Origin of the sequence: Pararhizobium capsulatum DSM 1112 (assembly GCF_030814475.1) — a bacterium.
In the GTDB taxonomy this organism is placed as follows: domain Bacteria; phylum Pseudomonadota; class Alphaproteobacteria; order Rhizobiales; family Rhizobiaceae; genus Pararhizobium; species Pararhizobium capsulatum.
In genome coordinates, this window is the sequence record NZ_JAUSVF010000001.1 from 1,701,732 (window position 1) to 1,757,194 (window position 55,463).

The 55,463-nt window shown below is 61.0% G+C and carries 54 protein-coding genes and 3 pseudogenes (2 of these 57 cut by a window edge); 23 read left to right on the forward strand and 34 right to left on the reverse strand.

Features of this window, described 5'->3' with window-relative positions:
* On the forward strand, window positions 1-844 hold the 3' portion of the coding sequence (locus QO002_RS08125; protein WP_307228469.1) for an asparaginase. Its footprint begins 161 nt before the window's first position; only the last 844 of its 1,005 coding nucleotides appear in the window; the start codon falls outside the window, past its left edge; the stop codon is at window positions 842-844.
* Window positions 845-1,128: 284 nt separating this feature from the next.
* The gene (locus QO002_RS08130; RefSeq protein ID WP_307228471.1) at window positions 1,129-2,031 is read left to right on the forward strand and encodes a LysR substrate-binding domain-containing protein; all 903 of its coding nucleotides are present in this window, start codon (window positions 1,129-1,131) and stop codon (window positions 2,029-2,031) included.
* 41 nt (window positions 2,032-2,072) lie between these two features.
* On the opposite strand, the gene QO002_RS08135 is transcribed toward QO002_RS08130, so the two are convergent.
* Window positions 2,073-2,732, reverse strand: coding sequence for a glutathione S-transferase family protein (locus tag QO002_RS08135; RefSeq protein WP_307228474.1), 660 nt, complete (start codon window positions 2,730-2,732; stop codon window positions 2,073-2,075).
* Between the two features lie 470 nt (window positions 2,733-3,202).
* Here QO002_RS08135 and QO002_RS08140 point away from each other — a divergent pair, with 470 nt between their 5' ends.
* Together QO002_RS08140 and QO002_RS08145 are read left to right on the forward strand one after the other, a co-directional pair.
* Window positions 3,203-5,515 (forward strand): EAL domain-containing protein, encoded by a 2,313-nt coding sequence (locus QO002_RS08140; RefSeq protein WP_307228476.1) that lies wholly within the window; start codon window positions 3,203-3,205, stop codon window positions 5,513-5,515.
* Between the two features lie 147 nt (window positions 5,516-5,662).
* Window positions 5,663-6,445: a L,D-transpeptidase gene (locus tag QO002_RS08145; RefSeq protein WP_307228478.1), complete on the forward strand. Its 783-nt coding sequence runs from the start codon at window positions 5,663-5,665 to the stop codon at window positions 6,443-6,445.
* Between the two features lie 168 nt (window positions 6,446-6,613).
* On the opposite strand, the gene QO002_RS08150 is transcribed toward QO002_RS08145, so the two are convergent.
* The 3 genes from QO002_RS08150 to QO002_RS08160 all read right to left on the reverse strand — a co-directional run bounded on the left by QO002_RS08150 (window position 6,614) and on the right by QO002_RS08160 (window position 9,499).
* Window positions 6,614-7,006 carry a response regulator gene (locus QO002_RS08150; protein WP_307228480.1) on the reverse strand — a complete coding sequence of 131 codons (393 nt, stop codon included), beginning with the start codon at window positions 7,004-7,006 and terminating at the stop codon, window positions 6,614-6,616.
* Window positions 7,003-8,931 (reverse strand): sensor histidine kinase, encoded by a 1,929-nt coding sequence (locus tag QO002_RS08155; RefSeq protein ID WP_307228482.1) that lies wholly within the window; start codon window positions 8,929-8,931, stop codon window positions 7,003-7,005. The genes QO002_RS08150 and QO002_RS08155 overlap by 4 nt, the downstream gene beginning before the upstream one ends.
* Window positions 8,932-9,016: 85 nt before the next feature.
* The gene (locus QO002_RS08160) at window positions 9,017-9,499 is read right to left on the reverse strand and encodes a MarR family winged helix-turn-helix transcriptional regulator (protein ID WP_307228484.1); all 483 of its coding nucleotides are present in this window, start codon (window positions 9,497-9,499) and stop codon (window positions 9,017-9,019) included.
* Between the two features lie 159 nt (window positions 9,500-9,658).
* On the opposite strand from QO002_RS08160, the gene QO002_RS08165 reads away from it, so the two are divergent.
* Window positions 9,659-10,081: an organic hydroperoxide resistance protein gene (locus QO002_RS08165; protein WP_307228486.1), complete on the forward strand. Its 423-nt coding sequence runs from the start codon at window positions 9,659-9,661 to the stop codon at window positions 10,079-10,081.
* Window positions 10,082-10,144: 63 nt separating this feature from the next.
* On the opposite strand, the gene QO002_RS08170 is transcribed toward QO002_RS08165, so the two are convergent.
* A complete protein-coding gene (locus QO002_RS08170) occupies window positions 10,145-10,348 on the reverse strand; it encodes a hypothetical protein (protein WP_307228489.1) in 204 nt (67 codons plus the stop codon).
* Between the two features lie 463 nt (window positions 10,349-10,811).
* Here QO002_RS08170 and QO002_RS08175 point away from each other — a divergent pair, with 463 nt between their 5' ends.
* Complete coding sequence (locus tag QO002_RS08175; protein ID WP_307228491.1) at window positions 10,812-11,546, forward strand: helix-turn-helix transcriptional regulator; 735 nt, start codon at window positions 10,812-10,814, stop codon at window positions 11,544-11,546.
* Between the two features lie 226 nt (window positions 11,547-11,772).
* On the opposite strand, the pseudogene QO002_RS08180 reads toward QO002_RS08175, so the two are convergent.
* Window positions 11,773-12,076, reverse strand: a pseudogene (locus QO002_RS08180) (HigA family addiction module antitoxin).
* Between the two features lie 72 nt (window positions 12,077-12,148).
* Window positions 12,149-13,711: a helicase HerA-like C-terminal domain-containing protein gene (locus QO002_RS08185; RefSeq protein WP_307228493.1), complete on the reverse strand. Its 1,563-nt coding sequence runs from the start codon at window positions 13,709-13,711 to the stop codon at window positions 12,149-12,151.
* Window positions 13,712-14,013: 302 nt separating this feature from the next.
* Between QO002_RS08185 and QO002_RS08190 the strand changes: the two genes are divergently transcribed.
* The gene (locus tag QO002_RS08190) at window positions 14,014-14,412 is read left to right on the forward strand and encodes a DUF2780 domain-containing protein (protein ID WP_307228495.1); all 399 of its coding nucleotides are present in this window, start codon (window positions 14,014-14,016) and stop codon (window positions 14,410-14,412) included.
* A 207-nt stretch (window positions 14,413-14,619) separates the two neighbouring features.
* Here QO002_RS08190 and QO002_RS08195 read toward each other — a convergent pair whose 3' ends face one another.
* The 7 genes from QO002_RS08195 to QO002_RS08225 all read right to left on the reverse strand — a co-directional run bounded on the left by QO002_RS08195 (window position 14,620) and on the right by QO002_RS08225 (window position 23,822).
* Entirely contained in the window at window positions 14,620-15,501 is an 882-nt protein-coding gene (locus QO002_RS08195; protein WP_307228497.1) for a LysR substrate-binding domain-containing protein, read from the reverse strand.
* Between the two features lie 194 nt (window positions 15,502-15,695).
* Window positions 15,696-16,859, reverse strand: coding sequence for an MFS transporter (locus QO002_RS08200; protein ID WP_307228499.1), 1,164 nt, complete (start codon window positions 16,857-16,859; stop codon window positions 15,696-15,698).
* Window positions 16,860-17,120: 261 nt separating this feature from the next.
* Entirely contained in the window at window positions 17,121-18,731 is a 1,611-nt protein-coding gene (locus QO002_RS08205; protein ID WP_307228501.1) for an arylsulfatase, read from the reverse strand.
* Window positions 18,732-19,090: 359 nt separating this feature from the next.
* The gene (locus QO002_RS08210; protein ID WP_307228503.1) at window positions 19,091-20,893 is read right to left on the reverse strand and encodes a diguanylate cyclase; all 1,803 of its coding nucleotides are present in this window, start codon (window positions 20,891-20,893) and stop codon (window positions 19,091-19,093) included.
* 71 nt (window positions 20,894-20,964) lie between these two features.
* Entirely contained in the window at window positions 20,965-21,564 is a 600-nt protein-coding gene (locus QO002_RS08215) for a DUF922 domain-containing Zn-dependent protease (RefSeq protein WP_370878464.1), read from the reverse strand.
* A 158-nt stretch (window positions 21,565-21,722) separates the two neighbouring features.
* Complete coding sequence (locus tag QO002_RS08220) at window positions 21,723-22,559, reverse strand: aldo/keto reductase (protein WP_307228505.1); 837 nt, start codon at window positions 22,557-22,559, stop codon at window positions 21,723-21,725.
* 81 nt (window positions 22,560-22,640) lie between these two features.
* Window positions 22,641-23,822 carry an MFS transporter gene (locus tag QO002_RS08225; protein ID WP_307228507.1) on the reverse strand — a complete coding sequence of 394 codons (1,182 nt, stop codon included), beginning with the start codon at window positions 23,820-23,822 and terminating at the stop codon, window positions 22,641-22,643.
* A gap of 137 nt (window positions 23,823-23,959) precedes the next feature.
* On the opposite strand from QO002_RS08225, the gene QO002_RS08230 reads away from it, so the two are divergent.
* Window positions 23,960-24,901 carry a LysR family transcriptional regulator gene (locus QO002_RS08230; protein WP_307228509.1) on the forward strand — a complete coding sequence of 314 codons (942 nt, stop codon included), beginning with the start codon at window positions 23,960-23,962 and terminating at the stop codon, window positions 24,899-24,901.
* Between the two features lie 116 nt (window positions 24,902-25,017).
* A complete protein-coding gene (locus tag QO002_RS08235) occupies window positions 25,018-25,752 on the forward strand; it encodes a gamma-glutamylcyclotransferase (RefSeq protein WP_307228511.1) in 735 nt (244 codons plus the stop codon).
* Window positions 25,753-25,780: 28 nt separating this feature from the next.
* Here QO002_RS08235 and tam read toward each other — a convergent pair whose 3' ends face one another.
* The 6 genes from tam to QO002_RS08265 form a co-directional block, all read right to left on the reverse strand.
* Window positions 25,781-26,551, reverse strand: coding sequence for a trans-aconitate 2-methyltransferase (gene tam / locus QO002_RS08240; RefSeq protein ID WP_307228515.1), 771 nt, complete (start codon window positions 26,549-26,551; stop codon window positions 25,781-25,783).
* A gap of 4 nt (window positions 26,552-26,555) precedes the next feature.
* Entirely contained in the window at window positions 26,556-27,224 is a 669-nt protein-coding gene (locus QO002_RS08245) for a haloacid dehalogenase type II (RefSeq protein ID WP_307228517.1), read from the reverse strand.
* Between the two features lie 117 nt (window positions 27,225-27,341).
* Entirely contained in the window at window positions 27,342-27,902 is a 561-nt protein-coding gene (locus QO002_RS08250) for a phosphatase (protein ID WP_307228519.1), read from the reverse strand.
* 103 nt (window positions 27,903-28,005) lie between these two features.
* Window positions 28,006-28,242, reverse strand: coding sequence for a hypothetical protein (locus QO002_RS08255; RefSeq protein WP_307228521.1), 237 nt, complete (start codon window positions 28,240-28,242; stop codon window positions 28,006-28,008).
* 129 nt (window positions 28,243-28,371) lie between these two features.
* Complete coding sequence (locus QO002_RS08260; protein WP_307228524.1) at window positions 28,372-29,412, reverse strand: zinc-dependent alcohol dehydrogenase family protein; 1,041 nt, start codon at window positions 29,410-29,412, stop codon at window positions 28,372-28,374.
* 18 nt (window positions 29,413-29,430) lie between these two features.
* On the reverse strand, window positions 29,431-29,961 hold the full coding sequence (locus QO002_RS08265; protein WP_307228526.1) for a GNAT family N-acetyltransferase: 531 nt from the start codon (window positions 29,959-29,961) through the stop codon (window positions 29,431-29,433).
* Window positions 29,962-30,299: 338 nt separating this feature from the next.
* On the opposite strand from QO002_RS08265, the gene QO002_RS08270 reads away from it, so the two are divergent.
* Complete coding sequence (locus QO002_RS08270; protein ID WP_307228528.1) at window positions 30,300-31,187, forward strand: branched-chain amino acid aminotransferase; 888 nt, start codon at window positions 30,300-30,302, stop codon at window positions 31,185-31,187.
* Between the two features lie 13 nt (window positions 31,188-31,200).
* On the opposite strand, the gene QO002_RS08275 is transcribed toward QO002_RS08270, so the two are convergent.
* Complete coding sequence (locus QO002_RS08275) at window positions 31,201-31,707, reverse strand: hypothetical protein (RefSeq protein WP_307228530.1); 507 nt, start codon at window positions 31,705-31,707, stop codon at window positions 31,201-31,203.
* Window positions 31,708-32,186: 479 nt separating this feature from the next.
* Entirely contained in the window at window positions 32,187-32,507 is a 321-nt protein-coding gene (locus QO002_RS08280; RefSeq protein WP_370878465.1) for a hypothetical protein, read from the reverse strand.
* A 210-nt stretch (window positions 32,508-32,717) separates the two neighbouring features.
* Between QO002_RS08280 and QO002_RS08285 the strand changes: the two genes are divergently transcribed.
* Window positions 32,718-33,320 (forward strand): superoxide dismutase, encoded by a 603-nt coding sequence (locus QO002_RS08285; protein WP_075290159.1) that lies wholly within the window; start codon window positions 32,718-32,720, stop codon window positions 33,318-33,320.
* A 261-nt stretch (window positions 33,321-33,581) separates the two neighbouring features.
* Window positions 33,582-34,964 (forward strand): IS701 family transposase, encoded by a 1,383-nt coding sequence (locus tag QO002_RS08290; protein ID WP_307228533.1) that lies wholly within the window; start codon window positions 33,582-33,584, stop codon window positions 34,962-34,964.
* Window positions 34,965-34,994: 30 nt separating this feature from the next.
* Here the strand turns inward: QO002_RS08290 and QO002_RS08295 are convergent, their stop codons facing one another.
* On the reverse strand, window positions 34,995-35,561 hold the full coding sequence (locus QO002_RS08295; RefSeq protein ID WP_307228535.1) for an RBBP9/YdeN family alpha/beta hydrolase: 567 nt from the start codon (window positions 35,559-35,561) through the stop codon (window positions 34,995-34,997).
* Between the two features lie 118 nt (window positions 35,562-35,679).
* Here QO002_RS08295 and QO002_RS08300 point away from each other — a divergent pair, with 118 nt between their 5' ends.
* Entirely contained in the window at window positions 35,680-36,153 is a 474-nt protein-coding gene (locus QO002_RS08300; protein WP_307228538.1) for an Lrp/AsnC family transcriptional regulator, read from the forward strand.
* Window positions 36,154-36,214: 61 nt separating this feature from the next.
* Window positions 36,215-37,095, forward strand: a pseudogene (locus tag QO002_RS08305) (metallophosphoesterase).
* Here the strand turns inward: QO002_RS08305 and QO002_RS08310 are convergent.
* Window positions 37,052-37,756 (reverse strand): helix-turn-helix transcriptional regulator, encoded by a 705-nt coding sequence (locus QO002_RS08310; protein ID WP_307228540.1) that lies wholly within the window; start codon window positions 37,754-37,756, stop codon window positions 37,052-37,054. The pseudogene QO002_RS08305 and the gene QO002_RS08310 sit on opposite strands and share 44 nt — an antisense overlap.
* A gap of 133 nt (window positions 37,757-37,889) precedes the next feature.
* On the opposite strand from QO002_RS08310, the gene QO002_RS08315 reads away from it, so the two are divergent.
* The 5 genes from QO002_RS08315 (at window position 37,890) to QO002_RS08335 (ending at window position 40,794) form a co-directional block, all read left to right on the forward strand.
* Window positions 37,890-38,528, forward strand: coding sequence for a LysE family translocator (locus QO002_RS08315; protein WP_307228543.1), 639 nt, complete (start codon window positions 37,890-37,892; stop codon window positions 38,526-38,528).
* Window positions 38,529-38,717: 189 nt separating this feature from the next.
* Entirely contained in the window at window positions 38,718-39,155 is a 438-nt protein-coding gene (locus QO002_RS08320) for a c-type cytochrome (protein WP_307228545.1), read from the forward strand.
* A 103-nt stretch (window positions 39,156-39,258) separates the two neighbouring features.
* Window positions 39,259-40,167: a c-type cytochrome gene (locus tag QO002_RS08325; protein ID WP_307233242.1), complete on the forward strand. Its 909-nt coding sequence runs from the start codon at window positions 39,259-39,261 to the stop codon at window positions 40,165-40,167.
* Window positions 40,168-40,204: 37 nt separating this feature from the next.
* Window positions 40,205-40,459: a type II toxin-antitoxin system HicA family toxin gene (locus QO002_RS08330; RefSeq protein ID WP_307228547.1), complete on the forward strand. Its 255-nt coding sequence runs from the start codon at window positions 40,205-40,207 to the stop codon at window positions 40,457-40,459.
* The gene (locus QO002_RS08335; protein ID WP_307228549.1) at window positions 40,456-40,794 is read left to right on the forward strand and encodes a type II toxin-antitoxin system HicB family antitoxin; all 339 of its coding nucleotides are present in this window, start codon (window positions 40,456-40,458) and stop codon (window positions 40,792-40,794) included. The genes QO002_RS08330 and QO002_RS08335 overlap by 4 nt, the downstream gene beginning before the upstream one ends.
* A gap of 15 nt (window positions 40,795-40,809) precedes the next feature.
* Here the strand turns inward: QO002_RS08335 and QO002_RS08340 are convergent, their stop codons facing one another.
* The 5 genes and pseudogenes from QO002_RS08340 to QO002_RS08360 form a co-directional block, all read right to left on the reverse strand.
* Complete coding sequence (locus tag QO002_RS08340; RefSeq protein ID WP_307228551.1) at window positions 40,810-41,382, reverse strand: type 1 glutamine amidotransferase family protein; 573 nt, start codon at window positions 41,380-41,382, stop codon at window positions 40,810-40,812.
* A 165-nt stretch (window positions 41,383-41,547) separates the two neighbouring features.
* Window positions 41,548-42,060 carry a GNAT family N-acetyltransferase gene (locus QO002_RS08345; RefSeq protein WP_307228553.1) on the reverse strand — a complete coding sequence of 171 codons (513 nt, stop codon included), beginning with the start codon at window positions 42,058-42,060 and terminating at the stop codon, window positions 41,548-41,550.
* Window positions 42,061-42,284: 224 nt separating this feature from the next.
* Window positions 42,285-42,602 (reverse strand): BrnA antitoxin family protein, encoded by a 318-nt coding sequence (locus tag QO002_RS08350; RefSeq protein WP_307228554.1) that lies wholly within the window; start codon window positions 42,600-42,602, stop codon window positions 42,285-42,287.
* A pseudogene (locus QO002_RS08355) lies at window positions 42,581-42,852 on the reverse strand (BrnT family toxin). Before QO002_RS08355 ends, QO002_RS08350 begins: the two are co-directional and overlap by 22 nt.
* 76 nt (window positions 42,853-42,928) lie before the next feature.
* Window positions 42,929-43,342, reverse strand: a complete 414-nt coding sequence (locus tag QO002_RS08360) for a MerR family transcriptional regulator (protein ID WP_307228556.1) — start codon at window positions 43,340-43,342, stop codon at window positions 42,929-42,931.
* A 247-nt stretch (window positions 43,343-43,589) separates the two neighbouring features.
* Here QO002_RS08360 and QO002_RS08365 point away from each other — a divergent pair, with 247 nt between their 5' ends.
* Window positions 43,590-43,862, forward strand: a complete 273-nt coding sequence (locus QO002_RS08365; RefSeq protein ID WP_307228558.1) for a metal/formaldehyde-sensitive transcriptional repressor — start codon at window positions 43,590-43,592, stop codon at window positions 43,860-43,862.
* Between the two features lie 11 nt (window positions 43,863-43,873).
* Window positions 43,874-44,881 carry a CDF family Co(II)/Ni(II) efflux transporter DmeF gene (gene dmeF, locus QO002_RS08370; RefSeq protein ID WP_307233244.1) on the forward strand — a complete coding sequence of 336 codons (1,008 nt, stop codon included), beginning with the start codon at window positions 43,874-43,876 and terminating at the stop codon, window positions 44,879-44,881.
* Between the two features lie 169 nt (window positions 44,882-45,050).
* Here the strand turns inward: dmeF and QO002_RS08375 are convergent, their stop codons facing one another.
* On the reverse strand, window positions 45,051-47,393 hold the full coding sequence (locus QO002_RS08375; protein ID WP_307228559.1) for a glucose/quinate/shikimate family membrane-bound PQQ-dependent dehydrogenase: 2,343 nt from the start codon (window positions 47,391-47,393) through the stop codon (window positions 45,051-45,053).
* Between the two features lie 322 nt (window positions 47,394-47,715).
* On the opposite strand from QO002_RS08375, the gene QO002_RS08380 reads away from it, so the two are divergent.
* Window positions 47,716-48,528, forward strand: coding sequence for a class I SAM-dependent methyltransferase (locus QO002_RS08380; RefSeq protein ID WP_307228562.1), 813 nt, complete (start codon window positions 47,716-47,718; stop codon window positions 48,526-48,528).
* Between the two features lie 9 nt (window positions 48,529-48,537).
* Here the strand turns inward: QO002_RS08380 and QO002_RS08385 are convergent, their stop codons facing one another.
* The 4 genes from QO002_RS08385 to QO002_RS08400 all read right to left on the reverse strand — a co-directional run bounded on the left by QO002_RS08385 (window position 48,538) and on the right by QO002_RS08400 (window position 55,021).
* Entirely contained in the window at window positions 48,538-50,040 is a 1,503-nt protein-coding gene (locus QO002_RS08385; RefSeq protein ID WP_370878466.1) for a protein adenylyltransferase SelO, read from the reverse strand.
* 255 nt (window positions 50,041-50,295) lie between these two features.
* On the reverse strand, window positions 50,296-51,729 hold the full coding sequence (locus QO002_RS08390; protein ID WP_307228564.1) for an FAD-binding oxidoreductase: 1,434 nt from the start codon (window positions 51,727-51,729) through the stop codon (window positions 50,296-50,298).
* A 266-nt stretch (window positions 51,730-51,995) separates the two neighbouring features.
* On the reverse strand, window positions 51,996-52,679 hold the full coding sequence (locus QO002_RS08395) for a winged helix-turn-helix transcriptional regulator (protein ID WP_307228566.1): 684 nt from the start codon (window positions 52,677-52,679) through the stop codon (window positions 51,996-51,998).
* A gap of 248 nt (window positions 52,680-52,927) precedes the next feature.
* On the reverse strand, window positions 52,928-55,021 hold the full coding sequence (locus tag QO002_RS08400) for a S9 family peptidase (protein ID WP_307228568.1): 2,094 nt from the start codon (window positions 55,019-55,021) through the stop codon (window positions 52,928-52,930).
* A 175-nt stretch (window positions 55,022-55,196) separates the two neighbouring features.
* On the opposite strand from QO002_RS08400, the gene QO002_RS08405 reads away from it, so the two are divergent.
* Window positions 55,197-55,463, forward strand: partial view of a VOC family protein gene (locus tag QO002_RS08405; protein WP_307228570.1) — the 5' portion only. The gene runs 207 nt beyond the window's last position; the window shows 267 of its 474 coding nt (coding positions 1-267); its start codon is at window positions 55,197-55,199; its stop codon lies off the right edge, out of view.

A 55,463-nucleotide genomic window follows, 5' to 3' on the forward strand; every position in this document is an offset into this window, starting at 1 on the left:
GCTGCCGCTGATGGAAACCGGCGCTGCCGATGCCTATGGTTTCGGCACCAGGGAACTGGCGCTTGCCTGCTCCTCGCATAATGGCGAGCCGGAGCATGTCGCTGTTGCGGCGAAGATGCTGGCCGCCGCCGGCCGCGATGTCGATACGCTCGAATGCGGAGCCCACTGGTCAGGAAACCAGAAGACGCTGATAGAGCAGGCCCGCACCCTCGAGCGCCCGATTGCGCTTCACAACAACTGCTCGGGAAAACATGCCGGTTTCATCTGCGCCGTCTGCCATGACGGCGGCGATCCCACAGGCTACGTCACCTATGACCATCCGCTTCAGCGCGAAATCCGCGGCACGATGGAAGCGCTGACCGGCGGCGTGCTCGGCCACGACAATTGCGGCACCGACGGCTGCTCGATCCCGACCTACGCCGTGCCGCTCAAGGGTCTGGCCCATGGCTTTGCGAAGATGGCGACCGGCGCGGGTCTGGAACCGGAGCGCGCCCGGGCGTCAAAACGGCTGATCGAGGCCTGCATGGCCGAGCCTTTCTATGTCGCCGGCACCGGCCGCGCCTGCACCAGGCTCATGCAGCTCGCCCCCGGTCGCATCTTTGCCAAGACCGGCGCCGAAGGCGTGTTCTGCGCCGCCATCCCGGGAAAGGGCATCGGCATCGCGCTCAAATGCGAGGATGGCACGACCCGTGCCGCCGAAGCCATGGTCGCCGCCACGCTCGCCCGCTTCTTCAAGGACGAGCCCGATCTTCATGCCTCGCTCCGCGGCATGGCCGATCACGCCATGCACAACTGGAACGGGCTGTTCGTGGGCGATGTCAGGGTGACCGACGCCTTCGCCTGAACCGACGAGCCCAAGGGGCAGGTGTTTCCCCTCCGGCAATCGGCTTCAAAGGCGCGCGGGAAGGGCAGGTCGCCGAGTTCACGGGCATCCATCCGGGCAATATCGGGGTGACCGAGAAGATCGATCGCGACAGCCTCCGGGCTGTCGATCCCGTTCGAACGGCTTTTATGTCTTGAGAAAATCTTCAGCATCGCGCCGGCATCCTTGTTGTCAGGATGCAATAATCCGCCTTTCCGGTTGCATTCTCAATTGAGATTGCCGGCATGGCGGTATAGATTTTCTATATGAAAAACCTGAATGTCATTCATCTCAACGGCCTGCGCGCAGTGGAAGCCACCGGACGTTTAGGCTCGCTGCAGGCAGCGGCCGACGAGCTCGGCGTCACCATCGGCGCGGTCAGCCAGCAGATCATCAAGACGGAAAAGCAGCTGGGACGCACGCTGTTTGAGCGCAGCCCGCGCGGGCTGGTGGCAAGCGATTTCGGAGAACGTTTCCTGCCAAGGCTGAAGGCGGGTTTCGAACTGCTGGATCAAGCCGTAGGCGCCGCGCGCAAGCGTGACGAGGGCATCCTGACGATCTCGGTCGCGCCGGTCTTTGCCGCCCGCTGGCTGGTGGCGCGGCTTGATCGCTTTGCCGAGCAGCATCCGGGCATCCAGCTGCGCATCGATGCGACAACGACGCTGGCCAACATCGAGACATCCGATGTCGATATCGGCATCCGGGTCGGGCGGGGCGACTGGCCGGGCGTGCATGCAGAGTTGCTGTTGGCGCAGGAGGTCTTTCCCGTCTGCTCGCCGGCCATGGCAAGCCAGATGAGGGAACCAGCCGATATCCTCCGTTTCCCCGCCGTCATCGATGCCCATGCGATGTTTTCCTGGGACGTCTGGCTGCGCGAGGTCGGCCTCTCCGGCCACAGGATGGGGGAGCGCCACGTCTTCAACGAAGCCTCGATCTGCCTTGATGCGGCAATTGCCGGTCAAGGCCCAATGCTCGCCTGGCAGACGCTCGCCAGCGACAGCCTCCTCGCCGGCCGCCTCATCGCGCCCTTCCGCATACGAGCGAAGACCGGTTTCGGTCACTATTTCGTAACAGCGCCCGACCGCCGGGAAACCGCCACCGTCCGGGCTTTCAAGCAATGGGTGCGCACGGAAATCGACGACAGCATGAAGCGGCTTGAGGGGCTTTGAGGCAGGACTTGCCCCGTTGGGGGGGTAGGAACTTTCGAACCTCACTCCGGTTCCTGGACCCTTACGGCCATCATTGCCTGAAACGCCGGCCGACCCTGGCAGGTTGCCAGCCACGCCCTCACGCGCGGATACTTTTCGAACAGCGCGTCCCGCGTCTGCGCATAGCGGAAGACTTCCGCGAGGTTGAGGTCGGCCACGGTGAAGCGATCTCCGATGACATAAGCGGTTTTTGCGAGCTGGGCGGAGAGCCGTGCAAATCCCTTGTCCAGGGCTGCGACCGAGGCAGCGATCACAGCTTTTCCGGCCGGTGTGTCCTGAAGGCCGTTGTCGTGGGTAAGCACGATCTTCACCGCATGGGGCTCGATTTCCGTCGCCGCCCACAGGGTCCAGTTGCCGATCAGGCCTTCTTCGGCAACGGTCTGGCCAGCCAGCGGACCGCCATGCTTGCGGGCGAGATAGAGGTTGTTGGCAAGCGATTCCGTCAGGATTAGTCCGTCATCCTCGATGGCGGGGATCAGGCCCATCGGGTTGACGGCGAGGAACTCGGGCGAGCGGGTGTTGATCTGCGCGTTGGGGCTTGAGGGATCATCCAGGCGGCGAGCCTGGATGACGGGCACGGAGCGGAATTCCAGGTCAAGCTCGCCTGCCATCCAGTAGTTGCGCGAGGCGCGCGAGCGGTAGACGCCGTAGATCGTCAGCATGGTTCTGTTCTCCGGAAGATGCGCGGCGCGCAGTCGTGATTTTCACCGTGTTGTCATCGGGTTCGATGGTGTCGGCACAGTAGGAAAAGCCATCCGGCGCAGGAAGCCGTTTGCGTTGATATCACATATGAAATCTTGTGATGGAAGGGCGTCAGCCGAGGCGGTTTCCGGAGATGGTCAGATGCGAAAACTCCGAACGCGACCCTCGGCAGGGCGAAAGTGGCTGGGGCGGCGGCAAGGGCCATCAGCAGGTCGCGTCGTTTCATGGACAATCCTTTGCAGGAAACGTGCCAGCAAAACCTGTCTTGAAACGAGACAGGTAACGAACGGTAATCACTACAAAAAAGCTGTAGATCAGCGCAATTGCAACCGGTCTCTTTAGAGACGGATAACCTCTCGCTGCTAGTGTGCCCAAAGGAGACAAGGCGGTGCCGGCCAGAACGGTGCGCCGCCCCGGCTTGGAGGCTTGCTTGACGAATGAACTGAGCCGCTACCGACGGGATAGCGGGGCAAAGATAGCCAGCAACGACGATACGCGGCGCCTGCTTGCCGCAAGCCAGAAACTGGTTGCGGAAATCGCCCGTCTGACCGGCCCCGAGGCCGATATAGCCGATCGGCACGACTGGCTCGAAACCATGATGAACCACGTTCCCGATTGCATTTATGCCAAGGACGCCGAGGGGCGCTTCCTGATGGCAAACCATGCCACGGTCGTCGAGAACGGGTTCTCCTCAATGAGCGAGATCGTCGGCAAGACCGATTTCGATCTGCACCCCCGCGAGGCCGCCCAGAGTTTTTTTGACGTCGAGCGCCGGGTCATGGAAACCGGCGAGCCGATGTTCGATATAGAGGAACTCGCCGTTGTCGACAGAGGCAGTGAACGCTGGCTGGCGACGTCCAAGGTGCCGTTGCGCAACAAGGCCGGCGCGACGATTGGCACGGTCGGCGTTTCGCGCGACATCACCCAGCAGAAGAGGGTTGAGCGGCTGCTTGTCGGGCAGGCGCGTCTTCTGGAAAAAATTGCAAAAAGCGTTTCCTTGCAGGAGTTCTTCAACGAGCTGCTCGGACTGATCGAGAGCCACCTTCAAGGTGTCGTCGGCTCCGTCCTGATGCTGTCCGAAGACGGCAGGCAGCTTTTAACCGGGGCTGCACCGGGATTGGACCCCGCCTATTCGGCGGCCATCCATGGCATCGAGATCGGTCCCAAGGTCGGGTCTTGTGGCACGGCGGCCTGGCGCGGTGAGCCGGTGTTCGTGGCCGATATTCTCTCCGATCCACTTTGGGAAGACTACACCGAGCTGGTGCGTCCCTTCGGGTATCGCTCCTGCTGGTCGATGCCGATCCGCTCCTATAACGGCCAGGTTCTGGGCACATTCGCTCTCTATTCGCCCGCCCCCGGTGTGCCAAGCGAGGAGCAGCGGGAGCTGATTTCCATGGCCGCGCACCTTACGGGCATCGCGATCGAGCGACAGAAGACGGAAGAGCGCATTCACTTCATGGCGCATCACGATGCCCTGACAGGGCTGCCGAACCGGATGCTGTTCGACGAACGCGTGGCGCTGGCGCTGGAGAATGCCCGTCGCGCCAACCAGTGGGTGGCGCTCGCCTTCCTGGACCTCGACAATTTCAAGCTGATCAATGACAGCCTCGGTCACAAGGCCGGCGACGAACTGCTCAGGATCGTGGCGCGACGCATGCTGTCCTGCGTGCGCAAGAGCGATATGATCGTGCGCGTCGGCGGCGACGAGTTCATCATCCTGTTGACCGATCTTCCGGCGGAAAACGGCATTGTCGTGCCGCGGCTGGAGGATATCCGCCGCGAGATCGCAGCGCCTTTGACGATTGCCGGGCGTAGCCTGCAGGTCAGCTGCAGCATGGGCGTGGTCGCCTTTCCCGAGCATGGGACGACGGCCGAGGAGCTGCTCGCCAATGCCGATGCGGCCATGTACCGGGCCAAGGAGCTCGGCCGCAACAACCTGCAGATCTTCAATGCCCAGATGGCCGCGACCGCCCACGAAAAGCTGCGTCGCTACGAGGAATTGCGCGAGGCCGTCGCCCGCGAGGAATTCGTGCTGCACTACCAGCCGCAGATGAACCTGCGCAGCGGCAAGATCTTCGCTGCCGAATCGCTTCTCCGCTGGCAGCATCCCGAGCGCGGCATCGTGGCGCCCGGGGAGTTCATTCCACTTGCCGAGGAAACCGGCCTCATCGTCGATATCGGCGACTGGGCGCTCAATGCCGCCTGTCACCAGAACAAGGCCTGGCAGGATGCCGGCCTGCCGCCGATCGTCATCAGCGTCAATGTCTCGGCCCGCCAGTTCCGCGAACGCGACTGGGTGTCACGCGTTGCGACAGCGCTGGCCGAAAGTGGCCTGGAGGCCCGCTATCTGGAACTGGAACTGACCGAAAGCTTGATTATGCAGGACGTGCCGCAGGCCGTCGCCACGATGCACGCGCTGGAGGCGCTCGGTATCCAGCTGGCGATCGACGACTTCGGCACCGGCTATTCGAGCCTCAGCGCGCTGAAGCGTTTCCCGGTCAAGCGGCTGAAGATCGACCGCTCCTTCGTCATGGATATTCCCTTCGACGAGGACGACAAGGCGATCACCAGCGCCATCATTTCGCTGGCGCAGGAACTCGGCATGGAGGTTATCGCCGAAGGCGTGGAAACCGAGGCCCAGCTGGAGTTCCTGCGCGACAATGGCTGCAACGAGATTCAAGGCTATTTCTTCAGCCGACCCGTTCCGGCAGAAGGTCTCGCGCGGCTGATCTCTGCAGATTGACCGAACTAACGAATTTTTGAACAGGTTTGCGTGGCGCAAGCCTCAATCCAGTCGCATTTGCGATCTTTGTGGCAAAGACCGGTATTGACGACCGGTCCGACGGACATAGCTGTTTGACGATCCGCCATAACCGGAAATGTAGATTTCATGACCTTCTCGATTACTCGTCGGAAATTCCTCAATTTTTCCGGTCTTGCCGCAACCTCCGCCGCCTTGGCCAGTTGCACGTCCTCGATGAACACCGATCGTTTCCGTCAGGAAACGGCGCCCTATTTCCGCAATCCCGAGCTGGAGGGACGCTACCAGCAGCCGGTGACAGGCGACGAATATCTCGGCCGTGTTGGTGATCAGCCGGCACCGAGCGGCCTGATGCCCGATACGTCACGTTATGCGGCAATCTATGGTCCGGTGCTCGACGGAGGCTTTTCCATTCCGGCGGTGCCATACCAGCAGATCGATGCGCGCTATTATCGCCAGCGGGTCGAAAATCCGTTCGGTGAGCGGCCTGGTACGATCATCGTCGATACGTCAGATCGTTTTCTCTATCTCGTCCAGTCCGATGGCTCGGCCATGCGCTACGGCGTCGGCATCGGCCGCGAAGGCTTTGCCTGGTCCGGGCGTGGCGTCATCCAGTGGAAACAGAAGTGGCCGTCCTGGAAGCCGCCGAACGAGATGGTTGCCCGCCAGCCGCATCTGGAGCCCTATTCGATCGCCAATGGCGGCATGCCGCCCGGCCTCAACAATCCGCTCGGTGCCCGTGCGCTCTATATTTTCCAGAACGGTGAAGACACGCTTTATCGCCTGCACGGCTCGCCGGAGTGGCAGTCCATCGGCAAGGCGGTCTCTTCGGGCTGCGTGCGCCTGATCAATCAGGATATCATCGATCTCTACGATCGGGTGCCGAACAAGACGCCGATCCTCGTCATCTGACGGGGTGTGGTTCCCGTTTCCCTCTTCTCCCCAGCGGGGAGAAGTGCCGAGCGGAGGCGAGGCGATGAGGGGGTCTTTGCCGCAAACTCCGAACCTGCTGTCCCCCTCATCCGGCCCTTCGGGCCACCTTCTCCCCGCTGGGGAGAAGAGGAAGCAAGTCGCCACCGTTCACGGCAGCGAGCTTTCGCCGTCGAGCAGGGCGGCCATCACGCGCAGGTTTTCCGCCGTCAGTGGTTTTTCGAAATAGCTTTTCACGAAGTCGTAGTGCATGGCCCGCTCGCGGTCCATGGCCAGATGCGAGCTCGTCAGCATCGCGACCACCGGGGCGTGGCGGTCGAACTCCCTTGCATAGTGGTCGAGAAACTCGAAGCCGTTCATGATCGGCATGTTGATGTCGAGGATGATCGCATCCGGGGTGGTATCCCGAAGCACGCCGAGTGCTTCCAGCCCGTTGAAGGCCTTGTGGACCGTGATCTGCGGATCGAACTTGCGGATCGTGTAGTTGCAGATGAACAGGTCGCCTTCGTCGTCGTCAACCGCAAGGATGGAGTGAAGCTTCATGGGTTTCTCCCGTCCGGCTCTGTCACTATGAATTGGCTACCCTTCTGCCTGCGGTGGAAGGACACCGTACCGCCGAGGTGCTCGGCGCTTTTCTTGAGAATATAGAGCCCAAGGCCGCTGCCATAGGCATGGTGCGGGTGAAAGCGCCGGAACATCTGGAACAGATGTTTCTCGTCGCCGGGCTGGATGCCGAGGCCATTGTCGGCAACGCTGAGCACGAAGGTATGGCCCTCCTGCCGCGCAATGATACTGATCTTGGGGCGAGCTTCGTCGGGGTCCCGGTATTTGAGGGCATTCGACACGAGATTATCGACGATGATCTGGAAGCGGCTGGCCTTCTTGTGGATCGCCAATGCCGGCGGCACGTCGATGTGGATCTCGGTCTTCTGCTCGGTATCCATGTAGCGCAGTCGCTCAACCGTATCGTGCACGCTCCGGGCAATGGGGATCAGCGTCTCAGGCTCCTCAAGGACCCGCACGCGCGTCAGCAGAATGATGTTCTGGATAAGGCCGTCGAGCTTGCGGAAGCTGGTGTCGATGCGTGCGAGAACCGGCTTGAGGTCTTCGGGGCTCGCGCCGTCACTGATCATGTCCTGAACGATCGAGATCATGCCGATGGAAGAAGCGATTGGCGAACGCAGGTCGTGGGACGTCCGGTAGGAGAATTCTTCCAGCTCGGCGTTTGCCTCGAGGATTTCCCGCTCGTAGCGCTTGCGGTCGGAAATATCGCGCACGATGCCGCTATAGAGCGTCTGGTGCCCGAGATTGACCTTGGCGACGGAGAGATCGAGCGGGAAGGTGCTGCCATCCTTGCGCCGGCCCTGAACCTCCCGGCCGATGCCGATGATCTTGGCATAGCCCGTCGAGTTGTAATTGGCGATGTACTGGTCGTGTTCGCGCCGATAGGGCTGCGGCATCAGCATCTTGACGTTCTGCGACAGCATCTCGGCCGCCTGATAGCCGAAGATCGCCTCGCAGGCCGGGTTGACCGAGAGGATCATGCCCCGGTCATCAATGGTTATGAAACCGTCCACCGCCGTGTCGATGATCGCAGAAAGCCGCTGCTGGCTTTCTGCGAGCTGGCGGGCGACGTTCCGCTGGCGTTGCGCCGTGCGCAGCGCATAGAGGATCAGCAGGGCGTAGATTATGCCCGAAAACAGCAGAATGGCGAGCAGGGTCGAGCGCGCATTGCCATTTTCGGTGGCCGGCAGCTCTTCCGTGAAAAGAACTTCCTGCCGGGCAAATTCCAGATAGGTGAGCAGAACCAGCAGCAGATAGGTGGTCGCGGCAAGAAGAGCGCCCATCGTCGTGCGCTGGTAGCCGAGTTGCTCGGGCCGCGAAAAGATCAGCCCGGTCGATAGCGCCAGAAAACAAACCGCCGTCTGCGGCGACATGCGGGCGAGGGGCAGCCAGTCATGATTGGTGGTGGCATTCAGAAGATGTCCGATCAGCGCGCTTGCCGCGATCATGAAGACCAGTCCTGCGAAGGCGAGCCGGATATGGGAGTTCCGGCCCAGCCACCCCGTCAGCAGGATCGATATATTGACGAGGATCAAGCACAGCGCCGTATTGGCGGCCATGCGGCCGGGCGTGACACTGCTCTGGAAAAAGGGCGTGACGATCATCCGGTCGATGCCGAGATCCTTGGCAGTCAGATGCTGGATGAGGGCCGCGATGGCAAAGGCAATCACGATTGTGGACAGGACGAGTGACCATCTTTGATGCGGCGATTGCATCGTCGCCAGCGATACCCCCGTCAGCACGAAGCAGAGGCCGGTGTTGAACTGCATGGCAAAGAGCATCGGCGTCTGGGTCGCGAGTGCCTGTGGCTGTGCAAGCCAGAGCACGGCAACAATGGCGCCGAGGAACGCGCTGATACAGCCCGTCCAGAGGCCTAGCCGTTCCCATGTGACTTCAGTCTGCAACGGCTCGCCTCCCGGCAGCGAGAATCGCCTGAGAGGATATTAGCGCGCCGGTTGCATATGAAAAGGTCGCAATCCCCGCGAAAAATCAGGATGCCTTCTGTGCCTGATCCATTTTGCGTGCCAGATCCTGAAGCAGGACCCGCAGGCTGGAAGCTTCTTCCATGCTGCATCCGGTCGCCATGCCGATCTGCATCAGGATGTTGAACGCTTCCTGCTTCAATGCCTGGCCGGCTTTGGTAAGCGTGATGATGACCTGTCGCTCGTCCTTCTTGTCGCGGGTGCGGCTCACATAGCCGGCGGCCTCTAGACGCTTGAGCAGGGGAGACAGGGTGCCGGAATCCAGTCCCAGATCCTCCCCGATCCCCTTCACCGTCATCTCGTCATTCTGCCAGAGCGAAAGCAGGACGAGGTATTGCGGATAGGTGAGGCCAAACCGGTCGAGCATCGGTTTATAGGTACGATTGAAGGCATGGGCGGCGGAATAGACGGCAAAACAGAGCTGCTGGTTCAAAGCCAGCAGGCTGTCGTCGAGTGCGCCCGTTGCCGGTATGTCATCTTCCTGTGCCATGCCCTATTATCGCAAATTCGGAATTTATTGCAATTTGCAAAATTATATTGCGCACAATTTAATTTTGCGATATCTATTAATCAACGGCGCAGGAAGCCGCCGCGTTCAACCTGTGAGCGCTGAGACAGAACCTGAGATTTCGAACCCAAGGAGACAATCATGCCCATTCTTTACACCACCAAGGCATCCGCCACCGGCGGTCGTGCAGGCCGCGCCGTCTCGGTTGACGGCGTTCTCGATGTCACGCTGACGGTTCCGAAGGAACTGGGCGGCGACGGCGCCCGCGGCACCAATCCCGAGCAGCTCTTTGCCGCCGGCTATTCGGCCTGCTTCCTCGGCGCGCTGAAGTTTGTTGCCGGCAAGGAGAAGGTGAAGATTTCTGAAGAAACCACCGTGACCGCGACAGTCGGCATCGGTCCGCGCGAAGACGGCACAGGCTTCGGCATCGAAGTCTCGCTCTCGGTCAACATCCCCGATGTAGACCGCGAAACCGGCGAAAAGCTGGTGGCTGCCGCCCACATCGTCTGCCCCTACAGCCACGCGATGCGCACCGCCACCGAGGTTTCCGCAACACTCGCATGAGTTAGTGCCTGCGGCACGCATGTCGCGCGCGGCGTGATGAGCCGTCTGAAAAATCAACGCCGATCACTGAAGGCCGGGCACGATGTGTCCGGCCATTTGTTTTTTCCGACTTAAAGTTGCCGGGCGGCTTCTTGCGCGGCAGAGCTCGGATGGGTTGGTGTTATTGATACAAATGCCGTTGACGACACCGTGAATATTGGTGCTGCCGAACTGGAAGTTTTGCCCGTCAGCGATGGTGACAACACCGTTACGCTCGGCAACGGACATGCGAATTCCGTTGCCGCGTATCAAGGCAATGACGTCGTGAAGATATCCGGCACCGGTAACATCAATTCAGTCACTCTGGGATCCAAAAAATACCATCGCGACCGGCAAGGGACATCTACGGCGATATCGACGGTAACAAGCAGGCAGATTTCGCCATCCACCTCGATGATGCCGTGGCCCTGACCGGCAGCTTCTTCATCCTTTGATTCGGAAAATCGATCAGCCAGCTTTGTCTGCGATGCGCCAAACGTAAGGTTGGCGGCGCTTTGGAGAAGGTTTCAGCAATATATCCGTGTCAATCTGATGCATGCTGGGGAGAGCTGTCGGTCGTGAATGCCTTTCCGTGAGAGAAAAGAAACCACCCTCATAGATTGAACGTTTGCGCACAAAGCCAGCAAGCGTATGTTGTCCCCCTGGTGAGCCAGTCACGATGGCAAACAGCGCGTGTGGAGAGGGGTGGGGCATGTCCGACGTTGATGTCGAGTCGATGGAAATCCTGACTGCGATCAGCGGTATATTGTCGGCAGCCACGCCGGACGCCTGCACGAAGCTGTTCCGCGGCATCCTCGATCGCTGCGGCATCGATACGTTCGCGGCCGGCGAGATCGATCTGCATCATCGCGCGCGCTGCGTCTTCCACATCATCGACTGGCCGGATGACTGGCGTCGTTACTATTTCGCATCTGGCCTGGTCAATCGCGATCCGTTCCTGAGTGCGCTGGAAAGGTACACCAGGCCCTTCACCTGGGCAGAGCTCCGTGCCGATCGAACCTTGCCACGACTCGGTACGGAGGCGCTGGACAAGGCTGCGGAAGCCGGCTGGATTGATGGACTTATCGTGCCGATACCGCGCGGCGGCCAGAGGGTGGGCCTGATCAGCATGGTCGCCCGCCGGAGCATGATTACCGAGCGGCAAAAACTGCTGCTGCCACCGCTTTGTATCTGCTTCCATGTCAGGCTGCGCGGCATGATCGCCGGACATGACCTGCCGGTCGCGCCGGCCGGATTGACGGCCCGCGAGCTGGATTGCCTGCCGCTCGTTTCAAAGGGGTTTTCCGACCGCGAGATTGCCGCCGAACTCAATATCTCGGTTTCGACTGCGCACGAACATGTCGAAAATGCCCGCAAGCGTTTCGAGGCCGGCACCCGATCGGAACTGGTTGCTGCCGCCGTCTCCCTGGGGGTCATCCATTTCTGACGAAACTTGCCGAAAACCTGCCGATTTTTTATGCGTTCCCCTTAAATGGAGGGTTTTGCGCAGCGCGGCCGGTGCTAAGATCTCCTCGGGGTTCGGGGGATGTCGATCTACACAATACCAAAAAGCAATCCTCCTCATGTTTCAAGACTTTTCAATAAGATAAGCTGTTTCTCCGGATCCCAGCTTTTCCTTCTTCGAATTTCGAGGTTGGCAGTGGAAGCGACATTTAAGCCGCTTCCACCTGCGGTATGGCTTCCAGCTCCCTGGCAAGCGCCGGGGCCTGCACCTTCACTTCAGATCATAGTTCGCCTGCATGTTGAGCCAGAGCTGTGGCGTCGTTCGGAAGAATTTCGCGAAGCGCAGGGCCGTATCAGTGGTTGCTCCGGTCTGCTCCGTGACATCCGCTCGATGCGTGTGCGCGGCACCCTGAAAACCTTGGCAAGAGCACCGGCGCTGATGTCGAGAGGCGCCAGATAAAGTTCGCGGAGAACCTCATCCGCATGGTTGGCAGGCGCATTGCTTGCGGACATGGGTATTCCTCTCCCAACCTATCGCCAAATGATGCACGTTCACCGTTGGTCGTTTGAGGTGCCGCCGATCCGCTACCGCTTCAAACTTCCCAGTATTCCCCGCACCAGCGCCCGACCGAGCGAATTGGCCATGCTGCGGGCGGCCGATTTCATCGCGGCCTCGACCACCGATTCCCGTTGCCGGCCGGTGCTTGCCGTGCGGGGTTTTGCCGTCGTGCCGGTGGGGGTGCTGTCGGTGTCGAAGCCCGGCAGCGTCCAGATGCTGCCGCCGCCCGCGGGCTCGGCTGCTTCCTCCTCGGCCTTCTTGGCCTCTTCCGCCTGCTGGGTCGCCTGAGCGGCCTTTTTCGCCAGCATTTCGTAGGCGGACTCGCGGTCGAAATCCTCGTCGTAGAGACCGGCAACCGGGCTGATCTTCATAACATTGGCGCGCTCTGCCTCTGTCAGCGGGCCGGCGCGGCTCGCCGGCGGGCGGATCAGCGTGCGCTCGACCATGGAGGGGGCGCCCTTGGCCTCCAGCGTCGAGACCAGCGCCTCGCCGGTGCTGAGGTTGGTGATGACTGTCGCGCAGTCGAAATCGGGATTGGGGCGGAAGGTGTCGGCCGCCGTCTTCACCGCCTTCTGTTCACGCGGGGTATACGCGCGCAGCGCATGCTGGATACGGTTGCCCAGCTGGGCGAGTACCGTTTCCGGTACGTCGAGCGGGTTCTGGGTGACGAAATAGACACCGACGCCCTTGGAGCGAATGAGGCGCACGACCTGTTCAACCCGTTCGATCAGCACTTTCGGCGCGTCGTTGAACAGCAGGTGGGCTTCATCGAAGAAGAACACCAGCTTCGGCTTTTCAGGATCGCCGATTTCCGGTAGTTCCTCGAACAGCTCGGACAACAGCCAGAGCAGGAAGGTGCCGTAGAGGCGTGGGTTCATCATCAGTTTGTCAGCCGCCAGCACCGAGATCGCGCCGCGCCCGTCATTGGTGGTGCGCATGATGTCGGAAATCTTCAGCGCCGGCTCGCCGAAGAAGTTTTCGGCGCCCTGCTGTTCAAGGATCAGAAGCTCGCGCTGGATGGAGCCGACGGAGGCCTTGGAGATCAGGCCGAACTTGCCGGAAAGCTCTGAGGCGTTCTCGCTCATATAGTTGAGCAGTGCCTGCAGGTCCTTCATGTCTAGCAGCGGCAGCCCGCCCTGGTCGGCGATTTTGAAGGCGATGTTCAGGACGCCTTCCTGCGCATCCGTCGCATTCATCAGGCGCGAGAGCAACAAAGGGCCCATTTCCGACATGGTGGTGCGAACGCGGTGGCCTTTCTCGCCGTAGATATCCCAGAAGATGACGGGGAATTCCTGGAAGTCGTAGGGTGTCAGGCCGATCTGCTCGGCGCGCTTCAGGAGGAAATCCTTCGGCTCGCCCTTGGCGCCGATACCGGAGAGGTCGCCTTTGACGTCGGCGCAGAACACCGGCACGCCGGCATTGGAAAAGCCTTCCGCAAGGATCTGCAGGGTAATGGTCTTGCCGGTGCCGGTGGCGCCGGTGACGAGGCCGTGGCGGTTTCCGAACTTCAGGTCCAGATATTCCGGCTTGTTGTTGGTGTCGTCCGGCTTGCGGCTGGTGCCGATATAGAGTTTCCCGTCCTCGATCATCGCGGCATGTCTCCATGTTTCGGCGGCTGAGCCGGGGCAAGGCCCCCGCCGCAATCTGTGTTTGCCGACTAGTTATAGGAGGGGAACCTGCGGGCGGCAACTGGCGGATTCATCTTGGAAAAGCGTCACCCCAATGCCATAAGCGCATCGTATTTCTTGTCGCATTGAAAACGGCGACTAGCCATGAAACGATACCTGAAGAGGCTGGGGATGACGCGTCGCACCGGTGCCGCCCGCCGCTTGAGTTTCAATATCGAATAATTTACGTTAACGTACACGTCAAAATAACGAGGAGATTTACCATGAACGAACTGATCCACCGCGTGGCTGACAACGTGGGCATCGACCCCGCCACCGCCGAAAAGGCGATCGGCATGATGCTCGGCTTCCTGCAGCGCGAAGCGACCGATGGCCCGGTTGCCCGCATGATCGAATCCATCCCCGGCGCAACCGAACTGGTCGCCAAGTATAACGGCGAAGGTTCGGGCGGTGGCGGTGGCCTCCTCGGCGGCCTGTTGAATGCGGTTGGCGCCGGCGGCGGTGTCATGGCGCTTGGCCAGCAGTTGATGAGCCAGGGCCTCGGCATGGGCGAAATCACCGCGCTCGCCAAGGAAACTATCGGCTACGCCAAGGAAAAGGCCGGTGAAGAAACCGTCGACGAAGTCGTCAACTCGGTTCCGGGCCTCAGCCAGTTCGTTTGAGCCTTTATGTGGCAGGGCAGTGTTACCCGCCTCCCATAGCAGAGTGGGACACCGAAAGATGCCGCTTGCTCTCTCTTCTCCCCAGCGGGGAGAAGGTGGCCCGAAGGGCCGGATGAGGGGGAGGGCTGGCTCTGAATATCAGGCAAAGCCCTCCTGATCGCATCGCATGCGCTCGGCACTTCTCCCCGCTGGGGAGAAGAGGAAAAGTCACGACAGCGCAGCCGTCAGCCATTCAGCAAAATCTCGCGCGGCAGGGGAAAGCCCGGAGAAACTGCGCGCCACCATCCAGTAAGCGCCATAGGGCAAAGTGATGGCGAAGGGCTGGATGAGACGCCCGGCGACAATTTCGTCCTGAGCGAAAAGCGTATCGATAAGCGCCACGCCCTGACCGCGCAACACAGCCTGAAGCACCATGCCGCTATCGGCATAGACCAGTCCGCGCTCCGGCTTTGCGGATGTGCCGGCCTTCAGGAACCATTGGTGCCATAGGTCGCGGTTTTCCTCGTGCAGGAAGTCGTAGTCCAGGAGGTCGATAGGGGCTTGCAGGGGGCGTCTCTGGGCCAGAAGCACAGGCGAAATCACGGGCGTCAACGCCACGTCGCACAGATAGCGGCTTTCCACCCGCGACCAGGAGGTTGCAGTTACGCTGTGGCGGATGGCGAGCGAGGCTTCGTGTTGGCGGAATTCTATGAGGCGGGTATCGGCATCGAGGCTGATGTCGATGGCCGGATTTTCCTTCTGGAACGCCGGCAGGTTCGGCACCAGCCAGCAGGCTGCAAAGGAAGGCTCGGCGCTGATGGCAACAGTGGCGGATGTTCCATCGTCCCGCAGGCCATCAAGGCAATCGCCGATCATGTCGAAGCTGCCGGTCAGGACGGACAGCAGCGTTTCGCCCGCAGGTGTCAGGTCAACGCCGCGATGACGGCGCGTGAAGAGCGGCTTGCCGATCAGCGCTTCCAGTTCGCGCACCTGCCGGCTGACGGCGGCCTGCGAGATGAACAATTCGCCCGCAGCCAGGGTGAAGCTCTTCAGGCGGCCTGCGACCTCGAAGCTTCGCAGGGCTGTGAGGGGGAGACGTCCGCGCTTCATCCACAACCTCAAGTCATTCGAGGAGGACGATAAGCTCGTTTGAGCGATGCCGGCAAGCGGAATCTAATGATCTCATTAAAGGCAGTCGAAGGAGACATCGCCGTGTTGAATGAGATCATCGAGACACTCGTCGAAGCTTTGAGGCTCTCCACGTTCCAGCCGCCGCGTGAACGGGCGCATCGTGAGGAATGCCCTCAAGCACGCCTTGAAAAGGCGAAAAGCCCGGTGAAGGCCAGCAATGCGAAACCGACGCTGAGCGGGCCTGCCGCCGGGCCGCCGGCCGCCATGATGCTGCCCGTAAGGCCCGAGCCCGCGCCGCTTCCGACAGCATAGGACAGCGAATAGGCAGCACTTCCCGCCACCAGCATGCCGCCGCGATAGGTTTCACCGAGCATGGTCAGTGCGCAGGTGTAGAGCGAAAAGGCAGCGCCACCCATGACAGCGTAATCGATCAGGATCAGCGCCGGATGCTCGATGAAGGGGATGGCGAGGAAGCCTAGCGCCGCAACCAGAGACGCGGCCATCGCGACAGCGTGACGCGGCAACCGGTCAAGTGCAAGGCCGATGAACGGCTGCGCAATTGCGGTCGGCAGGGCGAGAACCGTGACGCTCAGGGCCGCAAAGGCTTCCGAGTGCCCGGTCTTGACGAAATAGACAGGCATGGCGGAAATCGCCGCGATATCGGCAAAGCCGAAGGCGAAGACCATCAGCACCAGCAGCGGCGCCACCTTGAAGAAGCGGAAGAGATCGCGTGTCGAGGACGGTTCCGGCACCGTGCGGGTCGAAAACATCAGCATCGCGGTCGCGAAGGCGACGATCGCCAGATAGACCGCTGATATGGCGAAGCCGAAGCTGCTTTCGCTGCCAAGCAGCGGGATCGCCAGCGGTCCGGCGGCAAAACCGGCGCACATGCCGGCGCCATAGATGCCGGAGACCCGGCCGCGCAGCCGGTCCGGGCAGGCGGCATTCAGCCAGGCTTCGCCGATCATGAAGATCATGCTGGCGAAATAGCCGAGCAGGAAGCGGGCGATGAACCATGTTGCCAGCGACGAGGTCGCGGCAAAGGCCGCAAGGCAGAGCGAGCAGCCGACAAGGCTCGCAATGATCAGCCGATCAGCACGGACCCGCGCCGTCAGCGCGCCGAGCGACAGGGTTGCAGCACCAAGCCCGATGGCAAAGCCCACGGCATTGAGGCCGATCATCGTCGTGGAAACGCCGCGCGCCTCCAGCGTCAGCGAAATCAGCGGATAGGTCAGCCCCTGCGCCACGGAAAAGGCGGTAACGCCAAGGATCACGGCGGCAATGGCCGACCAGTCCGGCATGGCGGTATCGTGATGACTTGCCGGCGTGGGCTGCATGGGACGGGTCTCGCTGAAAGTTTTCGGTCTCTTACAGGAGAATTGGCGATGGCGATATGGGCGGGACAAAGGTGTTTTCGGAAGGTGCGGCGATCTTGACCGTCTGCTCTTTCCGTGACGGGCGGCCCTTGGGAGCCGCCCGTCGAAAACGACAAGCTCTACGCGTGAAGCGATCTTTCAGATACCCTTCCCACGCGTTAGTTTTTTGTTTTTGCGCATGTCGTTATCGCAAAACCGCTGCACACTTTTGCGCGACAAGCTCTATTGTCCGTGTTTCCTCATGGCCTCGGCAATCTGCGCCTTGACGGCACTCAGCCCGAAGCTCGCCCCACTCTGCAGGGGTGGGAAGTCGATGGTGGATTTCGCCAATTCCTCCACCCGCTGCTGAACGAGAACGAAGCGCCAGAATTCGAACTTATACCATTCGAAATATTCGAGGGATCCGGTGTTGCCCTTGTAGAATGCTGTCCGTTCGAACGGGTCCAGGCGGAGATTGACGATGGTTGGCGCCCCCAGTGTCACGGTGTCCCCGAGCCAGCCGCCGGGCTGTTCCTTGAAGGTGTACTTGTAGTCCTCGACGCGGGCAGCGCCGAGAGTACTTTCAGCGAAATACCATATTTCATGGCGGTTCGACGGGCCTGACCCGGTGATCATGCTGGTCTGGTCATAGCCGTCGAGGTACACCTTGTACTTCTGTCCGTTCATTTCCTTGCCGGCCTTCAGTTCCACGGCAATATTGGGATTGCCGGCCGCCGCCGTAAATGTCGGGAACCAGTCGAGGCCGGAAATCAAGCCGTTGCCGACCGTGCCGGCCGGGACATGTCCGGGCCAGCGGATCATCGCCGGTACGCGGAAACCGCCCTCAAAGGTCGTGCCCTTGCCGCCATAAAACGGCGTCTGCCCGCCATCCGGCCAGGTAAAGTTTTCGGTTCCGTTGTCGGTGGTGAATACGACGATGGTGTTGTCGTCCACGCCCATATCCTTGAGCTTTTGCATGGTGGCGCCGACGATGTCGTCAAGTTGCGCCATGCCGGCCTCGTGAATGGTCCATCCATTCTCCGAGTTACGCATATTTTCATACTTGTCCGAGAGATGCGTTACGATGTGCATGCGGGTCGGGTTGAGCCACAGAAAGAATGGCTTTCCGTCTGCCTTGGCCTTGTCGATGAACTTGAAGGACAGGGACTGGATTTCATCGTCAACGGTCTTCATGCGCTCCGGATAGAGCGTGCCTGCATCCTCGATCCGTTGTTTGCCCACCTTGCCCCAGCGCGGCATCACGGTGGGGTCATCCACCTCCGTTGCCCAGGAATGAACCATGTTGCGCGGTCCCACGACGTTCAACTGGTCTTGCGGATAACCGGGATGAGAGGGGTCTTCCATCGCGTCGAGATGGTAGAGATAGCCAAAGAACTCATCGAAGCCGTGAACGGTCGGCAGGAACTCGTTGAGGTCGCCCAGGTGGTTCTTGCCGAACTGTCCCGTGGCATAGCCCATGGACTTGAGTACGGTGGCGAGCGTGGGCGCCGCTGCGGGCAGGCCGATCGGCGACCCCGCCTGACCCACTGTAGTCATGCCCGTGCGGACCGGAAGTTCGCCGGTAATGAAGTTCGCCCGGCCAGCGGTGCAACTCGCCTCGGCATAGTAGTCCGTGAAGAGCATGCCGTCGGCCGCAAGCTTGTCGAGATTTGGCGTGCGGCCCGCCATCATACCGCGGTTGTAGGCCCCGATATTCCAGATGCCGACATCGTCGCCCATGATGACAACGATGTTTGGCTTCGGCGCCTGGTCCTGAGCGATTGCCGGCACGCTCAACGTGACAGCAAATGCCGAAGCCAGCAGCCCGAAACAGAGATTTTTTGTATAGCTCATGATTTACTCCTCCTCCGAAGTATGTCGCGCTCGTTAAGGCACCGTTCTGGACGGTGCCGAATGCGTGTAAATGCGGTAGGCCGAAAGTTGTCTGCAGCTATGTGTTGCACGCCCGAGGGGGGCGATATGCGCCGGCTGGCGCAGATGGGATCAGCATTGCAAAAAATGCCTGCGATAGATGAGCTCGATCCCCGACCGGAGTATCGCACAACTTAAGCTCAGCGCCTAGTTTGAGATTCGCGGCATATATGTGACATTGGTCGGCGGGAGGCCAAGGCCCTCTTCTGGCGCAAGGCAAGTGCGATCATATGTGTTGAGAAGACACGTCCTTGCACGTCGCTCTGAGAAGCGCCACAACGTCAGCTCGCGACGATCCCCACGCGAACACCCTCGCCGATCCCCGAAGACGACACGGTCCTGTTCCGCCCGCCCGCCTTTGCCTCCAGCAGGGCCGCGTCGGCGCGGGTGAGCAGCGTCAGGACCGGGCCACCCTGCGGCGCTTCGGCAACGCCGATGGAGACGGAGACCGTGCCGAGGATGCGGCCGCGGTGGCTGAGCGGGGTCGTGCCAATGCGCTCGCGCAGGTGCTCGGCAAATTCCGTCGCCGCCGCCTCGCTGAGCCCCGGCAGGAGAACGGTGAACTCCTCGCCGCCGAAGCGATAGACCGCGCCCCTCGTATCCACGGCATCCACCATGATCTGCGCGACATATTGCATGACGACATCGCCGGCGTCGTGGCCGAACGTGTCGTTGAAGCGCTTGAAGTGATCGATGTCGATCATCAGGCAGGCGAGGGCCGTATCCTCCCGGCCATGTCGGTTCAGCGCCTCGTCAAGGCAACGGCGGTTGAGAAGGCCGGTCAATGCGTCGCGCAGGGCAAGGTTGGTCAGCCGCTCGCGAAGCTTGAGGTTGGCAAGTGCAAGGCCGATGTTTTCGGCGATTAGCTCCAGATAGAGCCGTGATCCTTCGATCGTGGGCGCGTCGCCTTCGCGTTCCTCGAAATAGAGCAGACCAACGGTATCGCCCTGTGCCGTGAGCGGCACGCAGAGCCTGGCGGTCTCGCTCTCGTCCAGATGCTGGCAAACGACGTCGCTGTGGCCGCGATTGCTGATATGCGGCCGGCCGCGGCGCAGCGCCCAGCAGGCACTGGATTCGAACGATAGCGTCGAGTGGTGAGGATCAAGCCATGTGCCGACCAGCGCCAGCGACGTGTGGCTCTCATTGAGCACGTAGAGATGGCCAGCGAGATTTGGGAAGATCTGCGGGGCAAAGCGCGCCACGACTTCTGCAAGCTCCGACTGCGCCTGGCAGGCCTGCAATCGGTGCATCATCTGCAGGATGAAGTCCTTCGTCTGCTGGTCGAGACGGCGCTCGGCATCCAGCCGGTCGCGCTCGATCCCGTTGGCACGGAAGATCTGGATCGCCTCGTTCATCTCGCCGATCTCGTCACGGCGCGGATCGAGTGGCACTTCCACGGCATAATCCTGCTTCGCCAAACGCGTGACGATGCCGGTCATGCGGGTGAGCGGCGTTGCGACCCGGCGTTTCAGCACGAAATAGAGCACGCCGAGGAAGAGGGCGGCGGTGATCCCGAGCATGGTCTTGGCGGCAATGCCCCACCAGTCGCTGCGCGATTTCGCAGCCTCGAGTTGAGCACTGGTGCGGGCGCTGGCCAGTTCGCGAAAACGGGTCACGGTTTCCAGAAGCGCCGTTTGCTGGCGTTCATGATCGGGGCCGAACAAGGCCGATTGCGCCGTCTGCCGGTCGCCACCCTGATAGGCAGCGATGGCCGCAAGCTCGATTTTGTCCAGAGCGTCCGCGTGGGCCTCGACCTCCTCAAGAGCGGTGGCTTCCGCAGGCGAAGGGTCCAGTGCCCTGATATCGCTTATGGCCGCTTCGTGGCGACGCTCTTCGTTTTCCCGGCCGCGAAAAGCCTGCAGATGGCGCTCTTCCCCGCGGATGACAAAGAGGCGCGCCTCGTCGGTGCGTTCCTCGGCGCCAAGCGCCAGTTCCTCACCAAGATCGTCAAAAGCCAGATGTTCCTCGACGGCACGGCGCTCCTGCTCCGCGCTTCGGGCAGAGAGGATGAAGGCGCCGCCGGAAAGAACGGTCAAAAGCACCGTGATCCCGTAGGCCCAGTTGGTGATCGTGCTTATTCGCATTCTTTGAGTATAACCTTATAGGTTTATTTTATTTTAATGCAGTCAGGGGTTGATAACGGCTTCTCGTTACCTTAGCGCCCGCCATTCACAAGCGCGAGCACCAGTTGATGAACGCTGCCGCCCTGGGTCAGCTCGACACGATCGAAGTCGCGGTTCTTCTGCTGACGGGCATTCGAGATAGGTCCGAGTATCTTGGTCATCTCGGTCCTGATCTTCCGGCAACCCGGATCGTTTTCCACGGTGAGGCCAACCGTCTGTCGTTCGATCTCATGCACCATGTCGACGATCATCTGGCCATGGATCTTTTCATGGGCTGCCACACCGTCCGCAAAGCTTTCCCAGAGTGTACGGGTCATGCCGATCAGTTTCTTCGAAGCTTTGGGCAAGTTGTAGGTGATTATCAGTTTCGGGCGCGCGGAGGCGAGCACACAGGCATCGCCGCGCTGCTGGTAGTCACGAGTCCAGGTCAGCTTGAAGTCCGTATAGGCGATGGTGCGCATGCCATCGCCGATCTGCGGGCCGCGTTCGCCGATGGAGGTGTAGAGCTCAGGTCCCGTCGTGCCGCTGACGGCGTAATAGACCTTCTTTTCGACCGGCTGCCAGCCGCTGGCCATGACCGGCGTGTTGGCGAGGAGGGACAGAATAAGGCCCAGTCCGAAGCTTGTCTGCACGCGTTTCCCCGTCACCGATGCGATGGACGGAGCCTACTGCATAATTTTCGGGATCGGAATCTGTTTCAGGAATTATGCAGCCGTTTTAATGCGATATACGGTGCAGGTCCCTGCCGTGCCGATGACGGCGCGGCAGAGCCAGCTTTTCAATACCCTGTTCAGGCCGCCTTGTCCCACACGGGCGCGAGGCCCTGCGGGTTGACGATGCGACCATCTGGGCGGGCAAGGGCGTGGATCGCCTTCATCTCATCCACGGTGAGGTGGAAGTCGAAGATATCGAAGTTTTCCTTCAGCCGGCTCGCCGTCGAGGTCTTGGAGAGGGTGACGACGCCATGCTGCTGGATCAGCCAGCGCAGCACCACCTGCGCGGCGCTCTTGCCGTGATGGCTGCCGATATCGTTCAACACCGGATCCTTCGGCACCTTGCCGTCCGCCATCGCGTAATAGGCGGTGATCGACATGCCCAGGCGCTCGGCATCCTCCAGCACCTTCAACTGGTCGAGATAGGGATGATATTCGACCTGATTGGTGGCAAGCGGCGCTTTGGAAAGCCGGGCGGCTTCATCCATCTGGTGGGTGTTGAAGTTGCTGACGCCGATGTTGCGGACCTTGCCCGCGTCGCGCACCGCATTCAGCCCTTCCAGCCGTTCGGCCATCGGCACGGGGCTACCCGGCCAGTGCAGAAGAAGCATGTCGACGTAGTCGGTCTTCAGCTTGCGCAGGCTTTCATCGACGGAGGCCGCAAAGCTGCCACGGGCATATTTGTCGACCCAGACCTTGGTCGTCAGGAAGATATCGGAGCGCGGCACGCCCGATTGCTGGATGGCGGTGCCCACTTCGGCTTCGTTGCCATAAATCTGGGCGGTATCGACATGGCGGAAGCCGAGCTGCAGCGCCTTCGGCACGATGTCGAGGACTTCCGGCCCCGGCATGCGGAAGGTGCCGAAACCGAGTGCCGGTATTTCCGCGCCATTGGTTTTGACGATGGGTTGCATGGGGTTCTCCTTTGGTAAGGCTGCCCGGCCTTGTCGCCGGGTTGGGTTTTGGGGGATTAGATGTGGCAGCAACGGGTGAGGTCAAGCCGGCTGGCAGATGGCTTGCGGCCGCCGGTCGAGCGAGTTGCTGAGAAGCGTCAGCAGCAGCGCGCCGGCCACGAGAATTCCGCCGACCCACGGGGTTGCCTGAAGCCCGAGCGGGGAGGCGACCACGAGACCACCGATCCAGGCGCCGGCTGCGATACCGAGGTTGAAGGCGGCGATGTTCAGCGCCGAGGCGACATCGACGGCACCCGGACGATGCTGCTTGGCAAGCTGCACGACATAGAGCTGCAGGCCGGGCACATTGGCGAAGGACAGGAAGCCGAGGGCGGCGAGGGTAATTAGTGCCGGGATCGCCGAAATCGCGGTGAACGAGAACAGCACCAGCACGACAGCCTGCGCGGCAAACAGCCAGGCGAGCGCCTTCACCGGATTGCGGTCGGCAAGGCGTCCGCCAAGAATATTGCCGGCGGCGATCGCCAGCCCGTAAAGCACCAGTACGAGGCTGACGGACGAGGCGGCAAAGCCGGTGACCTCCTGCAGCATGGGAGCGAGGAAGGTGAAGGTGACGAAAGTGCCGCCGTAACCCAGCGCCGTCATGGCAAAGACGATGAGCAGCCGGCCGCTGCCGAGCACACGGACCTGATCGAGCAGGCTGGCAGGGGCGGCTTTCGAGAGCGTCGAGGGAAGCAGCGCGGCAATGCCGGCAAAGGCGATGACGCCGAGGCCCGCAACCGCAAAGAACGTGGCGCGCCAGCCAAACGTCTGGCCGATGAAGGTGCCAAGCGGAACGCCGGTGACGATGGCGACCGTAAGGCCCATGAACATCATGGCGATGGCCGATGCGCGGCGATTTTCCGGCACGAGATCGGCGGCGATGGTCGAGCCGACGGAGAAGAACACGCCATGGGCAAAGGCCGAGAGCACGCGGGCGATGAGCAGCAGTTCGTAGCTCGGCGAGAAGGCCGCCATGGTATTGCCGGCGATGAACAGCGCCATCAGCCCAAGCAGCAGCGGCTTGCGCTCGATCCGGCCGGTCAGTGCGGTGAGGATCGGCGCGCCAAAGGTGACGCCCAGCGCATAGATGGAAACAATGAGGCCAGCGAGCGGCAGGGTGATGTGCAGGTCGGTGGCCACGGTCGGCAGGAGGCCGACGATGACGAATTCGGTGGTACCGATCGCATAGGCCGCGATCGTGAGCGCAAAGAGAGCAAGGGGCATGAAAACACCTTTCGCCCGGTCAAGGTGGGCGGGTTGAGGGAAGGTCTATGCCGTGGAATATGGGGGAATATGACTTGCGCGATAATCCATAGGAATGGATAAATGCTTTTGAATTGATTTCACAGAAGGCTGATGGCATGGACAACAGGGCAGGCGAGATGGAAGTGTTTGCACTCGCGGCGGAGCTGAAAAGCTTCTCGGCCGCCGGGCGCAGGCTGAAGCTTTCCCCCTCCGCCGTCAGCAAGCTGGTGACCCGCATTGAGGATCGCCTCGGCACCCGCCTTCTGGTGCGCACCACACGCTCGCTGCAGCTGACCCCGGAAGGCGAAATCTACCTCGCCCGGGCGCGCAGCATCCTCGCCGACATCGCCGAAACGGAACTGGTCGTCTCCTCCGGCGGGCAGGCGGCACCGCGCGGGCTGCTGCGCGTCAATGCACTGATGGGATTTGGCGAACGCTACATCCTGCCGATCGCCAGCGAGTTCCTGGCGCTTTACCCCCATGTCCAGCTCGACCTGTCACTGACGGATGGCGTGATCGATCTTGTCGAAGAGCGCACGGATATCGCCATCCGCTCCGGGGCCTTGCGGGATTCGAGCCTCAAGGCACGCAAGCTGCTGGAAACCCGGCGGGTACTCGTCGCCACGCCCGGCTATCTGGACGTGCATGGCACGCCCCGCACTCCGGACGACCTCGATCATCACAATTGCCTCGATTTCAACTTCCGCCGCGCCCGCGATGGCTGGCCCTTCATCGAGCCGTCAAGCGGCTCCGAAAGCGGCCCAGAAAGCAGTAATGTCGTCTTCCGGCCGATCAACGGCAACATGCTGGTCAATTCCGGCGTAATGATGCGCCAGATCTGCCTCGCCGGCATCGGCATCGGCCGCATCGGCTATTTCCATGTCCAGCGGGATATCGAAGAGGGACGATTGGTGATGCTGCTGGAAGATCACCGGCCAAAGGATGAGGAGGTCATCCAGGCGGTCTTTGCCGGCCACGATCATCTCGCTGCCCGCATCCGCGCGTTCATCGATTTCCTCGTAGAGAGAATTGATCCTGCAGCAGACGGGCAAAAGTAGATCACACCGGCGAGGTCCCTATCCGGCGTGCCTTTCGGCTTGACGCTGGCGGTTGCAGCGGCCATCTAAAAGGATCGATGGCCTTTTTCTGACAGAAATGATCCGAGACTTTTGCCATGCCTGAAAAGCGTACCATGTCGCTGACATCAGACCTCGTGGCCCTCTGCTATCGCGAGGAGCCGAATATGGGGCTTGACAGTCGTTTCACGCCGCTGACAGATGATGACTACCGCGTTCTCGCCGAGAAACTTGAAGCCGAGTCCGATCACGGTCCGCTCTGGGTTTTTGCCTATGGCTCATTGATCTGGAAGCCGGAGTTCGACTCGGTCGAGATGAAACCCGCAACCGCCTTCGGCTGGCATCGTGCCTTCACGCTCGAAATCAACAGCTGGCGCGGCTCGCGCGAACAGCCGGGCCTGATGATGGCCCTCGCCAGGGGTGGGCGTTGCGATGGCGTCATCTACCGCCTGCCGGATGGCAACCGGCTGGAGCAGATCGAACGCATGCTGCGCCGCGAGGTCAGCGAGACGGAGGGCGTTCAGGCGGTTCGCTGGCTGCCGGTGCGCACCGTCGATGGCCCGCAGATGGCGCTCGGTTTCTGGGTGGGAGAGACACCGCGCAGCATTTCCCATCGCCACCCGCCATCGGAGGTAGCCCATATCCTGGCGCGCGCCTGCGGCCACATCGGCTCAGGCGCCGAATATCTCTACAACACCGTCTCGCATCTCGAAGAATTCGGCATACGCGACCGCAACCTCTGGCGCCTGCAGGCCCTGGTCGCCGACGAAATCCGCAGGCTGCACCGGCTGGAAGAGGGGGCGAAGCGGCCGGGGGCAGGGCATCACCGCTGAGGACAGAGGCCTCCGCGAGTGCCGCTGCTTACCCCTTCACCGCCACGATAAAAATCCGCGGAAAGCGCAACAGCACCCGCCCATCGGCCAGCGGCGGGTAGGCCGCCCGGATGCGCTCCAGATAGGCTGCCTGATAATCTGCTCGCAGATCGTCCGGCAGCGCGTCGAGATAGGGCCTGAGCCCGGTGCCCTTCACCCATTCAACGATTGCTTCGGCATTGGCGAGCCGGTGATAGTAGATCGTGTGCCAGACATCGACCCTGCCGCTCAGCGGCGACAGGCGGTCAATATAGACGGCGGGCGAGGGAAGTGCGCTCCGGTCGCGGGGGTTCCTGGCGAAGTGTGCGGCAAACGGCGCTTCGGCGGCAACCTCGCGCATCGCCACATGGCTGGGCTCCACGAGATTGTCCGGCATCTGTACCGCAAGCGCGCCGCCCGGCACCAACGCACCCATCAGTCGCGCGAGAATATCCAGATGTTCCGGCAACCATTGGAACACGGCATTGGCATAAAACAGCGCGGCCGGCGCGGGTGGTTGCCACTGGGCAAGATCGCCCTTCTCGAAGGTGAGTTGCGGAAGGCGTTTGGCAGCGGCGGCCAGCATGTCGTCGTCGCTGTCGATCCCGATCGTCAACCGATCGGACAAGCGCTCATTGATCAGTTCCGTGGAATTGCCCGGTCCACAACCGAGGTCGTAGAGCGCGCCGCTCGGCAGGCCCGGCACCTGGGCGAGCAGATCGCGGGCGGGCCGCGTGCGCTCGTCCTCGAATTTCACATATTGTGCCGCCGACCATGCCATGCGGTTACCCTTCCTGATGCTGTTGCAGGCTTTCGAGCGACGGCAGGATCAGCGCCGGCCCGAGATCCGGATATTCATCCGGCATGTTGGCACGGTTGATCCAGACCGTGCGGAAGCCGAATTTCGTGGCCCCGGCAATGTCCCAGCGGTTGGACGACTGGAAGGACACGGCTTTCGGGTAGAGCCGGTAGCGGGTGGTGACCATGTCATAGACCGCAGGCGCCGTCTTGAAGGCGCCGACCGCCTCTACCGAGAAGATATCGTCGATGACGAGATCGAGCCCCGCCTTGCCGACGGCCGATTTCAGCATTGCCTCGGTGCCGTTGGAGAGGATCGCGATCCGCGCACCCTGCGCCTTCAGGCCCTTCAGCACGGCCGGCACTTCCGGGTAGCAATCGAGATGCCAATAGGCGTCGAGGAGCGCTGGCTTCAACGCCGGGTCGGCCGAGGGAAAGCGCTGGAAGGTGTAATCGAGCGCCTGCTCCGTCAGCACCCAGAAATCCTTGTGAGCGCCCATCAGCGTCCTGATCCAGGAATATTCCAGCTGCTTTGCCCGCCACATCTCGGAAAACGCCTGACCCTCCGGCCCAATCGCATCCGCATGCCGGCGCACGGCCGCATGCACGTCGAACAGCGTGCCATAGGCATCAAAGACATAGGCGGCGAACGCCATGGGAACCCCCGGTTGGAAATTTCTTTCGGTCGGGATCAGCGCAATCCCTCAGAGAAGGTTGGTTACGATAGCGGCGTTGGCAAGGCATTGCCAGAAGCAGAGGCAGATTGTGCCGCTTCACCCCTTAACGGGCTTCCAGACCTTCGCCGGAAACCGCAACGCCTGTTTCGCCAGCTTGCCCTTCAGCCCCAGCACCGTGTCGCACAAGCCCACGACATGCCGGTTCGGCTTGGCTTCCGGCCGCAGCGCATGCAACGTGGCCGCAGCCTCATCCGGCTCCATGTAGCGACCGAGAATGCCAAGCGTCAGCGCCGTCGAGCGGCCGATGCCGCGCAGGCAGTGTATGAGCAGTTGCGCGTCCTCCGGCAGGCCGTCGATGAAGGCGAAGGTGGCTTCGATATGGGCAAGCTTGGCCGCATCCGGCTCGTCCGGGTCCATGGCATCGCCGAACTGGAGCTGCAGATGGCGCTCTTCCGGCAGGTCGATCATCGAAAGCAGCTTGGTGCCGGTGGCGCGGATCGAGATCAGATGGCTCGGTGCCCAGTTGGCACGGTTATGCCGTGCCTCGGTCTGCGACGCCACGATGATGCGCAGCGGCCAGCCGTTCGGATGCACCGCATTCTTGGCAAGGATCGGCGCATAAAGCGTCTCTGTCTGTTGTTGCGCCCCAAGTGCCATGGCTTGTCCTCACTGATTCCACCGAGGGCAAATTATCAGCGGCGTGCGGGATCGGGGAGGGGGAAAATTGTGAGACCTATCGCCGGTACATAGTTGGAATTTGTCAAGTGATCCAACTGACTGCGTGCTTGGCCGCGTCCCATGCAGCTTCCCGCGACCCGAAGCTTTTGCCGGAATAGTATTGGGTAGCCGTCCATCGGCCCTGATCCTCAACGTCCCGCCGGAACTCTTCAAAACCGAACGTGCCGTCAGGACGCGCGAAGAGATCGACGCAACGCTCATGATAATCGTCTTCAATGCTCTTCAGGACAGTCCAGCTTGGATCAATCCGCATCGACATCTACGGTCGAGCCTCCCATATTTTCTGCAAGTATATTTGAGCCGAGGTCGCATTGCCACGGGCGCTTCAATCCCCACTATTCTTCCACGCGTGAAGCCGGCCTTTACCCTTCGCGAAAACCCATGCCACTCAAAACCGCGTAATCACACTGATCCCCAAATCCGTTGCCGTATCCATCGTCGTCAGCACCGGAATGGCCTCTTCCAGCGTCACATGCCGACCGATCAGTTTTTGCGGGTTGAGCTTGCCGGTGGCGATCATGGCCAGCATCGCTTCGTAGCGCCAGGCCTGCATGCCGTGGCTGCCGTAGATTTCGAGTTCGTGGCCGATCACCTGCGCCATCGGGATTTGCGGTGCTGCATGCTCGCCGAGCATCAGGCCGACCTGCACATGCCGCCCGCGCCGGCGCAGGTTCTTGATCGAGTTGAAGCAGGTGACGGGCGAGCCGAGCGCGTCGATCGAGACATGGGCGCCGCCGCCGGTCAGCTCCCGCACGGCCTCCGCCACATCACCGGTCGTCGTCGCATCGATGGTGGCAACTGCACCGATCTCGCGGGCGAAGGAAAGCTTGGTTTCGGTAATGTCGACGGCGACCACATTGGCCCCGAGTGCGGTGGCGATCATGATTGCCGAGAGGCCCACCCCGCCACAGCCATGCACGGCCACCCATTCGCCGCCCTTGACGCGGCCCTGGTCGGCAATGGCGCGAAACGAGGTGGCGAAGCGGCAGCCGAGGCTGGCCGCGGTGGCGTAGTCGATGGTTTCCGGCAGGATCACGAGGTTCTGGTCGGCATAGTCGATCGCCACATATTCGGCAAACGAGCCCCAATGGGTAAAGCCGGGCTGGAACTGGTTGGGGCAGACCTGCGCATTGCCGGAATGGCATTCGCCGCAGCGCCCGCAACCGGAAACGAAGGGCACGGTCACCCGGTCGCCGACCTTGTAGCGCATCACGCCCTTGCCGGTCGCGGTAATGACGCCGGCAAGCTCGTGTCCGGGCACATGCGGCAGGTTGATATCAGGATCATGACCCATCCAGCCATGCCAGTCGCTGCGGCAGACGCCGGTCGCTTCCACCTTGATGACCACGCCATCGGCGCTCGGCGTCGGGTCCGGCAGGATGCGGATATCGGGCGTCTCGCCGAAGGTCTCGTAGTACATGGCTTTCATCGGGGAAGCTCCATTGGTTCAATTGTTTTGATCTTGTCGCCGATCGGTGCGCCGGGCCATGAGAATCTCGTCGATTTCCCGGCCGTCCTGCAGAAAGCCGCCGGGAATGCGGCCGATCTCGGCAAAGCCCGCCTTGCGATAAAAGGCGATGGCTTCGGCATTGTCGGCGCGCACGGCAAGCTCCAGCTGGCGGATGCCGATGATGGCGGCAAGGAAATCGAGCATGTCGCTCGCCAGCCCCGAGCCGCGATTGGCCTTGCGTATATAGACCATGATGATCGTCGCGCGATGCGTCATCTTGGCAGCGCGCTGGCGCATCAGGCCCATGACGGCAACGGGAGTTTCGTTCTCGAAGGCGGCAAAGACGGTGTTGTGGATCAGATGGCGCTGCCAGTCGGCTTCCGAAATTCTCAGCCAGTCGTCTTCCTGGCTGGCAAAGGCATCGGGGTCCTGCCGCAGGGATTCAAGCCGGATCGCGCGGAAGGCGGCGGTGTCGGTGGAGGAGAGCATGCGGATGGTGGGCATCATCTCGAAGCTTGTTTCATCCATAGCATTCAAATCGTTCCCGTCTTTTCATCTCGTTCGGTGGCCTAACGTCGCCGCGAAAGGTGCTGCTCGCTCCCTCTTCTCCCCAGCGGGGAGAAGGTGCCCGAAGGGCGGATGAGGGGGTGATCGCCACCACAAAATCAGGAGCTTGCCGCACCGCCCCCTCATCGCCTCGCTCGGCCCTTCTCCCCGCTAGGGAGAAGAGGAAGAGGCCGCCAAACCTACCCAAGCCTATCCTGTCGATCCAGATTGGACGCCATGACTTTTTTTGATGTACCTATTCACCCCAGTTCTCGATTTTCCGGCTATGCGGAAAGAAAGACAAAGCAAAGGAGATCACCATGGCCGTCGACACCAAAGCGCGCAGCACCACCTGGACCTATGTGGACGGAGAGTGGCTTTCCGGCAATCCGCCGCTGATCGGCCCGACCTCGCATGCCATGTGGCTCGGCTCCACCGTATTCGATGGTGGCCGCTGGTTCGATGGCATCGCGCCGGATCTCGACCTGCATTGCCAACGCGTCAATCGCTCGGCGCTGGCGCTCGGGCTGAAGCCGACGGTGGCGGCCGAGGATATCGAAGGGCTCGCCTGGGAAGGCGTCAAGAAGTTTGACGGCAAGACCGCCATCTACATCAAGCCGATGTACTGGGGCGAACATGGTTCGCCGGGCAGCGTCGTCACCGTCGATCCCGAATCGACCCGCTTTGCGCTCTGCCTGTTCGAAGCGCCGATGGGCGAGGGGCCGGGCGGCCAGTCGCTCACAGTCTCGCCCTTCCGCCGACCGACGATCGAGTGCATGCCGACGGATGCCAAGGCCGGCTGCCTCTATCCGAACAACGGCCGCATCCTCGCCGAAGCCCGCGGTCGCGGTTTCAACAATGCGCTGGTGCGCGACATGCTCGGCAATATCGCCGAGACCGGCTCGTCCAACGTCTTCATGGTCAGGGACGGCGTCGTTTTCACGCCCGCCGCCAACCGCACTTTCCTCGCCGGCATCACCCGTCTGCGCGTCATCGGCCTCCTGCGCGAGGCCGGCTTCGAGGTGGTCGAAACCACACTGACGCTGGCCGATTTTGAGGGCGCCGACGAAATCTTCACCTCCGGAAACTATTCAAAGGTCGTTCCGGTCACCAAGCTGGAAGGCCGCGACCTGCAGCCCGGCCCGATCGCCGCCAAGGCTAAGGACCTCTATATGGACTGGGCCAACGCCTCGTCTTCGGATTTCTGATCGATCCTGATACTCACGCCGGCTGTGCACCGCCCGTTGGATGGCGGTGCATGGACCACGCCTGATAACAGATGCCGACGAGGAAGATGACGACCCAGACGGCCGTCGTCGCCTGTACCGGTGGCGAATCCGGGCCGTTGCCGATGGGATTGGCGGGCGGCAGGCGCGACAAGGTCTCGTTGATCGCCGGCACCATCAGCAGGAAAAACGTGAACGACATCGACAGGGCCTGCAGATAGCGATTGAGCCTGCCGAACCAGCCGAGCTTTCCGATCGCCATGGAAAAGACGATGGCGAGAAGCGTCAGGATGCCGATCGCATGGCCGGGGTTGAAGCCGCCGGTGCTGGAAAGCCCGAAGGATGTCACGGCCGAGAGAATGATGGTGATCAGGTAGAGCCGGCCGACATCCGTCTTCGGCAGGATCGCGCCGTATTTCGAGAAACTGTAGAGACCGGCGATAACCGGAACCACGCTGATGACAGTGTGGATAATGCCGAGCGTCGACATGGGATTGGCCATGGTGTTCCCCTCTTCTCATGAACCGAAATATAAAAAATATGAAATCTGTGCGCAGGCGTATTGAACAAAACGCATTCGGCCGCACGGTCAAAGCTCCTCTGGGGAGCGCCATGGCCTTATGAAAACTTTATCCTTTCGGTGCGGCTTCGCAATCGAATCAAATGCGGCTCGGGCGTAGAAAAACAGTGAGTGGATTTGCCAACAGGCAGCTGGAGAAAATCCGTCTTCAGACTGTTTGGAGATTGCAATGCCGCATGTTCACAGATTGCACGTTGATGCCCACGGGGGCCGCCTGATCAGATCGATTGGCAGGACGGAGGAGGCAAGGGTTACAAGACCCATGGAGATATCCGCCGACGCTGAAATCGCCACGTTTATCAGGGCTTTCGCGGTGTTCTTCCTGGTGATGGTTGCGATTATCGCCTTTTATCTGCTGGTTTAGCGGACCGCACGCAATGACCGGCCCTTCGCGACCGCCGTCAGTCCTTGAGCATCTCCTCGGTCAGCTCGCTGCCGAGCTCCACCGTCTTGGCCTGCTTGTCGTAGACGCAGATCTGCGTGATCGTGGCGTCTGCGCCCTTGGCCTTGCCGCTCACAAGCGCCAGCCCGAATCGTTCGGAGCCGAAGGGATCGACGACTGCCCTGGGGCTTTCCATCGCCGAGCCTGCCGCTGTCAGGCATTTCTCGCTCACATCCTTGCGCATCTCTTCCCAGGCGTCATCCGAAGAGGCGTGGGCAAGGACCGGGGCAACGGTGAGGGCGGCAAGGGCGAAAAGCGTGTGACGGGCGAATGCGGGCATGTAGGTCTCCTGATTTGTCTCTCGCCGAGCTTGGCGAAAAACGTGGCCATTCTGTGGGTTAGAAGCACAGTTACGGGCAAACGGTGGAAGTATTTTTCAAGGCTGCCCCGAATTTTGGTGAGCGGGCAGTTGCCACTTGCGACACTGGTCCCTATGTTCCCGAGCAACAGATTTTATTGAGAAATTCCATCGCCAAGAGGAGATACCACCATGGCTTTCGAATTGCCGAACCTTCCCTATGACTACGATGCGCTCGCGCCCTACATGTCGCGCGAGACGCTCGAGTATCATCACGACAAGCACCATCAGGCTTACGTGACCAACGGCAACAAGCTGGCTGAAGAAGCCGGTCTTGCCGATCTGTCGCTCGAGGAAATCGTCAAGAAGTCCTACGGCACCAACCAGCCGCTGTTCAACAATGCCGGCCAGCACTACAACCACCTTCACTTCTGGAAGTGGATGAAGAAGGGCGGCGGCGGCACGTCGCTTCCGGGCGCGCTCGATGCGGCCATCAAGTCCGATCTCGGCGGCTACGACAAGTTCCGTGCCGACTTCCTCGCAGCCGGCGCCGGCCAGTTCGGCTCGGGTTGGGCATGGCTCTCCGTCAAGAACGGCAAGCTCGAAATCTCCAAGACCCCGAACGGCGAAAACCCGCTGGTTCACGGCGCGACCCCGATCCTCGGCGTCGACGTGTGGGAGCACTCCTACTACATCGACTACCGCAACGCCCGTCCGAAGTACCTCGAAGCCTTCGTCGATAGCCTGGTCAACTGGGACTACGTGCTGGAACTTTACGAAGGCGCGACCAAGTAAGGTCTGCGCGCCGGATTTTACGGTGTTTGAAATGCGAAACCCGGTCGAGAGGCCGGGTTTTTGCGTTGTGAGTCGAGGCCTTGGCTCGACTTTGTACAAAATTCTTTGGGAATTTGAGTTGGTTGGCGGCGCTGACAGGCTGCGTCCGGCCGGCTTATGGTGCATACCAGCGCACGCATTTCGATCATCTGTACTGGGTGAATCAATTTGTCGCAGTCTCTTTGCCTTGCCTGTTTCGTCTGAGCGGATTCGAACCGATGGATGACCGATCATAATGAGAACTGCGTCGGGTCGAGTGATCCTGTTCCGCACATCCTTCACCAGTGGCTGTCGTCGTTTCGTCCCTGGTTCACGGCACCCAGCTGGGAGCATCTGCTGGTCCTGGTGATGGGCGCGATCCTGTCTCCAGGCAAACGAACAGTATCGTCGTGTTTGCGGATCACCGGCCGCGCCGAGGCCGGCAATTTTTCCCTCTACCATCAGCTGCTTAATCGCGCGCGTTGGAACCCGCGCACACTGGCTTCGCGGCTGCTATCGGTTGTTGTCGCCCGCCTCGTACCTGCTGGCCCTGTCATTATCGGCATGGACGACACCATCGAACGCCGATGGGGACCAAAGATTGCCGCCCGCGGCATCTATCGCGATCCGGTGCGCTCCAGTCACGGTCACTTCGTCAAAGCCAGCGGCTTGCGCTGGCTGAGCTTCATGGTTCTTGCCCCAGTCCCATGGGCCAAATGCATCAAGGCCCTGCCAGTCTTGACGCTGTTATGCCCCTCGGAGCGCTACGATAAGAAAAGGGGACGAAAGCATAAACTGCTGACGGATTGGGCAAGGCAGGGCGTGCTGCAGCTCTGCCGATGGCTACCTGGTCGCGACATCATCTTTGTCGGAGACAGCAGTTTTGCGGTTCACACCCTGGCTGCGGCTCTTCCCCACAAAGCCATCCTCATCACACGCTTGCGCCTGGATGCAAGTCTGTTTGCTCCACCAGACCAACGGCACGAACACACGCTTGGGAGGCCTGCACAAAAGGGCATGCCACAGCCCAAACTGAAGACGATCCTGCACCATCCCAAAACCGTGTGGCAGCGCATTACCGCCTCAAGCTGGTACGGACGAGAAACGAACAAGAGCCTCGATATTACCTCTTCCACCGGGTTATGGTACCGGCGAGGAACGCCGCCAAAGCTAATTCGCTGGGTGTTGGTCCGAGACCCCTCAGGCCGCCGCGAACCGCAGGCGTTCATGAGCACCAATACCGATCTCGAACCAGCTCAGATCATTGCCTACTTCGTTCGGCGCTGGCAAATCGAGGTAACGTTCGCGGAAACACGCGCGCATCTGGGTATCGAAACCCAGCGCCAATGGAGCGGCAACGCTATCCTGCGCACGACACCTTCGCTTCTTGCCCTCTACAGTCTCGTCACGGTATGGGCCGGTGATGTTCTCAGCCAAAAAACGCGCCCCTACGCGGCCGCATGGTACAAGAAAACCGATCTGACATTCACAGATGCAATGGCTGCAGTTCGCCTGGTTTTGTGGAGTGACGATCTTTATCGACACTCACCGTCAAACCCGGAAATGCATAAAATACCTCCCGGACGGCTTCAGCGCATGGCCCAGGCTCTTTGCTTCGCCGCATAATGTGCAAAGTCGAGCTTGGGAGATGGTGTCCTATCGTTTGTAGCGATGATTGCCGCGGTCTTCCTCGATCCCTGCACGAAAAGCCGTCAGCAGGTTCAGGCCTTCCCGCCAGCCCTTGAGACCGCTCTGCCCGTTGATGTGCCCCGCCGGCCCAATCTCGATGAGACCGCTGCCCCACTCTCGCGCTCGCATGCGGGAATATTCGGGCGTGCCATAGGGATCGTCGCTGCTCGCGACAACCAGCGACGGCATGCGCAGCCGCCCTATCGGTGGATCGGAAAAGCTTGCAGCTGCCTTCGGAAATGCTTCCGAAGAAGGATCGGGAACGGCGACGAGAAAGGCACCCGCGACAGGTGTTTCAGACCCAGCCTGCCAATAGGTGACCAGCAGGCAGGCTAGGCTGTGGGCAACCAGAACCGGAGGGTGTGTCGCCTTGCGCACGGCCTTTTCCAGGGCCGTGATCCAGTCGGCAAGATCAGGATTTTCCCAGTCCGATGGCGCAAAACGCGTCATGGCGGGATTTTCCTTTTCCCAACGCGTTTGCCAATGGCTTTCGCCTGAACCGCCGATACCGGGCAGGATGATGATGTCGCTCATGGGGTCTCCCTGTCTGAAGGTGCTGGAGACAAAATGATGGACACCGCCCGGCTTTGGAATGAGAATTCATCGGAAAAGGAACGCAAATTCCGATAGATTCAAAGCCGAAAGCCAGAACATGCCCGCTGACAATGACCCCGTGACCCTCGACCCAACCGACATCGCCATCCTCGAGATCATGCAGGAAAACGGCCGCATCGGCATGTCCGAACTCGGTCGCCGCATCGGCCTGTCGCAACCGGCAACCTCCGAGCGGGTGAAGCGACTGGAGGAGCGGGGCATCATCAGCGGTTATGGCGCTCGCATCGATGCCGCGCGGCTTGGTCTCGGCATGATGGCGGTTATCCGCCTGCGCACCACGCACGAACACATCAAGGCCTGCCTCAAACTGTTTTCCGAGCTTCCGCATGTGATGGAGGTGCTGCGGCTGACGGGCGAGGATTGTTTTCTCCTGAAGGTGCTGGTGCCCAACCCGGGCGAGCTTGAAACCATCGTCGATACCATTGCGCGCTACGGCTCCGTCACGACATCGCTGGTCCTGCGCAGCGAACCGCCAAAGCCCATCGGCCGTTCCCTGCTGCAGCGGTCATGATCGCCGCTTATGCCAGCATGCGTGTCACCGCCCTGTCATCCAGCCGCGATAACCAACGCTCATGTCTCTATCCGCACCTCTCGTCCGCTTCGGCATTGTCGCCGATCCCCAATATGCCGATATCGATGCCGATCCGGCGCTCAATCGCTATTTCCGGCAGAGCCTCGACAAGCTCTCCGAAGCAATCGACACCTTCAACGACCATGAACTCGATTTCATCGTGACGCTGGGCGATATCATCGACCGCGCTTTCGAGAATTTCGACGATATCCTGCCGCTCTACGGGCGCTCGCGTCATCCGGCATTTTTCCTGCTTGGCAACCACGACTATGCCGTATCCGCGCAGCATCTGCCGGACGTTCTGCGGCGCGTCGGCATGGAGCGTGCCTATTACGATCTGGTCTTCGGCCAGTATCGCTTCGTCTTCCTCGATGGGAGCGATGTCAGCGTCTTTTCAGCAGCGTCGGCGATCCGCGCACAGCCTTGGCAAAGGAACGCCTATCGGCACTGAAAGCCAGCGGCGCAAAGAACGCCCAGACGTGGAACGGTTCGCTGGGAGATGAGCAGCTTGCCTGGCTTTCCGCCCAGCTGGCTGAGGCCGATGTCAATGGCGAGCAGGTCATCGTCTTCAATCACTATCCGGTTTTCCCGCCAAACCGCCACAATATGTGGGATAGCGAACGCGTTCTCGACATGCTCTCGAAGTCCGAAAGCTTCACCGCTTATTTTTGCGGCCACAACCACGATGGCGATTTTGGCCTTTTCGCTGGCCGTCCATTCGTCACCGTCAAGGGCATGGTCGATACGCCAGACCAGAATGCCTTCTCGATTGTCTCCATCTTCGAAGACCGTATCGAGATCGAGGGTTTCGGCCGCCAGCAGAGCCGGGTGCTTCCCATCAACGAGCCAATGGTCCGGCCGGCTGCTGTTTCCAGCCGCTGATCCAGAGATCACGCAGGCCGTCACCTTCGCCACGGAAATGGGCTTCCAACAAAGCGCAACCCTGCACGCGGTCGGTGCGGAAGTTGCGGATGGCCTGGCGCAGTTCGCACCATCCAACGACGACTGCCGTTGCTGAATAATAGATCAATGCCAGCGGCCGGATGGCCCTTTGGCTGCCGCGGCCCTGTTCGTCGCTGTAATCGAGCAGCAGCTTGCGTTCGTCTCGGATCGCCCGACGCACCAAGGCAAGATCCAGGCTTTCGGGAGCAGGCGCGATCGAGCCCCAGGCATGCAGCGTGCGGCTATTCAGCGTCTGGCGCAGGGGCGCAGGCATGGCGCCGGCGATCTTGTCGCTGACGCGCGCGGCGGCATCCTTGAGTTCGGTATCGTTCGAGCGGGCGAGCAACGCCAGCGCCAGCACGATCGCCTCCGTTTCTTCGATCGAGAACATCAGCGGCGGCATGTCGAAGCCGGGGCGCAGGATATAACCGATGCCGCGCCCGCCCTCGATCGGCACCCGCATGGCCTGAAGTGCTGCGATATCCCGGTAGATCGAGCGCACCGTCACCTCCAGCCGTTCGGCGATGATGGCCGCTGTCACCGGTTTTGGTGAGAGCCTGAGGATCTGGATGATCTCGAACAGCCGGGATGCCTTGCGCATGGCGAAAATCTCTTCGTATCGGCGATGATACTGACAGAACCCTGTCAGGAGGCTTCGTTTATATCAGAGCTCAAGCGGCTGAAAAACAAGGAGCCGCGGAGAATGATTTCACAAAACGCGCAAGGCTACTGACATGAGTTACTCGGAAAATCTCTGGCTGTTCTTCACGCTTCTCTTCGGCATCATCATCGTGCCCGGCATGGACATGGTCTTCGTCATGGCCAACGCGCTGACGGGCGGACGCGCGTCTGGCCTATCCGCAACGGCGGGCATCATGGGTGGCGGGTTGTTCCATACGCTCTATGCGGCGCTCGGCGTCGGGCTGCTCCTCCATCTCGTGCCGGGCCTCTTCAACATTCTCCTGATCGCCGGCGCGCTTTATATCGCCTGGATCGGCTATACGCTGATGCGCTCCAACATCGCGATTGCCACGGTCGAACCACTCGCGCAGCTCTCCCGCTGGACCAGTTTTCGCCGCGGCGCGCTCACCAGCCTGCTCAATCCCAAGGCCTATCTGTTCATGCTGGCGGTCTATCCGCAGTTCCTGAAGCCGGATTTCGGTCCGCTTCTGCCGCAGGTCGTGATCATGGCCGTGATGATCGCCGCGACCCAACTTGCCGTCTACGGCAGTTTGGCGGTCGCCGCCGGCCGCAGCCGCGAAATGATTACATCAAACCCGCACGCGACAGCGCTTCTCGGCAAGTCCGTCGGAGCCATCCTGATCGCGGTTGCCGCCTGGACGGCATGGCAGAGCTGGAGCACGGCGATGTGACGGCTGGCGATAACGTGATAAAAATACTCTTGTTATTCAGCTGCTTAAATCCTTCGGATAAACAGGATTTCAAAAAAATGTTACTTCCTTCGCGCCCGCAAAATGCAATCATGCCCGCGCATTCACAGGGATGAAGGCAGCGTGCACCACCGGTCAACTCGCTGTTTGCGCCGGATCAGGGAGATATTGATGAAGCTGAAGACCATTGCACTGGCGATTGCCGTTGCGAGCTTGGGACTGGGAGCAGTCAGCGCCGCTGACAATCCGGTGGAGATCCGCGAAGGGCTGATGAAGAAGATCGGCGGCTCGATGGGTGCGCTGGCGGGAATAGCCAAGGGCGACAAGCCCTATGATGAAGCTATCGTGAAAGCCTCGCTGACCGCCATCAGCGAAAGCATCAAGGTCTTCCCCGATCAATTCCCGGCCGGCTCCGATGCTGGCTCGGAAGCCAGCCCGAAGATCTGGGAGAGCATGGACGATTTCAAGGCCAAGGCCGCCAAGCTCGGTGCCGATGCCGATGCGCAGCTTGCCCAGCTGCCGGCGGATCAGGCCAGTGTCGGCGCAGCCGTTGGCCTTATCGGCAAGAACTGTGGCGACTGTCATCAGTCCTATCGCGTCAAGAAGTGACCCGATAGGACAGCTTTCCTTTGCGTAAACGCCCGATGCGCCGGATACTCCGGTGCATCGGCGCAAGCGTAGGTGGAGAAGGAAGAGGTCGGTGGCAGCAAGAATGCGACGATTCCTGACAACAGCAGTGCTTTTCGTCGCCGTGGCCGGCACGGCGGCGTGGTTCCTGACGCGGCCGGAGCCTTGGCCGGCAAGCCATTGGGAAGGCCTGGGCGAGCCAGATGTCGCCAACGGCGCCCTGGTGTTTTCGGCCGGCGGCTGCGTCAGCTGTCACGCCAGGCCGGGTGCAGTTGAAGGAGAGGCGCAGCTGGTTCTTTCCGGCGGGTTGGCGCTGAAGAGCGATTTCGGCACGTTCCATGTCCCGAACATTTCGCCCGACGAGACGGCCGGCATTGGCGGCTGGACGCTTGCGGAGTTCGGCAACGCCATAACCCGCGGCGTCGGTCCGCACAACGAACACCTCTATCCGTCCTTTCCCTACACGTCCTATGCGCGCCTGACGGCCAAGGACGTCAACGATCTGTTCGGCTATCTGAAGACCCTGCCGAAGAGCCCGGACGTCGCGCCGTCCCACGAATTGCCGTTCCCCTTCAACATACGGTTGGCGCTCGGCGGCTGGAAGCTGCTGTTCTACAGCGACGCACCCCGCGTCACCGTCGATACGTCGAACCCCAAGCTCGCCCGCGGACAATATCTCGTGGAAGGCCCCGGCCATTGCGGCGAATGTCACACCCCGCGCAACGCGCTCGGCGGTTTCGAGCCCGGCCAGTGGCTGGCCGGTGCACCCAATCCGGAAGGCAAGGGCCGCATCCCCAACATCACGCCGGGTTCGAAAAGCATTGGTAGCTGGAGCGAAGGCGATATCGTCACCTACCTCGAAACCGGCTTCACGCCCGATTTCGATTCCGCCGGGGGCTCAATGGTCGAGGTCCAGAAAAACATGGCCAAGCTCCCCGCCAGCGACCGCGAAGCGATCGCCGCCTATCTGAAGGCAGTACCTGCCGTGCAGTAGTGCTTGCAATAAATGCTAGCGTTGCTATCTTTCGGGCATGAACGACAGGCACAGGAAGACCTTGCTTGCCGTTTTTGCCGAGCCGGTATCGGGCACGATCGCTTGGGCAGATATCGAAAGCATGCTGGTCGGCGTTGGTTGCTCCATTCTTGAAGGCAGCGGATCGCGGGTGCGTTTTGTCTTCGGTTCGGACATCGAAAGCTTCCATCGCCCTCATCCGGCGAAGGAAGCCAAGCGCTATCAGGTCCGGGCGGCACGGGATTTTCTGATCAAAATCGGGATCAAACCATGAATGTAATGACCCATAACGGCTATTCCGCCCGGATTGAATACGACGCCGAAGGCGAAATATTCTTTGGTCGTCTGGCGGGGATCAGCGACGGCGTGACCTTTCATGCGGATACCGTGGTGGACCTGAAAGTCGCATTTCAGGAGGCGGTTGATGATTATGTTGAAAGCTGTGCGAAGCTCGGCAAGGAGCCGCAGAAACCCTATTCGGGAAAGATGATGTTTCGCGTCGATCCCGAGATACACGCCCGGGCTGCAAAGGCCGCCGAATTGGCCGGTAAGAGCCTTAATCAATGGGCCGCTGAAGTCCTTGCAAAGGCAAGTGAGCGAGCAGCCTGAAGCTAAAAGAATTGCTTATTTCGCTGCCCTATGCTCGGCACCGAAAAGCCTGAGGTAGCTGCTCAGGTCTTCCGATGAAAAGCCGATGGCGCGGTAGATTTCGGCGGCAAAGCTCACCGGCGCGGTTTCCGAAGCGGTGATGATGCCCTGGTCGCTGACGGCCTGCGGCTGGTCGAGGTAGAGATCGGCGCCGCGATATTGCGGCACGCGCTCGAGCAGGCCAAGCGAGTTGCTGGTGTGGGCAACTGTATCGAGAAGGCCGGCGCGGGCGAAGGCAAGCGTGGCGCCGCAGATGGCGGCGATCGGCCGGCCATGGTCGTTGAAGCGGCGATAGACGGCCGAAAGATCCGGGGCGGCCTCGGTCTGCCAGATCGTGCCGCCGCTTAGGACCAGTGCGTCGAAGGAGGCGGGGTCAAGCGTTTCGGCGTCCCTGTCCGGCACGACCTTGAGGCCGCCCATGGACATGACGCCGCGTCCGCCGGGTGTCGCGGTGACGATCTCGAAGCCGAAATCGCCGCGCGCCGAAGCCATCAACAGCGCGCATTCCCAATCCGCGAAACCTTCCGTCAGAACGATTGCAAGCTTCATGACGCTTCCTCCGCCAGACGTGAACCCTTGCGATCACATTCCGGTTCTCACCGGAAAAAGCTTACCGCATATCGCTCGAAAATGGGAACTCATTTCGAGACAAGACGAGCGGAAAAACAAACGCTTAAAGCGGGAGGGGTTCGCCCTTCCTGTCGCCATCTGCGTTCAAGCCAGCTTCTGCAGATAGCGCATGCCGGTGACCGGGCCGGGCGTGAAGTTTTCGGATTCGTAGAAGCGATGCGCCTGGAAGTTGCCGGTGGCGGCGCTGACGGAAAGATAGGTACAGCCCGCCATGCGCGCCTGTTCGCGGGCCTTGGCGACGAGATGGCGGCCGATGCCGGTGCCGCGATGGGCGGGGCGGACGTAGAGCTGGTTCACTTCCATGCCGCGCAGGCCCTGCGGCGCGCGGTAGAGCGGCACGAGAATGGCATGACCGATCAGCTCGCCTTCGGCTTCGGCAACGAGCGCGGTAATCCACGGCATCTTGCCGAAAAGATCGCGCTCCAGATCTTCCGATGTGATCGGGGCTGCGTCGCCATGATGGGCGGCAAGCTCGCCGATCAGTTCGCGAAGGGCAGCAAGGTCGCGCGGCTTGGCAGAGCGGATGGTCACCAGCGGCGCGCGGCTTACCGGATGCTGCGGCAGCGTGGGACGGTGGGGAAGGGAAGTTTCAAGCATTTTGGTCTCCTGATGGCTTTACCCGCCATCAGGTGCCGTTCAAAACAAAAGCCGCCTGACGGCGGCTTGTTGAACATGATCAGACAGCCGCACCTATGAGAGCAGCGTAAAATACCAGCGGGCAATGGTTGCGGTCGTGATCATGGCGACTTGGATCGCGCTTTTGCGTGGGAATGTCAACGGGTATTTTTTGCGCGTGGGCTTACGATCCACCGGACTGTGAATCACGTCAAACCGGCTGCCTTCCGCAACGCTTTGTTCATGCGGCCCTGCCAGCCTTTCCCGCCTTCACGAAATTTGGCGACAACCTCTTCATCAAGGCGAAGCGTGATCTGCTTCTTGGGTTTTTCCAATGCAGGGCGTCCACGGGATTTGCGATGCTCATCCATTGCCTTGAAAAAATCGTTCGGCAGAACATCTTTTGCCGGACGCAGATTGGCGAGTTCTTCATCGCTCAGTTCGGGAGAGTCGATCGCATTCCAATCGTCCCGGGAATAACCGCGACCAGTTGTAAACGTCTTCATATCACTGGCTTTGGCCATGGAAGCCTCCTTCTTTCCCTATCGCTCGCTTGTCGAGAGCTGATGATGGATATGGCTTCGGTGCCGAGTGTTGCGAAGACAACAACGGCAGTGCCATCCCGGAAATAGCCAATAGCCTTCAACCGGCAATATCCGGTTTGCTTTCAGCGACTACGGCATTTGCCCAGTCAAGCTCGCCTACATCGGCAAAATCGAGGCCGTGTTTCTCAAGGTTCGCCTGTCGGTTGGGTTCATCCCATAGGATTCTCATAATTAAATGTAGCTACATTTAAACAGAGTATCAAGCGTGCTGGCAAGCTATTGTCCGGCAAAGCACAGGCCGCATATCAGTGATCGGCTTTACAAAGCCCATGGTCCGCCAGCGCCCGGATCACATAGCAGTCTCCGACCGTATGATTGCCGTCGCAGGAGACGATGCGCTCGAGTTCGCGTTCAAGGCTCTGGAGCCGGGCGATCTTCTCGCGCACGTCGGCGAGATGTTCGGCGGCGATGCGGTCGGCGTCGCCGCAAGGTTTTTCCGGGTGGCCGCTGAGTTCCAGCAGGTCGCGGATCGCCTCGATCGACAGGCCGAGGTCGCGGCCGTGGCGGATGAAGGCGAGGCGTTCGAGATCGTCTTTTTCATAGCGCCGCTGGTTGCCTTCGCTGCGCTCGGGCGCTGAAATCAAGCCCATCTGCTCGTAATAGCGGATGGTCGGAACCTTGACGCCGGTCCTGCGCGAAAGATCGCCGATGGAAAACATGGATACCTCCGAACTGCTCGAAACAACGGATGGAGCATCTCGGTTGCGGGCAAAAATTCTCTAGTCTCTAGAGCTTTATATAGGCTGAAATGGCAGTGAAAACCAGAGGCCTCCACACTCAGGCGGCTGCCTTCTCCATCCGCGCCAGCGCCCGGCAGAGGGCATCATCTCTATCGCGAAGGACCGGCGGGGTTTCCACGTCATGCGATATATACTATACCCCCCTATACTATTATCAGGAGTTCCCATGTCCCATACGATCCGCAACAAGACCAAGCTGGTGAGCCGCGTGCGGCGCCTGAAGGGGCAGCTGGATGCCGTGGAACGGGCTCTGGATGACGAGGCGGCGTGCGGTGCCGTGCTCCAGCTTCTGGCGTCCATTCGGGGTGCCTTGAATGGACTGACGGGCGAGGTGATGGAAGACCACCTGCGCGAGCACATTCTCGCGGCGGAAACCGAATCGGACCGGCAACATGCCGTCGATGAGCTCTCCGCCGTCCTCAAGACCTATGTGAAGTGAAAGGATCCATGATGCGCCCCGAAACCTCCTCGCTTGTCCATGATCACGTCTTCCTGGGCGACGACCACCAACGCAACGAGCGCCGCGTCTGGATGGTCATCGCGCTGACGGCCTCGATGATGGTGGCCGAGATTACCGCCGGCTCCTATTACGGCTCGATGGCGCTGGTCGCAGATGGCTGGCATATGGCGACCCACGCCAGCGCCATGCTGATCGCGGCCCTTGCATATCTCTTCGCCCGCCGTCGCGCCTATGACCGGCGTTTCACATTCGGCACCGGAAAGCTGGGTGATCTCGCAGGCTTCGCCAGCGCCGTGCTTCTGGCGCTGATTGCGCTGCTTATCGGCTGGGAAAGTGTGGTGCGGCTTGCCAATCCGGTCGAGATCGGCTTTTCGCAGGCGATCGTGGTTGCGGTGATCGGCCTCGTGGTCAATCTGGTTTCGGCCCTGCTACTGAAGGGAGATCACGGACATCATCATGGCCACGGTCACGGTCATCCCCATGAGCACCCGCAACCCCATGCGCATCACGACCATCACGGCGGTCACCACCATCATCACGCCGATCATCACAATGCCCACAGCCATGCCGCAACCGATAACAATCTGCGCGCGGTCTATCTGCATGTGATTGCCGACGCCCTGACCTCGGTGCTTGCAATTGTCGCGCTGGTGGCGGGTAGCATCTATGGATGGCAGTGGCTTGATCCGGCCATGGGCGTTGTCGGTGCTGTTGTGATCGCCCACTGGTCCTGGGGGCTGATCCGCCAGTCGGGTGCCGTGCTGGTGGACGCGGCCGAGCAGGGGAATGCACTCTCCGGGGAAATCCGCCGCCTCGTGCCAGGCTCTGGCGATGAAATCACTGATCTGCATGTCTGGCAGGTCGGCCCCGGCCATTTCGCGGCCATCGTCGCGCTTGCTTCGCAAAAGCCGCTGACGCCGGCGGATTACAAGGCGCGGCTGGCGCCTCTGGAAACGCTCTCGCATGTGACGGTGGAAGTCACGCCGCTTGCGGCTTGATATAAGAAAGGCCCGCACCTAGGGCGCGCGGGCCTTGTCGTCTCAATCTTCATGGATAGTGACTTTCGTCGCCAATCAGATTCTCAGCACCACCTTTTGACGGTTCTAACAAAGACAGCGCCGGCGATCTTGGGGCCGGCAAACGCTGCCGGCCCTACATCATTTTCAGTTATTTCGGCAGTTTATAAGCCATCACATAATCACCCGGTTTGGTGCCGATCGAACCATGGCCGCCGGCGACGATCACCACATATTGGGTGCCGTCGTCGGTGGCGTAGGTCATCGGCGTCGACTGGCCGCCGGCCGGCAGGCGGCCCTTCCAGAGTTCGCGGCCCGATGTCAGGTCGTAGGCCCTGAGGTAGTTGTCGACCGCCGCACCGAGGAAGGCGACGCCGCCCTTGGTGATCATTGGCCCGCCGATGCCGGGTACGCCGACCTTGAAGGGCAGGGGCAGCGGCGTCATGTCCCGAACGGTGCCGTTGCGATGCTTGTAGGCGATGGTGCCGGTCTTCAGGTCAGCCCCGGCGACATAGCCCCATGGCGGTGCCTGGCAGGGAATGCCGAGCGGCCCGAGGAACGGCCCCATGAACACGCCGTAGGGCGCGCCGTCATTGCGGTTGAGGCCCTGTTCGGAACCCTTCTCGTCCTGACCCTTTGGCGGGATCTGGTCGCGCGGCACGAGCCTGGAGGTGAAGGCGAGGTAGGTCGGCATGCCGAACATCACCTGCCGCTCGGGATCGACTGCCACCGAGCCCCAGTTGAAGACCCCGAAATTGCCGGGATAGATCAGCGAGCCCTGCAGTGATGGCGGCGTGTAGCGACCCTCGTATTTCAGGCTCTTGAACTTGATGCGGCAGGCGAGCTGGTCGAACATCGTCACACCCCACATGTTCTTGTCTGTCAGGGGTGGTGGCGAGAAGGTGAGGTCGGAGATCGGCTGGGTCGGGGAGGTGAAATCTTCCGGGATAGCGCCTGTCGGGGCCGGGATTTCCTTCACCGGGATGATCGGCTCGCCGGTGCGCCGGTCGAGCACGTAGATGTCGCCCTGCTTGGTCGGGCCGACGAGGGCCGGAACGGGCTTTCCGTCCTTGCCGGTGATGTCGAGTAGGACCGGCTGGGCCGGCACGTCCATGTCCCAGAGGTCGTGATGCACCGTCTGGCGCACCCAGCGAACCTGACCGCTGGTGATATCCAGTGCCGCGATCGAGGACGAGTATTTCTCGACATTTTCGGTGCGTCCCATGCCGAGCTGGTCGGGCACCTGGTTGCCAAGAGGGATGTAGAGGAGGTTCAGGCCCTCGTCATAGCTGAAGACCGACCAGCTGTTGGGCGAGTTGGTCGTGTAGGTCTGGCCTTCCGGCAGCGGCGTCGTCACGTCAGGATTGCCGCTGTCCCAGTTCCAGATGAGCTGTCCGGTGTTGACGTCGAAGGCGCGGATGACACCGGACTGTTCTTCCGTCGAATAGTTGTCGTTGACGGCGCCGCCGATGATGATCTTGCCGGCGACGATGACCGGCGGTGATGTCGAGTAGTAATAGCCAGCCGGCTTGTACTTCATGCCGGTTTCGAGATGCAGCGTGCCCTTGTCGGCAAAGTTCGAGCATACCTGCCCGTTGGCAGCATCGAGCGCGATCAGGCGGGCGTCGGACGTCGGCAGGTAGACGCGCTCGGCGCAAGGTGCGCCCGCGGTTGCAGCCGCGTCGGCATAGTAGCTGACGCCGCGGCAGGTCTGGTGCTGGCGATCCGGGTTCATGCCGGAGTTGGCATCGAATTTCCACTTCTCCTTGCCGGTCGCCGCATCGATGGCGATCGCCCAGTTGTGCGGGGTGCAGACATAGAGCGTGTCGTGGATCTTGAGCGGCGTCACCTGGTAGGTGGTCTCGCCGACGTCATCCGGCAGCTTCACGTCGCCCGTCTGGTATTGCCAGGCGACTTCGAGCGAGGAGACGTTGTCGGTGTTGATCTGGGCAAGCGGCGAATAGCGCTGGCCGTAAGGTGTGCGGCCGTACTGGTGCCATTCATTATCAGGCACGTTGCCGCCGTAATTCGGCGTCGTGGCGGCAGCGCCCGTCGGCAGTTCGCCGGCAAGATCGAGCGTGTCGATGGTCATCGAATAGCCGGCAACACCGATCGAGACGATGACGGCGGCAGCGAGCGGCAGGGCGCTGGCCTTGTAGATCTGGCCCGTCGGGCTCACGAAACCAAGCCCGCGGCGGATCGCCGGGATCAGCAGCCAGAGGCCGAGCAGGATGACAACGCCGCCGCGCGGACCAAGCTGCCACCAGTCGAAGCCGACTTCCCAGATCGCCCAGGCGAGCGTGCCGATGATGAGGAGCGCATAAGCGGTGAGTGCCGCGCCGCGCCGTTTGAACAGGAAGTAGGCCGTTAGCAGGAAGCCGAGGCCGGCAATAAGATAATACCAGCTGCCGCCGAGGACGATGAGCCAAAGCCCACCCGCCCCGATCGCCAGACCGATAAGGGTGAAAATGAAAGCGGTTACGCCAATGATCATGGATGTCTCCTGCCGCATTTTGGGAGCATGCGGGCTTGAGGGATGCCGAAGCGACGACGGTGCCCACCATCGGCTTCTGTGGCAAAACTAGGGCAAGAAAACCGCGTTTCAACCTTGATCGGGGAACAGAAATATCCTTGCCGGAGACAAGTGAGCTGAGACCCCGAAGGGCTGTGGGCGTCTGAGCGCATCGCGACTTCGCGATGTTTCCCGTTATTTTTCACGGAACGAACGAAGAGAGCATATTCGCTTGAAGGCCGCGCGGATCACGGGATTTCATGTTAGATTTGCCAGCCATCGCAACGGATGGAGGGAGATGACAATGTTGGAAACGGACAAGGTATTCTCCGGCTCTATCCCGGAAAACTACGATAGCCACATGGTGCCGATGATTTTCGAGCCATATGCCACCGATCTTGTACGACGCGCCATGCTGTTTTCGCCTCGCGCCGTCCTGGAAGTCGCCGCTGGAACCGGGGTCGTCACCCGCGCACTGGCGCCGAAGCTGCCACCCGACGCAACCTATGTCGCTACCGATCTCAACCCCGCAATGCTGGACTACGCCCGCTCGCGACAGCCTGCGGATGGCCGCATACAGTGGCGGCAGGCCGACGCCATGGCGCTGCCGTTCGAAGATGCGGCCTTCGATCTCGTCTGCTGTCAGTTCGGTGCGATGTTCTTTCCCGATCGTCCGGCTGCCTATCGCGAGGCGAGGCGGGTGTTGAGGCCCGGAGGGCATTTTCTCTTCAACGTATGGGACAGTCTCGAAGAAAATATCTTTGCGGGCGATGTGACGAAGGCTCTTGCCGGCCTGTTCCCGGACGATCCGCCGCGCTTCATGGCACGCACGCCACATGGCTACTACGACAAGGAGCTGATCCGCAGCGATCTGGAGCGCGCAGGTTTTTCGCATGTAGAGATCGAGACGAAAGCCGACCAAAGCCGTGCTCCATCTGCGCACAACGCGGCTGTCGCCTATTGTCAGGGGACGCCGGTTCGCGGCGAAATCGAAGCGAGAGCGCCGGAGGGGCTGACTGCGGCGACCGACGTTGCTGCATCCGCGCTTGAGGCAAAATACGGCAGCGGCGAGATCGCCGCGAAAATCCAGGCGCATATCATCGTGGCGGTTGCGTAAGGGGCTCCCTCACGTCCCGCAAAACGTTCGCAACACCTCTTCGCCCGGTTTCGGCGGCTCCGCATAGGCGGCGAAATTCGGCTGGTCTTCATAGGGACGCGAGGTCACCTCGACCAGCGCTTCGAACAACGAGAAATCGCCATCTTCGACCGCGGCCTTGATCGCCGCTTCGATGCGATGGTTGCGTGGGATGAAGCCCGGGTTGAGCGCGCGCATGGCCTGCGCGCGTTTATCCCGTGTTGCTCCCTCGCGTTCAAGACGCTGCCGCCAATCGCTGACCCACGGAACGATCGCCAAGGGATTACGGAACGTCGCGGCGAATTCTGCCTCGGCCGCATCGTTCCCGGCAAGTGCCGAAAGCCGGCGGAAGGCGAGGGTGAAGTCGGCATCTTCCTCGTTCATGCGCGAAAGCAGGTCCTGCACGAGAGCAAGATCGTCTTCCTCCGATGTGGCAAGGCCGATCTTCCGGCGCATGCCGTCGAGCCAGTGGGTCTGGAAGACGCGGCCGTAGTCGCCAAGAATCTCGTTTGCCGCCTCCACGGCCTTTTCCGTGTCATCGTCGAGGATCGGCAGCATGGCTTCGGCAAGCCGGGCAAGGTTCCACTGGCCGATGCCCGGCTGGTTGGCGTAACCATAGCGGCCGCCCTGGTCGATTGAGGAGAAGACCTTGGCCGGATCGTACGCATCCATGAAGGCGCAGGGGCCGAAGTCGATGGTCTCGCCTGAGATCGTCATGTTGTCGGTGTTCATCACGCCATGGATGAAGCCGACGCCGAGCCAGCGGGCGATCAGCGCCGCCTGCCGCTCGCTGACGGCCTTGAGCAGCGCCACATAGGGCCGCTCTTCCGTCTTCAGCTCCGGATAGTGGCGGTCGATGACGTAATCGGAAAGCACCTTGAGATTGGCATGGTCGCCGCGGGCTGCGAAGAACTGGAAGGTGCCGACGCGTACATGGCTGGCGGCAACGCGGGTAAAGACGGCACCCGGCAGGATATGTTCGCGGTAGACCGGATCGCCGGTGACGACAGCGGCGAGCGCCCGTGTTGCTGGGATGCCGAAGGCGTGCATGGCCTCGCTGACGATATATTCGCGCAGCACCGGCCCGAGCGCTGCCCGCCCGTCGCCGCGGCGGGAGTAAGGCGTCTGGCCCGCGCCCTTGAGCTGGATGTCGCGCCGCGTGCCGGAGCGATCAACGACTTCGCCGATCAGGATTGCGCGACCGTCCCCAAGCAGCGGCACAAACTGGCCGAACTGATGGCCGGCATAGGCCATGGCGACCGGCTCGGCACCGTCAGGAAGGTCGTTGCCGGAAAAGATCGCCGCACCGTCGCGCAGCAGCGACGCGGTGTCGAGGCCCAGTTCGTCGGAAAGCCGGGTATTGAACTTGATCAGCCAGGGTTCAGACACCGGCTTCGGCGCAACCTTGGAGAAGAACGGGTCCGGCAGGCGCGCATAGCTGTTGTCGAACGGAATAGGCGCCGCTGCCGTCTTGCGTTGCATTGCCTCGGTCATATCAGCGCCTCCGTGGTCACCTCGGGGGAAAAGCCCCTGTTCTTCCTAGATAGGGCTCTTCGCGGGCGGGCGAAAGGTCTGGAGGCCGAAGACATCCCGCGCTCGGCGGCATGCGCCGGACGGGCGTCGCACTATTTGCGGTTTGAATGGTGCTCCGCACCGGCCGGCAAAAATTGCCGACCGTGAAAGCATTCCATCGGGTCTTGTGCCTCAGCGGCCGGTTCACCTTTTCTGCGGAGGCGGAAGACATCCCTGTCAGCCCGATTTACTTGCAGGCTTGACGTTCTGGTTCAACCGGAAAAGGTTGTCGGGATCGTACTTGGCCTTGAGGGTGGAGAGCCGCGCGTGGTTGCCGCCATAGGCCTGAGCGACCCTGTCAGTTTCATCTTCGGGCATGAAATTGACATAGACGCCACCGGTGGCATGGGGTGCCGCCGCCGCAAAGAGCGCTCGCGCCCAACTGATGGCGGTTTTTTCGTCGGCAGGGTCGCGCCATCTGGTGTGAACGTTCATGACGTAATTCGCGTCGCGATGCGGATAGGCGGTTGCATCAGGAGAAACGCGACTGCTGGCGCCGCCGAGCTGGCCGATGAAGATCTCACATTCCCCGGTCGGCAAGCGGCCGACATAGTCGATCAGGGTATCGAGCAATCCGTCGCTCAGAGTGGTGAAATTGTGCGATTTCCAATAGTTGAAGGCCCCCGGCGTCAGAAGGGGGTCGAATGCCGTCTGCCAGGCGGAGTAGGGTTGCACACCGATCACGTCGGCGATCGGTTCGCCAAGGGCACGAAGCGGGGCAAGCACCGCCTCGGCTTTGTCCGGTTCACCGGCATAGCAGACGGCGAAGACCAGAATTTCCTGGCCGTGTACCTCCTCTGGCAGAAACGGCAGGGGCGGTGCCTTGCGCAGCACCACCCAGACGGAAAGATCGTCGGGAGCCGCCGCCGCCACGTCGCGGTAGCCGAGAAGAAGCTCGCGAGCGCGGGCAAACGGATGAACAATCAGCCCGGATACCAGATCGGGACCGACCGGGTGCAGCTTGAATTCGAACGACGTCACCACGCCAAAATTTCCACCGCCACCGCGAATGGCCCAGAAAAGGTCCGGGTTCTCCGTGGCGCTTGCCTGAACAAGCTTGCCATCGGCGGTCACCACATCGGCCGACACCAGATTGTCCACGGTGAAGCCGTATTTGCGGCTGAGCCACCCGAAACCACCCCCGAGTGCAAGGCCGGCCACGCCAGTGGTCGAGTTGATGCCGAGCGGGGTGGCAAGGCCGAAAGCTTGTGCTTCCTTGTCGAATTCCGCGAGTGTCGCGCCGGGTTCGACCCTTGCGGTGCGGCCCGTTGCATCGACGCGGACGGAGCGCATCGGTGAAAGATCGATCAGCAGGCCGCCCTCGCAGACGGCATTTCCTGCGATATTATGACCGCCGCCGCGAACAGACACGAGCAGCTTGTTATCGCGAGCAAACCGCACAGCTTCCATCACATCGTTTGCGTCATGGCACCGCACGACGGCCGCCGGGTGCCTGTCGATCATGGCGTTCCAGATCGTCCTGGCCTCGTCGTATCCTGCTTGGCCCGGTAGACACACATTCCCCCGGCAGCGTGTCTGCAACGCCGCCAGAAGGTCGTTTGAAAAGGCGATAGTCTCGCCTTGAAGCCCGGTGAATTGAACATCTGTCATTTCATCCCTCCCTCGCCATGCGATGGATGTGTTGGTTGAAAAGCGTTGCAATCTCGAAAGGCATAGAAACGTTCTGCTTTGTGTGGCGCGTTTCTATAATCGGCCGAGCCCAGTCCCGAACGGGCAAGCAAAATTCCCAGCCATCGCTCGGATCGCGGGTGACGGCATTGATGGAGTTTCGTCCGAAGCGGATCGGCGGGCTAGTGTAGAATCTGTAGCGGTGCCGATGACATCATTCGAGCGGAAGAAACGGGATTGCCGCGTCGTCAACACTCGGCAAGGGAGCTGCGCACCAGCCAGCTGTCGATCGAAGCCGCAATGGCTCGGTCACCTGTCAGCGATATCTTGCCCCGTGATATCTCTGCTTTCAAAGACGACAGCCCGATCCATGCCGAGGTCATGGCCTTGAGATCGGCAGAGACGAAAAGATCGACGTCATGGCCGGGATCAAGAGCGCAGAGGTCGATCGGCATTCCGGGCTTTGATATCAGCCAATAACTCTGCTCGTCCTGCGGCAACTCCGGATAGGTGAACTCGATGACGCTGCGTCTGCGTTGCGGCAGGGCGCGGATATCGATCTTGCGCCGTATGTTCCACATCAATAGCTTCGCATCGAGTTTTTCAAGCGTCACTTCCGCATCGACATTTCGGTGTGCCCATCTGCCAAGCGCGTCAACGATGGGTTCAAGTTCGTCCGCGACCTTTGTCGTCGTGTAGCTGATGTCGCCCGTCGATGAATTTGCCGTGCGCGCAACCAGACCGTTGGCCTCCATCTCGCGGAGGCGTTTTGACATGAGGGTCGGGGACATGCCGGGAACACCGCGGCGAATTTCGTTGAAGTGGGTCGATCCGGACCACATTTCGCAGAGGAGCAGCAGCGTCCAGCGTGGTTCCAGAAGCTCGCACGCCTTTGAGACCGGGCAATATAGGTTGTAGCCGTCACCTGCCATGGGGCCGCCTCCGGAGCCGAAATATGCGGTCGTCCTCTTCGCCCGTCCAGTGTAGAAAGTGTAGTCGTGGCGTTCTGCTCTTTCGTGAAGGGGCCGAGTTTGACCGGGACATATCGTATGTCCGGGGAGTAAGCACCTGTTGGTAATTAAGTCAATTTTAAATTAGATAATTGTTGAATACTGTTGCAGCAGGAGCGCAAATGGATCGTGCGTCGCAACTCTAAAAAGTGCGACGCACGGCGCGGGAATTACATCTTGCCAGCTACCTTGATGGCAAAGGCATATTCGAAGGCGATTTCCTCCAGTCGCTGGAAACGGCCGGACGCGCCGCCGTGGCCGGCGTCCATGTTGGTCTTCATCAGGATCGGTTCGGAACCGGTGGTGTTTTCCCGAAGACGCGCGACCCACTTGGCGGGCTCCCAATAGGTGACGCGCGGGTCAGTCAGGCCGCCGAGCGCCAGGATCGCGGGGTAGGGCTTTTCCGCGACGTTGTCGTAAGGAGAGTAGGCCGCCATGCGCTCGTAGGCTTCCCTGGAGTCAATCGGGTTGCCCCACTCCGGCCATTCCGGCGGGGTGAGCGGCAGGCTGTCGTCCAGCATGGTGTTCAACACGTCGACGAACGGAACGGCGGCGATGATGCCCTTGAATTTTTCAGGCGCCATGTTGGCGATCGCCCCCATCAGCATGCCGCCGGCCGAGCCGCCTTCTGCGACGATGTTCGCGTAGGACGTGAACTTCTGTTGATTCAGATAGTCCGCCGCGGCGATGAAGTCCTTGAAGGTATTGGTCTTCTTTTCCATCCTGCCGTCTTCGTACCACGCAAATCCCTTGTCCTTGCCGCCACGGATATGGGCGATGGCATAGACGAAGCCGCGATCGGCGAGCGACAGGCAGTTGGTGTTGAACGAGGCCGGGATCGAGATACCGTAGGCGCCGTAGCCATAGAGCAGGGAGGGTGCGGAGCCGTCGAGCGGGGTGTCCTTGCGATAGAGCAGGGTGACCGGAACCTCGGCCCCATCCCAGCCAGGGGCCATGACGCGGCGGGTGACGTAGTCGTCCGGATTGTGGCCGGAGGGCACTTCCTGGGTTTTCAGCAGCGTGCGCTCGCGGGTCACCATGTTGTAGTCGAAGAGCTGCGAGGGCGTCGTCATCGAGGAATAGGAGAAGCGAATGACGTCGGTGTCGTATTCGGCCGCTCCCGAGAGGCCCAGCGAATAGGCCTCCTCGGCAAAGGCGATGGCGTGATCCTCGCCGGTGGCGCGGTCGCGGATCTTGATCTGCGGCAGGCCGTTTTCGCGCTCCAGCCAGACGAGATGGCGGGTAAAGGCCATGTGGCTGATGATCAGGCGGCCCGGCGTATGCGGAACGACGTCCTTCCAGTTGTGACGGTCCGGCGCATTCACCGGGGCTTCCATGATCTTGAAATCCTTGGCGCCATCGGCATTGGTCAGGATGTAGAAGACGCTGCCGCCCTCGGTCATCGAATATTCCAGCCCGGTCTCGCGCGGGGCGACGATCTGCGGTTTTGCCGTGAGATCGGACGTCGGGATCAGGCGATATTCGCTGGTCTCGTGGTCGTGAATGTCGATGTAGATGAAATCGTCCAGCATCGAGCCGCCGACGCCCATGAAGAAGCCCGGATCCTCTTCCTCATAGACCAGCCGGTCTGAGGATTGCGGCGTGCCGATGATGTGATGAAAAATCTTCGACGGGCGATGGTTGTCGTCGAGCACGGTGTAGAAGAAGCTCTTGCCGTCCGGCGCCCAGGTGCCGTCGCCACCGGTGTTCTCGATGATATCGGACAGATCTTCGCCGGTGGCGAGATCACGGATGCGCAGCGTGTAATATTCCGAGCCCTTGTCGTCATAACCCCAGATACCGCGACTGTGATCGGTCGAGTGATCGATGCCGGCGAGGCGGAAATAGGCCTTGCCATCCGCTTCCTTGTCTCCGTCGAGCAGCAACGTGCGCTCGCCACCGTCGCGCGGCGTACGAAAATAGCGCGGCTGCTCGCCGCCGGTCACGAAAAACGTGCCATAGGCAAAGGGGCCGTCCTTCACCGGCACGGACGAGTCGTCTTCCTTGATGCGACCCTTCATCTCGGCAAACAGCGTCTTCTGCAGCGCCTCGGTATCGGCCATGGCCGCCTTCATATAGGCGTTCTCCGCTTCAAGGTGGGTGCGGATATCCGGGTTCAGGATCGACGCATCCTTGAACATCGCCTGCCAGTTGTCGTCGCGCAGCCAGGCGTAATCGTCGGTGCGGGTGATGCCGTGGCGGGTATCGGTGATCGGCTTCTTCGGGGCGACGGGAGCGGCGGGAAGGTTCTTGAAGATGGACAAGGATGTCTCCGGCAATGCGAGAAGTGAGGACATCGGAGATAGAGGTGGGGAGAGGCGGGTTCAAGGGAAAAGAGGGGGAGGCGAACTATTCGGCCTCTTATCCGTTCCATGGTATTGAATGTCATTGGGGGCAAATATCGGGTGTGACAGATAAACGAAAACGGAGGAGACCGACATGAGCGTTTCAACCTGCCTGTGGTATGTCGATGAAGCCGAGAAGGCTGCGAATTTCTATGTTTCGCTGATCCCCAATTCCAAGGTCGGGCGCATCACGCGCTATCCCAGCGACAACCGGGAGGCTTCGGTCGGCGGCGTGCTGACGGTTGAGTTCAAGCTCAACGGCCAGGCCTTCTTCGGGCTGAACGGCGGCGAGCCGGCGCAATATACACATGCCATGTCGGTTTCCGTCGTCTGTGAGGACCAGGCGGAGGTGGACCGGATC

Coding starts and splice junctions, on each gene's coding strand:
- QO002_RS08130 (WP_307228471.1), top strand. CDS start 1,129: ATGAAAAACCTGAATGTCATTCATCTCAACGGCCTGCGCGCAGTGGAA.
- QO002_RS08135 (WP_307228474.1), bottom strand. CDS start 2,732: ATGCTGACGATCTACGGCGTCTACCGCTCGCGCGCCTCGCGCAACTAC.
- QO002_RS08145 (WP_307228478.1), top strand. CDS start 5,663: ATGACCTTCTCGATTACTCGTCGGAAATTCCTCAATTTTTCCGGTCTT.
- QO002_RS08150 (WP_307228480.1), bottom strand. CDS start 7,006: ATGAAGCTTCACTCCATCCTTGCGGTTGACGACGACGAAGGCGACCTG.
- QO002_RS08160 (WP_307228484.1), bottom strand. CDS start 9,499: ATGGCACAGGAAGATGACATACCGGCAACGGGCGCACTCGACGACAGC.
- QO002_RS08165 (WP_307228486.1), top strand. CDS start 9,659: ATGCCCATTCTTTACACCACCAAGGCATCCGCCACCGGCGGTCGTGCA.
- QO002_RS08170 (WP_307228489.1), bottom strand. CDS start 10,348: ATGTCCGTTGCCGAGCGTAACGGTGTTGTCACCATCGCTGACGGGCAA.
- QO002_RS08175 (WP_307228491.1), top strand. CDS start 10,812: ATGTCCGACGTTGATGTCGAGTCGATGGAAATCCTGACTGCGATCAGC.
- QO002_RS08185 (WP_307228493.1), bottom strand. CDS start 13,711: ATGATCGAGGACGGGAAACTCTATATCGGCACCAGCCGCAAGCCGGAC.
- QO002_RS08190 (WP_307228495.1), top strand. CDS start 14,014: ATGAACGAACTGATCCACCGCGTGGCTGACAACGTGGGCATCGACCCC.
- QO002_RS08195 (WP_307228497.1), bottom strand. CDS start 15,501: ATGAAGCGCGGACGTCTCCCCCTCACAGCCCTGCGAAGCTTCGAGGTC.
- QO002_RS08200 (WP_307228499.1), bottom strand. CDS start 16,859: ATGCAGCCCACGCCGGCAAGTCATCACGATACCGCCATGCCGGACTGG.
- QO002_RS08205 (WP_307228501.1), bottom strand. CDS start 18,731: ATGAGCTATACAAAAAATCTCTGTTTCGGGCTGCTGGCTTCGGCATTT.
- QO002_RS08210 (WP_307228503.1), bottom strand. CDS start 20,893: ATGCGAATAAGCACGATCACCAACTGGGCCTACGGGATCACGGTGCTT.
- QO002_RS08220 (WP_307228505.1), bottom strand. CDS start 22,559: ATGCAACCCATCGTCAAAACCAATGGCGCGGAAATACCGGCACTCGGT.
- QO002_RS08225 (WP_307228507.1), bottom strand. CDS start 23,822: ATGCCCCTTGCTCTCTTTGCGCTCACGATCGCGGCCTATGCGATCGGT.
- QO002_RS08230 (WP_307228509.1), top strand. CDS start 23,960: ATGGACAACAGGGCAGGCGAGATGGAAGTGTTTGCACTCGCGGCGGAG.
- QO002_RS08235 (WP_307228511.1), top strand. CDS start 25,018: ATGCCTGAAAAGCGTACCATGTCGCTGACATCAGACCTCGTGGCCCTC.
- tam (WP_307228515.1), bottom strand. CDS start 26,551: ATGGCATGGTCGGCGGCACAATATGTGAAATTCGAGGACGAGCGCACG.
- QO002_RS08245 (WP_307228517.1), bottom strand. CDS start 27,224: ATGGCGTTCGCCGCCTATGTCTTTGATGCCTATGGCACGCTGTTCGAC.
- QO002_RS08250 (WP_307228519.1), bottom strand. CDS start 27,902: ATGGCACTTGGGGCGCAACAACAGACAGAGACGCTTTATGCGCCGATC.
- QO002_RS08255 (WP_307228521.1), bottom strand. CDS start 28,242: ATGTCGATGCGGATTGATCCAAGCTGGACTGTCCTGAAGAGCATTGAA.
- QO002_RS08260 (WP_307228524.1), bottom strand. CDS start 29,412: ATGAAAGCCATGTACTACGAGACCTTCGGCGAGACGCCCGATATCCGC.
- QO002_RS08265 (WP_307228526.1), bottom strand. CDS start 29,961: ATGGATGAAACAAGCTTCGAGATGATGCCCACCATCCGCATGCTCTCC.
- QO002_RS08270 (WP_307228528.1), top strand. CDS start 30,300: ATGGCCGTCGACACCAAAGCGCGCAGCACCACCTGGACCTATGTGGAC.
- QO002_RS08275 (WP_307228530.1), bottom strand. CDS start 31,707: ATGGCCAATCCCATGTCGACGCTCGGCATTATCCACACTGTCATCAGC.
- QO002_RS08280 (WP_370878465.1), bottom strand. CDS start 32,507: ATGCCCGCATTCGCCCGTCACACGCTTTTCGCCCTTGCCGCCCTCACC.
- QO002_RS08285 (WP_075290159.1), top strand. CDS start 32,718: ATGGCTTTCGAATTGCCGAACCTTCCCTATGACTACGATGCGCTCGCG.
- QO002_RS08290 (WP_307228533.1), top strand. CDS start 33,582: ATGACCGATCATAATGAGAACTGCGTCGGGTCGAGTGATCCTGTTCCG.
- QO002_RS08295 (WP_307228535.1), bottom strand. CDS start 35,561: ATGAGCGACATCATCATCCTGCCCGGTATCGGCGGTTCAGGCGAAAGC.
- QO002_RS08300 (WP_307228538.1), top strand. CDS start 35,680: ATGCCCGCTGACAATGACCCCGTGACCCTCGACCCAACCGACATCGCC.
- QO002_RS08310 (WP_307228540.1), bottom strand. CDS start 37,756: ATGCGCAAGGCATCCCGGCTGTTCGAGATCATCCAGATCCTCAGGCTC.
- QO002_RS08315 (WP_307228543.1), top strand. CDS start 37,890: ATGAGTTACTCGGAAAATCTCTGGCTGTTCTTCACGCTTCTCTTCGGC.
- QO002_RS08320 (WP_307228545.1), top strand. CDS start 38,718: ATGAAGCTGAAGACCATTGCACTGGCGATTGCCGTTGCGAGCTTGGGA.
- QO002_RS08325 (WP_307233242.1), top strand. CDS start 39,259: ATGCGACGATTCCTGACAACAGCAGTGCTTTTCGTCGCCGTGGCCGGC.
- QO002_RS08330 (WP_307228547.1), top strand. CDS start 40,205: ATGAACGACAGGCACAGGAAGACCTTGCTTGCCGTTTTTGCCGAGCCG.
- QO002_RS08335 (WP_307228549.1), top strand. CDS start 40,456: ATGAATGTAATGACCCATAACGGCTATTCCGCCCGGATTGAATACGAC.
- QO002_RS08340 (WP_307228551.1), bottom strand. CDS start 41,382: ATGAAGCTTGCAATCGTTCTGACGGAAGGTTTCGCGGATTGGGAATGC.
- QO002_RS08345 (WP_307228553.1), bottom strand. CDS start 42,060: ATGCTTGAAACTTCCCTTCCCCACCGTCCCACGCTGCCGCAGCATCCG.
- QO002_RS08350 (WP_307228554.1), bottom strand. CDS start 42,602: ATGGCCAAAGCCAGTGATATGAAGACGTTTACAACTGGTCGCGGTTAT.
- QO002_RS08360 (WP_307228556.1), bottom strand. CDS start 43,342: ATGTTTTCCATCGGCGATCTTTCGCGCAGGACCGGCGTCAAGGTTCCG.
- QO002_RS08365 (WP_307228558.1), top strand. CDS start 43,590: ATGTCCCATACGATCCGCAACAAGACCAAGCTGGTGAGCCGCGTGCGG.
- dmeF (WP_307233244.1), top strand. CDS start 43,874: ATGCGCCCCGAAACCTCCTCGCTTGTCCATGATCACGTCTTCCTGGGC.
- QO002_RS08375 (WP_307228559.1), bottom strand. CDS start 47,393: ATGATCATTGGCGTAACCGCTTTCATTTTCACCCTTATCGGTCTGGCG.
- QO002_RS08380 (WP_307228562.1), top strand. CDS start 47,716: ATGTTGGAAACGGACAAGGTATTCTCCGGCTCTATCCCGGAAAACTAC.
- QO002_RS08385 (WP_370878466.1), bottom strand. CDS start 50,040: ATGACCGAGGCAATGCAACGCAAGACGGCAGCGGCGCCTATTCCGTTC.
- QO002_RS08390 (WP_307228564.1), bottom strand. CDS start 51,729: ATGACAGATGTTCAATTCACCGGGCTTCAAGGCGAGACTATCGCCTTT.
- QO002_RS08395 (WP_307228566.1), bottom strand. CDS start 52,679: ATGGCAGGTGACGGCTACAACCTATATTGCCCGGTCTCAAAGGCGTGC.